A 57,671-nucleotide genomic window follows, 5' to 3' on the forward strand; every position below is an offset into this window, starting at 1 on the left:
GGAATTTATCAACTGGATGTATACACCGGAAGGCGCAATGATCTCAGCAGGCAGCGGAACAGCGGTACCGAATGGACCGAAGGGACTGACCTGGGATATCGACAGCAGCGGCAAACCGGTCGTTACTGACTTCGGCTGGAAGGCATACGCTGATCAGCAGAACACCAAGGTTCCGGATGAATATGGCGGCGGGGACTACTATTACGGCTCGAATCAGATGAACTTCTCATTCGTGGTTCCGGCCATGGTGAATCCGCAGACCAGCGAGCCTTATGACCACAATTTGTGGAAAACATCCCTGGAACGCAACCCGTCGAAGCTGGACAGTGACTGGAGAGCAAAGATGGGCGTGCTGACGGCGAAGGAATATTTTGAGAAAAATAATCTGCTTGCCGTTGCCCCTCAGGGCTTCACCGGGAAAGAACCGTTGACGATGGATAAAACTTTGGAACAGAAGAATAAACAAATTGGTACGGTGATTCAGCAAATTTCCTGGAAAATGGTCTTTGCCAAGAACCAGGCTGAATTCGACAAATTGAACAAAGAAATGCATGACAAGGTGAACGGCCTAGGGTATGCCGATGTGATGGACTTCTCTGTCAAGAAAGCACAGGAGCTGTTTGAGGCCCGAAAAAGTGTAAAATAAGCCATTCTGACAACTAGGAGCAAGGCAGGGCGGTGATGAAGCTGCTCTGCCTTATTCTGTTCGAGTTAGCGTAAATCTGGTATTCTATCAGTATTGGATAAAACGCTTTCATTGGAGGAGAAAAAGGACGTGCGGATGCTCAAAAAGAACGGGGGAAGGCATGCTCCGGCAAGCCATTCCCTGCGGACGACCTTAGTGATCTACCTGTTGGTCGGAACTCTGCTGCCGCTGCTTATTGTCGGAATGGTCTCGTATACTTCAATCTATTCCATTCTTTCCGGCAAAATCGGCAGCGGCATCAGCGCAAGTCTGCGGCAGGAAGCGCTCAGCCTGGAGAATGCCATCGATAATCTGGATTTCGCCTCCAAGCAGTTTGCGCTGGACGGTCAAATCGTAGCAGAGATGTCGTCCTTTCTGGAGGAGAAGCAGATCTACCGCAAATCCCAGATCATGAATTCCATCAATGAGAAGATTAATCTCGTGAACTTCACCAATCCCTACATCGGTCTGACGGCCTATATTATGCCGGGCAGCGAGGACCCGGTGCTGTTCACCAATATGAGCACACGGCGGAATTTTGATATCAGCCGGCTCCCATCCTTTATGCGTTACAACGGGGCTGATTATTACGGGCCCCATGGGACGATGTATGCGGTTGGCGACAATGTTGTGTTTTCGGAGCGGAGAATCGTCCGGGTGAACGGCCAGCATGATCTGTATGTTTATCTGGAGACGAACTACAGTCTGCTGCGCAAAATTTTTAATCCCCAGGCTTACGGGATGCAGGTGAATCATCTGCTCGTCAACCAGGATGGCACGGCTACGAATATCATTGACGGCCAAGTGCCTGCACGGGTTGTCGATGCTGCCGGCACAAGCACAGGGGCTGCCCATGAGGAGCTTGATGGCTATCATCTGTTCCGTTACGAGAGTCCGCAAGGGTGGAAGCTTGTAGCTGTCGTTAAGAAATCAGTATTTAACAGCGAAATTTATACCTGGTTCTACAAAATGATTCTGCTCGCCCTGTTAACGCTGCTGTTTGCCGGAATGCTGGCTTGGCTGATCTGGAGAAGGATCTATGGCCCATTACGTAAGGTGAACCTCGAAATTATCCGTATGGCAGAGAATGTAACGGCTCCGGTAGCCTTCACTAATGTCGAGGAGTTCGACTTCGTGCTGACGAACTTTCAGCAGATGAAGGATCAGGTCAACGAGCTGATCCTGGCTGTAGCCCGCAATGAGAAGCAGAAAAGCCAATTTGAAATCGAGAAGCTGCTGAGCCAGATCAACCCTCATTTTCTCCATAACACACTGAATACAGTGCAATGGCTTGCACGGCTGAACGGCCAGAAGGAGATCGACAAGCTGGTTACGCTGCTGGTGAAGGTGCTTCATTATAATCTTGGCAAACAGAGTATTATCGTTACGGTTGGCGAGGAGATTGAAGCGATCCGCAATTATATGGAGCTGCAGCGAATCCGCTATGATTATGAGTTTGAATTCAATGTGCTGGCAGAAGAAGCGGTGCTGAGTGCAGCGGTTCCGCGCTTCCTGCTCCAGCCTCTGGTTGAAAATTCGATCTATCATGGACTCAGCGACAACGGCAGGGTAGATGTCATTATTACGGCCCATGGTCCGGGGGAAGTGCAGCTGTGTGTCAGGGATAACGGAACAGGTATGGATGAGGTCCAGATCGGGGAGCTGCTGGCTGACGGTGAAGTTGGAAAGCGCGGGCTTGGGATTGGATTCTCCTACGTCATGCGTATGTTGAGGACGTATTACGGAGAGCGGATGACCCTGCAGATTCACAGTGCAGTAGGGGAAGGAACCACCATCTCCATTATCATTCCCATTAAAGGCAAGGAGGACTTCGATGATTAAAGCTGTTGTAGTCGATGACGAGCGCCTGGTGCGCAAAGGCTTCATCTCGCTGATTGACTGGTCGTCCTTCGGGGTGGTGATCGTCGGCGAAGCCGGTGACGGCAACGCCGCACTGTCACTGCTCCTGGAGCAGGAGACAGACCTTTTATTTGTCGATCTGACCATGCCCGGTATGTCCGGCTTTGAGCTGATCCGGCAAGTGCGCCAGCGCTTTCCGGCTATTCGCTGTGTGGTGCTGACCTGCCATCATGAATTTGATTATGTACAGGAGGCACTGCGCCTCGGAGCCGTTGATTACATTGTCAAAACCCTGCTGGAGGTGGAGAATGCCGATGAGACCATCCGCCGGCTGGTTGAGCGTGTGAAATGGGAAGACAGCACGAGGGAGCTGCTGGCACGTGGAGAGGGCCGGGTGGTGGCTGCTGACCTGGCGCTGATCTATCTTCCACGGCTGCAGGGTGGCAGTGAAGAAGAACTGTTTCAGCTTGCAGTAACGAAGAATAATCCGCTAATCACTATTCAGGACATGTGGATGACCCCGCTGCTCAGCCGTTTTACTGTGGATGAAGCCTGTCTGGAATTCACAAGGATACTAGGCGGACGGTGGCGGGCGGCGCTGGTTAGCGGGCTGAGAGACCGGCAGCTTCAGGAAGTTGAAGATGTGCTGGGCAAGACGCTGCGGCAAGCGCTTTTTTACTATAGCGGGGCGGAGGAGCCTGCCCGACTGAACTTTGGTGAACTGAAGCGAATGGCCGGTGAGCGGCATCCCGCCGGAGAAGAGATTTTGGCTGAAGGGCTGAATCTGAGATGGACGCTGGACCACGAAGCTTGGGAAGTGTTCACCTCCAGGGTGCAGCAGCTTCAGCCGGGGCATGAACACATTACAGCATTCAGTCAGTCGCTGCTCCAGGACTGGAGCCGACTGATCCTGAAGGCAGAAGAATCAGAGCAACTGGAAATATCTGTTACCGGGAACTTGAACTGGTATCCATGGAAAAACTGGCTCCGGCAGTTCTCCGGGTGTGTCCAGCGGCGTATGCTTGAGCTCGGACTGAGCAAAGAGGTCATGTTCTGTCTGATTCGTGCAGTCCGCTTCATGAGAACCCATGCAGGAGATAAAATCAACCAAGGGGATGTTGCCGCCGAGATCAATATGAGCAGAGGCTACTTCAGCCAGTGTTTTGCCCGTTTTGCCGGGGAGACCTTTGGCGAGAGCCTGCGGAGCATGCGTCTGGAATTGGCCAAAACTCTTCTGCTGGAGACCCATTATCCGGTTTGTGAAATCGCAGGCAAATCTGGATTTGAGGATGACCGCTACTTCAGCAGGCTGTTCCGTGAACATGTCGGTAAGCTGCCAAGCGAATATCGTGCGGAGGGGATGGAGAGGTGAGGAGAATGGTGAAATATGTTCTTGCCGCCGCGGCTCTGCTCTCCCTGACGGCTTGCCGGGGAGGCAGTATGCCGGTTGCCGGCTCAGCAAGTGCTGCAAATCCGGCAAATCATCCAGATGCGGCTGCTTACGGGAGATACGAGAATCCGGTAATGATGCGGATAGGTTTCAAAGTGCCCGATTCCCGGCTTAATACGGGAGACAGCAACGACAATAACCCGATTTCACGTTATTTGGAGAGTCTGACGAATATTAAGGTCATTCATTCCTGGGAAGCGAAGGGTGAAGAAACTTTTACGCAAAAAGTACAACTGGCGATCGACAGCAACGATCTCCCGGACGCGATCGTGGTCGACAGGGACCAGCTCAAAACGCTGATGGACAGCGATATGATTGCGGATCTGACCGAAACCTACAAGGAGTATGCTTCCGAGCTGATCAAGGATATGTATGATTCCACCCAAGGTGAAGCGCTTAGGGATGCCTCCCGGAACGGCAGGCTGTACGGTCTGCCCAACGTGGCGATTAACGCGGATTCGCCGTCCCTGCTGTGGGTCCGTCAGGATTGGCTGGACAAGGTGGAGCTGCCGGCTCCGCGTACCTTTGCGGATATTGAAGCCATTGCCAAGGCATTTATCGAGAAAGACCCGGACGGAAACGGCAAGCGGGACACCGTAGGGTTAAGCGCCTATAACAATATCGTGTACGGCACAAAACCCCATGTCAACGGATTAGATACCCTATTCAGCGCATTTCATGCCTTTCCCACCAATTGGATCAAGGACAGCCAGGGTCATATTGTTTATGGTTCGATTACCCCGGAGACCAAGGAGGCACTGGGCAAGCTGGCTGACTGGTACAAGCGGGGACTCATTGATCCTGACTTTGCCTTGTATAAGGAAACGCAGGAACCGATCATTTCCGGTAAATCGGGGATGTTCTTCGGCCCGTGGTGGATGCCTTACTATCCGCTGTCGGAGGCTGTTGCTGCGGATACCAAGGCGGAGTGGCGGGCCTATGCCGCCCCGCTTGATGCATCCGGCAAATTCGTGACCCATATGGCTCCGGTCACCGACCGCTATCTGGTTGTCCGCAAGGGTTATGAGCATCCTGAAGCCGTAGTGAAGCTGCTGAATGCCTTCACCCGGCTGGAGCGTAGAAGAGATCCGAATGAGGAGGCGGTTCGGAGCCTGGATGATTTCTCGGCGCAGACCGGCATTCAGCCTCGGGCGTATTACCCGTTCGATCTGCTGATTGATTATGCAGACGCTATCGAGAAGCATTATGCGGATGTGCAGCAGGCGGTTCACGGCAAGATCGATCCGGATTCACTGGACCCTGACACCAGAGTGCTCTATGAGCACTGGCTTGCAGAGGAGGAGCAGCCCAAAAAAAATCTGGAGGGCTGGAAAGCGGCAAATGCCTACAAATACGGAGTCGCAGTATTGTCTACGACAGCGATCGAGAGAGTACGCAGTGTCTTTTACGGAAGTACACTGCATATGCGGAGCAAGTGGCCTGAACTGCAGAAGCTGGAGAGCGAAACCTTCCTGAATATCATCGTGGGTGATTCGCCTCTCAGTGATTTTGACCTCTTTGTAGCCAAGTGGAAACGAATGGGCGGAGAGGACATAACCCAAGAGGTTACGAAGCTTGCGGGCACCACTTACACGAGCCAGTAGCGACATTCGGCACCAGTCCGTTAAATGACGTTGGAAGAACTGAACACTGAAGTATGATTTCCCATATAGCAGAGACACAGGCCGGAGTCCCCTTGAGGAGGATTCCGGCCTGTAGCTATACTCATGATGCGGCGCTTACGTTGCTTGCACTTTCGTTCACAGGTTCTCTGAATTTTTATAGACCTTTTGCAGTAAAATAACAAGCTGGTCTACCTCATCCGCAGTGAAGTCGAGGGTAAGCTTGCGGTTCAGCTCTGCCAGAACCGATTGCAGAACCGGGGCGAACTCCAATGCCTTGGCTGTCGGATAGAGCAGGGACGAACGCCGGTCTTTGGGATCGGTTCTGCGCTCAATGTATCCGGCTTCCTCAAGCATCTTCACTGAGCGGGCGGTAGTGGCTTTATCGAATTTCATTTCACTTGTCATTTGATCCTGTGTGATGCCCGGATGGCTCAGAATCAGCTTCAAGAAGCTGTGCTGCCCGCCGCTGCCGATGCCATAAGGCAACAGTTCTTTGACCAGCCACTTTTGGTGCTGGCGATGAAGCTGGGAGATCAGCTTGCCGATGGGTTCTCTTTTCATATTCAACCTGCACACCTCTTTGGTCAAAATCCTGCTGTCAGCAGGCTCAACTCAAAAATATAAGGATTTATAAGTTTCACGCTATAAATCATCCTTCTATTTCTCGCTGAAACGGATTCCGTCCCTTAAAAGGACGGCGAAGCCGTTTCCACTTGATAGTACATTAATATAGTTGCGCATGCAACTAAATTGGAGTACACTGGGAAAGATCTATTCGTTGCGGACGCAACTATATGCGAAAAATGTTCGAAGAGGGTGTTGAAATTGAGTACAATCAGTGCAACCTATCAGGAGGATGCGGCGGTTCAGAAGAAACGCTGGATCATTTTAATCGTTCTGAATTTGTTCACCTTTATGTCCACACTTGACGGAAGCATTGTAAATATTGCCTTGCCAGTGCTCGTAAAGGAGCTGCAGCTGCCGATGGCACAGGTCGAGTGGGTTACAACCGGCTATTTGATGGCGATTTGCGCAGCCATATTGTTCTTTGGAAAGCTGGGGGATATCGCCGGCAAGATTAGGATTTTCAAGATCGGAACCGTTATCTTCATCATCGGATCGCTGCTCTGCGGCCTGAGTGCAAGTCTGCCGTTTCTGATTGCTTCCCGGGTCATTCAAGCGATTGGCGCTTCAATGACCATGGCCAACAGCCAGGGAATTGTCACAGACATTTTCCCGGCCACGGAGCGGGGCAAAGCGCTTGGATTGATCGGGACCTTCGTTTCGCTCGGCAGTATAGCAGGTCCCAGCCTGGGCGGCATTATCGTCTCCGCATTGGGCTGGGAATATATTTTCTGGGTGAACGTTCCGATTGGCCTAATCGCTATTGTGCTCGGGTGGAAGGTACTTCCGAAGGACCTGGTCCGGGTAAAATCCAGAATTGATCTTCCCGGAAGCCTGTTGTTCGCTATATTCATAGTGACCCTGTTCGCCGGTCTGCTGCTTGGACAGCAGCTAGGATATGGGGACAGCCGGATTCTATCGGCGTTGATTGCCGCAGCGGCTGCCTTTCTTGCATTTATTATTGTGGAGCTGCGCCGGACCCAGCCGCTCCTGCAGCTGTCGCTGTTCAAGAACCCCTTATTTTCACTCAGCATTCTGTGTGCGTTTCTGGTATTCGTGGCGAACTTCTGCTTTAACATTATTGCTCCGTTCTATGCACAGAACATGCTGAACCTGTCGCCATTCTATGCCGGCTTCCTGCTCATGCTGTTCCCGATTTCCATGGTCGTTGTAGCACCGCTGAGCGGGGCCTTGTCCGATAAAATCGGCTCAGAGTTCCTGACCTTTGCCGGACTGATTGTGATGGTCATCGCTCAATTCGGCCTGGCCCGCCTGCATGACGGAAGCGCGGTAGCCCTGGTGGGTGTGTGGATCGCCATGCTCGGAGTCGGCAGCGGTCTGTTCCAGTCGCCCAACAACTCGCTGATCATGTCCAAAGTGCCGCGAACCCAGCTGGGCTCAGCAGGCAGCGTTAACTCGCTGGTCCGTAATGTGGGTATGGTGGTCGGGATCACCATCGCCACGACCCTACTCTTTCATGTAATGAGCAGCAAAGCGGGCTACCGGGTAACCGGCCTGATTCCGGACCGTCCGGATATTTTCCTCTCTGGCATGCATGTCGTATTCATGACTTCGTCGGCTATCTGTCTAGTTTCGGCTCTGCTGACTGGCTGGCGGATGATCTCAATCAAAAAAACCAAGAGGGCAAAGCATACCGCGGTCTGACATTCCGGCAGCCTGATGCTGCAGTAGAGGGATGCTCATTTTGTAAGCCATATGTAAGCCAAAAGCCTTTCAGCCTGAGCTCAGGCCGGGAGGCTTTTCCTGGTTCAATCCTTATAGGGGGGTTGTTTTCTTGTGCTTTGGAGCGGTTTGTCACAAATCACCACGCCACATTGTCTTCATTATGTACACACATTATGGAGGCGATTAGAATGAGTTTAAGATTTAATTACAGAGCGGCAAATGAACAGGCTTTTCGGGCAATGATGGCCATGGAGCAGCATGCGGGCGGGCGGATCCAGGATAAGGTATTATATGAATTAGTGAAAATCAGGGTCTCCCAGATCAACGGCTGCGCCTTCTGTCTGGATATGCACGCCAAGGACTTAATGAAGCTGGGCGATTATGCAGACCATATTTTGCTGCTTAGTGTATGGCATGAAGTTCCGCTGTTTACAGAAAAGGAAAAGGTGCTGCTTGAGTTTGCTGAGGCTGTTACCCTTATCAGTCAAGGGGGTGTTCCCGTGGCACTGTACGACAAGGTTATGGAACATTTCAGCCAGGAGGAATATGTGGACTGGATTCTGGCGATCAATACGATCAACAACTGGAACCGGATCGCGATTTCTACTGGAATGTATCCCGGTTGTTTTAATTAAAATAGGAGCGGCGAGTCATTAAGCACAGGAGGGACAGCAGTGAAAGACCGGGGAAGCAAGGCGGGTATTCGAACGGGTCCGGAGACAATGGCGGGAAGCCGCATGGAGGAGCTGTACCGCAGTTATTATCGTTACGCCTTCTCGATTGCTTATAGAATGCTCGGAACTGTAGCCGATGCGGAGGATGCCGTACAGGACTGCTTTGCAGAGCTGCAGCGCCGGGAACCCGGCGGTATTCAAAATATGAAGGCTTATGTGGCCAAGGGGATCACTAACCGCTGCCTGAATATGCTTGGCTCGGCGCGCAGCCGCAGGGAGACATATGTTGGCGAGTGGCTGCCGGAGCCGGTAAGTGAGGCGGATGACGGGCCTGAAGCGTCGGCGGAACGGAAGGATACGCTGTCTTATGCTTTTCTGGTGCTGCTGGAGCGTCTAACCCCAACCGAAAGAGCTGTGTTTGTGCTGAGGGAGGCTTTTCAGTACGAATATGATGCCATAGCAGAAATGGTCGGCAAATCTGAGAGCAACTGCCGGCAAATCTTTAGCCGGGCGAAGCGGACGCTTCAAGCCAGACCGTCTTCGGCACTGCAACCGGCTGCCGGCAATGATGCTTCAAGAGAACAGCTGCTGCGCAGGTTCACAGAGGCATTTACTGCATATGATGTTGGCGGAATGCTTGAGCTGCTGGCTGAGCAGCCTGTACTTATCGGCGATGGAGGCGGACAGGAAGTGCATACCATTCTTAGGCCTATGGCAGGACGTAAGGGCGTGCTGGCTCTTCTGACCTCACGGCGGGTACTGAAACAGATGCGCGAATGGGAAATTGCAATGGACTGGATCAACGGTGAGCAGAATCTTGTGTTCAAGCAGCAGGGAGTGGTTAGAGCAGTACTCTGCCTGGCACTGGACAAGAGTGGAGAACAGATTCAGGAATTATATCTGATGATGGCTGCCAGCAAGCTGGGTCATGTGACGCCTTGAACCGCATATTAACAGGGCTACGCACAAGCCGTTTATGTTTTTAACTCAATGTTCATAGAGACCTTGCTATGCGCATGAGCATTGGAGGCTTCTCCATAATCGTCAGGTCAAAAAAAAGCGCCGTCTCCCCGTTACCCGGGCAGGCGGCGCTTCTTCATGGATCTAATTCTTGAAGCTGTGTATCGGAGCGGGGATACGGCCGCCCCGGTTCACGAACCCCGAGCAGTCGAATTGGTTCACGGCCATAACTGGCGCATAGCCGAGCAGCCCGCCGAATTCAACCATTTCGCCGACTTCCTTACCGATGACCGGAATCACGCGGACCGCTGTAGTCTTGTTGTTAACCATGCCGATAGCGGCTTCGTCCGCAATGATTCCTGCGATAGTTTCTTTGCTTGTGCTGCCAGGAATAGCAATCATATCGAGCCCGACCGAGCAGACGCAGGTCATTGCTTCCAGCTTCTCCAGCGTCAGCGCCCCGCGCTGCACCGCCTGAATCATGCCGTGGTCTTCACTGACCGGGATAAAGGCGCCACTGAGTCCTCCCACATAGGAGGAAGCCATAACGCCGCCTTTCTTGACATTGTCATTCAGAATGGCGAGCGCGGCTGTTGTGCCGGGTGCCCCCGCTTCCTCCAGCCCCATGACCTGGAAGATCTCAGCAATAGAATCACCGATCAGCGGAGTGGGTGCCAGCGACAGATCGATTATGCCAAAAGGTACGTTCAGCCGTTTGGATGCTTCCTGGGCTACCAGCTGACCCACACGGGTAACCTTGAAGGCGGTCCGCTTGATCGTCTCGCAAAGAGTCTCGAAGTCATGGCCCTTCACTTCCTCCAGTGCCCGCTTGATTACACCCGGACCGCTGACACCTACGTTGATAACACATTCGCGTTCACCGACCCCGTGGAACGCACCCGCCATGAACGGGTTGTCCTCAACCGCATTGCAGAAGACCACCAGCTTGGCACAACCGATGGAATCACGGTCCTTGGTACGTTCTGCAGTCTGAAGAATAATATCGCCCATCAGCTTCACTGCATCCATATTGATCCCGCTGCGCGAGGAGCCGACATTCACGGAGGAGCAGACTCTTTCCGTAACTGCCAGCGCTTCAGGGATACTGTCGATCAGAATCCGGTCACCTTTGGTGCAGCCCTTCTGGACCAGTGCGGAGAAGCCGCCGATGAAGTTTACACCGACCTCTTTTGCCGCCTTGTCCAGAATTTCGGCCACCGGCACATAGGTATCAGTATGAATTGCACCAGCGGCGATGGAGATCGGGGTCACTGAAATCCGCTTGTTGACGATGGGTACCCCGAATTGCCGTTCCAGATCCTCACCGGTCTTAACCAGCTTCTCAGCGGAGCGGGTGATTTTGTCGTAGACATTTTGGTTGAACACGCGCATATCTGTGTGGGCACAATCCATGAGACTGATCCCCATTGTAATCGTACGGACATCCAGATTCATTTCCCGGATCATTTTATTCGTTTCCTGCACTTCGCCAATTGAAATCATAGGTTTAACTCCTTAAATTATAGTCACATCTATTATCTTCAGCCGTCTAAATCCGGTGCATAATATTGAAGATATCTTCATGCTGGAGCTTGATTTCCACACCGATCTCTTCGCCCACATGCTGCAGATCTTCCACAATCTCTTCAAAAGATTTGCTGGGCGCGGAAATATCCACGATCATCATCATATTGAAATAATCCTGTACAATCGTCTGTGAAATGTCCAGAATGTTCAAATTGTGGCCCGCGAGATAGGTGCATACCTTAGCGATAATACCAACTTTGTCTTTACCCAGTACTGTGATAATCCCCTTCAATGAAAAAGCCTCCTATTATTTAGTTAATATTTTTCTAGTGCTTTGTTCATCCGCCGCTTTAACGGAATGAACCGTTTCAATTATTATGGCAAAGGAAAGGGGAATCGACAACCGAAGTTTTTTTGTCCATCTGATTACAGATTTGATCTTAAGCTCCATTTTACATAGAATACAGTTGACAGAGTTAAGAAGCTATGGTTACTGGCTTGTACTATATTAGCAGCTCGAAGGAGTTATGATGACAACGAGAAAATACAAAGAGCTGGTAGAGCAGCGTACCAGACAAACCCTCCAAACATGGTCTGCACAGGAATTCGTAAGTGAAAAGGATATTTACCGCTTCCTCCATAACTTGAAAGGGACCGCCGGAACAGTAGGCCTTATCAAAGTCGAGAAGCTGGCAGACAGCACACTGCTCTATTTCTCGGAGGATATCCACCGCTGTTGGCCGGAAGAGGAATGGGGAGATTATCTATACCCCCTGCTGGAGCTTTTTGGCGACGATATGGATGCACACGATGGGCTGCTTGGCTCCCGTTCGCAGGAGTCCGGGCATATTCACGGCATGCCGATCCAGCAAGAAATTCTGATCATTGATGACGATGTAGAACTGGTTGCTTTTTTGCGGGAATCCCTGGAGAAGCAGTCCTATTATGTAAGTATTGCCTTATCCGCGGAACGCGGATTGAAGATATTTTATGAGGGCAAACCGGATCTGATTCTGCTCGATGTTCTGCTCCCGGACCAAAGCGGGATTGATGTGCTAAAGCAAATCATCGGCAAGGCGAAGAAAGAGCGGATTCCCATTATTATCGTCAGTGGTGAGCACGCCAAGGATATTCAGATGTATGCCTACTCACTGGGCGTGATGGATTATATGCCGAAGCCGCTGGATATCGATTTATTCCTGGTGCTGATTAAGAACCGATTTGACCTGAAGCGGGAATGGCAGGAATCGATTATCGTAGATGAGCTGACCGGAGCATTCAACCGCAGATATTTCAACCAGACCATGAAGCAGCTGGTGTCGGACTTCCGCCGGACCGGCCGGATATTTTCATTGGCCCTTATGGACCTTGATTTTTTCAAGCTGGTGAATGACACATACGGCCACCTGATCGGGGATGAAGTACTACAGACCTTTTCGGAGGTCGTGCGCCATTCGATTCGGGTAGAAGATACCTTTTGCCGCTTCGGAGGGGAAGAATTTGCCTTGTTCATGCCTAACACGGATGCAGGTTCTGCATTACTGGTCGTGGACCGGATCCAGCAGCAGCTTGCCGCAAGAACCTTTACCGCGAAAAAAGAGGAGTTTCAAGTGACCTTCTCGGGCGGTATTACGGAGGTCCGTGAGGTAGTAAATGAACCGGACAGGCTGATCGGGGAAGCGGACCAGGCACTTTACGTCAGCAAGAATACGGGACGGAATCGGACCACCCTGTATACGGACAAGCTGGACACAGGCAAAGCCGAATCTCTGCTGAATGTGATTGTTGTGGACGACGATGCGCTGATCCGGCGGATTGTGACTCATCATTTTGCATCCTGGGACCCGGCTGGTATCGACTCTGTGAAGGTCAGCAGCTATGCCAGCGGTCCGCTGTTTCTGGAATCGGACTGGTATGCGCAAGGCGGCAAATATATTATTTTGCTGGATGGAATCATGCCGGAGCTGGATGGTCTGGAGGTTCTGGAGCGGATTCGCAGCAACTACCCTGAAGTGAATATTCTGGTAATCATGCTGACAGGAAGGAATAACCAGCGCGATATTATTCATGCTTTGCAGATGGGAGCCGATGATTATGTAGTGAAGCCATTTCATCTGCCGGAGCTGCTGACCCGTATAGAGCGGTTGGCCCACAGATTTTTGTTCTAGAACAGAAGCCAACACAACATCAGGAGGAACAGAAGGGTGAGGATTGAATGCAAAAAGTACTTGTAGTCGATGATGAAGAGGTCTTGCGCATGCTGATTGAAGACACGCTGGAGGATCTGGAGAATGTAGAGATCCATACCGCCGAGAATGGCACAGAAGCGCTGACCAAGCTGTCGGAGGAGCTGTATGATCTGGTCATTCTGGATTATATGATGCCCGAGATGACTGGAATTGAAGTTCTCGAGGCGCTGGAAAAAGAACAAAAAAACGCCATGCCCATTTTGATGCTGACCGCCAAGGCGCAGGAGAACGACCGCAGTAAAGCCCGCGAGGCCGGCGCCCGCTATTTTATGCCGAAGCCTTTCAGCCCCATGGAGCTCCTGCAGATTGTGGAGGGCATTCTCAGTGAGAACAACGAAGCGCTCTAATACCAGCATCAAAACGAAATATTACCAGATTATTACGCTGTTGTTCGTGCTCATTGTCCTGACAGTGAGTGTCCTCTTCTTTTTTATTAATACCCAGCAGAGCAGACTGAAGTCGGAACGGGAGGTCCTGCAGACCAAAGCGAATATCATAGATGAACTGGCCGGGACGCTGAATGAAGTGTTTTTCCGGGCCAGAGGGTATATCGCCTTGAAGAGCACCAACGAACTGGGTCTGCTGAATACGGCACTTGAGAATCTGGATGGTATTCTGAATCAATACGCCGGGCTGAATCTGTCACCGGAAGAGGCGGAGTATCGGGAGGCTTTATCCGCTTTTTATACGAATTACAAGAGTCAAACGCTGCCAAAAGTGATGCGACTGGTCGAAAATGATGACTATGAAGGGATCCGAACCCTTTCGCAGAGCGGCAGCACGAAGTCCTTGAATGATTTTCTCGCCTATACGAAGGCCTTCAAGGAGAGCTCAGATCAGCAGCTAAGTGATATGGCAGACCGTTCTATCCTACGAGCTGACAGCTATACCGTTGCGGCCTTCGGCATCAGTGCCTTTTTGTTGCTCTTCTTTACCTTAATGATCTGGCGGGGGCTGAAGATTCTGATTGATCCGATTGTCCGGCTGGAGGAGGCTACCCATTCACTTGCTGCGGGGGAGACGGTTCTGCTCGGAAAACTGGAAAAGCAGGATGAGATTGGACGCTTGTACGAGGCATTCCTGAACATGGCCCACAGCATCCAGGACAAGGAAGAAGAATTAACGATGCAGAACGAGGAGCTATATGCCCAGCAGGATGAGCTTCAGGACCAGCAGTTCAAGCTGGAGCGTTCATTAAGCGAAATTGAAAGCATGATGAAGGCGCTCGATCAGACCTCGGCTGTCGGCATTCTGTCGGATAAAGGGCTGTTCACTTATGCGAATAACAATCTTAGCAGCTATACAGGCTACAGAAATGCCGAGATTATAGGCTACCCTTTCCGGCTATTCGAACTGCTGAATATGACTTCCTCCCAGATGGAGCAGATTATCAGTAAATTATCCACCGGCGGAAACTGGAGCGGGGAAATTGAAGTTCTGGTGAAGGATGGCCAGGAGTCCGTATGGCTCCATATGACGGTCATGCCTTATTTGAACGATGAGGGCAAGGTTTACCAATATATCCTCATCGCGAACAACATCACCTCCCTGAAAAGTGTGCAGCAGCAGCTGGCGGTTACCCTCCAGAATACGGAGCAGACTACCTTCATGCTGGAGCGTTATAACCGGTTGAATCATGAGCTTACCTACACGCTGGACAAACAGGAATTCGCCGAGAAATTCAGCGGGTTCATGAATCAGATCTATGACTTTGATTCCAGTCTGTTCCTGCTTGTTCAGGATAAGATTACCGTTGTCAAAGGCGTGCCGCAAGCGAATGTGGAGCGGTACCTCGATCATCACCATTCCGAAATTCTGCACCGCCTGGGAGAAGAGCAATCCTATATTATCCAAAGAGTAGGCTCGCCGCGGGAACAGGGCATCTCTCCTGACGAAGTCTACTGTTATGATTTATACACTTCAGTAGTGGGCAGCAGTAATGAGATTCTGGCGGTCTTCTGCGGCAGCCGGATCGGCCGTACCTTTACCGAAGAAGAACTCAGCGAGATCCAGGGGCTGATGAGCCGGGTGGCGCTGGCGATCGAGCGGCTCATGATGTATGAGGAAATCGAACATGGACGCAAGCTGAACCGGGATATCGTCAACAATGTAAATGAGGGTATCCAGTTCGTCAATACCGAAGGCGTAATGCAGCATATCAACAAGGCGCTCAGTGAGCTGTTCCGCTATAGCGATTGGACCGAGGGTTCGCTGGTTCCTGCGGAGGATTGGCTGGAAGCATTCACCGGCAAGTCCAATGAATCTGCAGAGCTACGGCAATTCTACGAGCATGCGATGTCCGAATCGGCCATGGATTCCAGCACAATGAAATATTCACTGGGCACCGAGGAGATTCAGCATGTCGATGTCTATGCAATTCCGGTCCTCCGCCGTGAAGACCGGATCGGGACGCTGTTCGTACACCGCGATATCACACGTGAATATGAGCTTGACCTGATGAAGTCCGAGCTGGTCAGCACAGTCAGCCATGAACTGCGGACTCCGCTGTCCAGTGTTCTTGGCTTCACGGAGCTGCTGCTGTCCAAAACCATGAAGCCGGAGAAGCAGCTGAAATATCTGGAGACAATTCACAAGGAAGCGAAACGTTTGACCGAGCTGATTAATGACTTTCTGGATCTGCAGCGAATGGAATCGGGGACACAGCAGTATAATGTCGAACCGGCACATCTCAGTGAAATTGTGCTCGGCGTTATTGACCAATACAAGCTCAGCAGTACTCACCATATCCTTTTGGAAGACGATGCTGTGCAAGATGAGGTGGCTGTTGACAAGGACAAGATCATTCAGGTGCTTACCAACCTGCTGAGCAATGCCATCAAATTTTCACCGGGAAGCCATGAAGTCAAAGTACTGCTCCACAATGAACCGAACCGGATTATAGTGCGGGTCCACGATCAGGGGCTGGGTATTCCCAAGAATCAGATTGGCCAGCTGTTCCAGAAATTCAGAAGAGTGGATAACAGCGCGTCCAAGCGGATCGGAGGAACCGGACTAGGGCTTGCGATCTGCAAGGAAATTATTGAAAAGCACAAAGGGACCATCGGCATCGAGTCAGTGGAGGGTGAAGGCACTACCGTTTGGTTCAGCTTGCCTATGGAGTTGGCAGAAGACAGCGGGCATGTGGAGGAGTCTGCCAAGTGGGGCGCTGATAAGGAACAGAAGCCTAATGTAATGATTGTTGAAGATGATTACAGCCTGTCCCTGCTGCTCTCGGAAGAGCTGAAGGGCAAGGGCTTCCGGGTCACCCATCATTACCATCCCCAAAAAGCATTCGACCAGGCGCTGAAGTCATCTTTTGTGGCTATTGTCGTAGATCTGATGCTGGGAGTGGAGCTGGACGGTTGGGATCTGATCCGTATGCTCAAAAATGATCCCCGGACCGAACAGGTGCCGATTGTGATCTCCTCGGCGCTGGACAAGACGGATAAGAGTATGCTTGAGAACGTGAAGACATATCTGACGAAGCCGTATCCGCCGGGAGAGCTATCGAACACACTGCAGGAAATTGTGGAGATACAGCTGAAGTCGGGAGAAGTCCTCTTTCCGGATAATGACTGCTAATATGGCTTGCCTTACAGTAGACTCTAAGGTATATAGTGATCTTGCAGCAGACAACCAATCAGGAATGCAAGGGAGGAAATGCGAGTGAAATACAGTTATTTGGGAAAATCCGGTTTGAAGGTTAGCCAACTATGTCTGGGTACCATGAATTTCGGCCCAGAAACCGAGGAAAAGGAAGCCTTCAGAATTATGGACGCTGCCTTGGATGCGGGCATCAACTTTTTTGATACAGCCAATGTATACGGCGGCAATGACCGGCGCGGCTGGACTGAAGAAATTATCGGCCGATGGTTTCAGCAGGGAGGCGGCCGGCGCGAGAAGGTTGTTCTGGCTACCAAAGTCTACGGTGACATGTTCGACGAGCAGGACGGTCCCAATTCAGGTGCAGGTTTGTCCGCATACAAGATCAGACGTCATTTCGAAGGCTCACTGAAACGTCTGCAGACGGATCACATTGAACTGTATCAAATGCATCATATTGACCGGAATGTCTCCTGGGACGAGTTGTGGGGCGCATTTGAAATTCTGGTCTCCCAGGGCAAAGCCGATTACATCGGGTCCAGCAACTTTGCGGGCTGGCATATTGCCGCTGCCCAGGCAAAGGCCAAAGAACGCCATTTCCTGGGGCTTGTCTCCGAGCAGCATCTGTACAACCTGCTGGAGCGGACGCCGGAGCTGGAGGTCCTTCCAGCTTCGCAGGAGCTGGGTCTGGGAGTGATCCCATGGAGTCCGCTGGCTGGCGGCCTGCTTGGACGCAATGCGCTGTCCAAAAGTGGTGTGCGCAGCGCCCGTTCGGCCAAGCTGGAGCAGCACCGGAGCCAGTTGGAGCAATTCTCCGCGCTCTGTAAGGAGCTTGGGGAGCATGAAGACCAAGTGGCGCTGGCCTGGGTACTGGCCAATCCTGCCGTTACCGCACCGATTATCGGGCCACGGACGATTGAACAGTTCGAAGACTCGCTGAGAGTCACCGAGATCGTGCTCGATGCAGAGACGCTGAAGAAGCTGGACGAGATTTTCCCGGGACCGGGCCGTCCAGCACCGGAAGCCTACGCCTGGTAAATGCTCCGGCGGAAGTAATGCAAGAAGACGCCTAATAAGCGTTCCGGCTTGACAATGCATACAAGGCAATGCCTGCCGCAGAGACATGCGGCAGGCGGACAACGCGAGTGTATCCTGCGGGAGACACTCGCGTTTTTTTGTAGATTAGGGATTGATGAGCTTTTTCTGTTTGTGGATAAGATGTGTAAGGGGATAGGGTCTTTTGGTTTGATTCGTTTAAAGGACGAATGTGGACCGGAAACAACGGCAGAAATGCCCCGCCAGGGTGATTTTGGTGTTGCGGGGAACATAAGCAACGGGTGAAATCCGAAAGAAAACCAATCTATTGCACTTCCTACAGTTGATTACTTCTAAATAAGCTTAAAAACAAAATTCACTTGTACAGCAGATTTCAGGAAAATGTTCCATAGAATCTTGTTTCTTGGATTTCAATTGTATGAAATACACTAGATTGTCTTTTACCCCAGCAAACTGTAAGCCCTTTTGATCTTGGGATTAATATTCACCAGGCTTCGCATGCTGCGATGTTGAAGGGATCACTGCCAGCTCACCTTCCTCGTTGATTTCCCATACGCTACGAGATCAAGATCCGGATGTCCCTGCTCTTGAAGTTTCCGGTCAGCCAGGTTTCGTCATGCCCGAGACTGGCTAGCGTTGCCCGCTGCACCACACCGGCTTCCACCAGGCTGCGGGGCAGCCGGATGCCCGGCGGTTTGATGTCAAGCTCCTCCCGCGTCGCCGGCTCGTATTGAGGTTTCTTAAGGATGCTGAGCGATCCGTTGGTTTCATAGATGGCATAGGCCACCTCGTTCAGCGAGAATGTATCCTTCGAACGCAGCATCATCCGCAGCTGCTCGAAGTCGAGATTGTTTTTGCGGAGCTTGGCGAGGTCGATCTCTCCGTCCCGGATGAGAATCTCCGGCTCGCCCTCCAGTGGCTTGCGCAGCTTGCGGACCCACTGCGTAACCTTTTCAAATATAATGGAAAACACAGTCCAGACAGCCAATGCAAACAGCAGCAGCAGCACGGATTTGTCCGGCTCGTATATCGTGTTCCCTACCAAATCGCCAAGAATCACGGCCGAGATGAAGTCGAAGGGGGTTAAGGCGGAGATTTCCTTTTTGCCGAGCAATCTTGTCATGGCCCATAGTCCGGTAAATCCCGCTGCCAGCTTCACAAGTATAGACACGTAATCCATAGCATTCATCCTCCAGGTGCAATGTGGATTGTCGATCTAAGAATGTTTAACCCATACCCTTTCAGATGTAACATGAAGGATATGGCTGGTGGCAGGTAGACTCAGTGAGTCAAAAGATGATTCCCGCGGCCGTACTGTGTTAAGCTGTTATCAGAATTTGATGAGCTTGTTCATTTTTCATGAATTGAGAGGGGGAGCCATTACGCTTTTTTATTTGATTTCAATATTGGTTGTGATCGCAGACCAGGCTGCCAAGTGGTGGGTACGCTCCAATATGCAGCTTGGGGAGACCCTTCCGGTGTGGAGCGGACACCTGCAGTTTACATATTATGAGAACAGTGGAGCAGCATTCAGCTCATTTCAGGGCTATGGGAAGTATTTTGCTATCATTGCCGTGCTTTTTGTCGCTGCAATATTCTATTACAGACGCAAGGGAGAACTGCGCGGAACTGTACTGGAGGCAGCCTCCGGATTCCTGGTCGGCGGGGCTCTCGGCAATGCCATTGACCGTGTCATTTACCATCAGGTGACCGATTTTCTGGTTTTCGGCAGCCGGGGAGGCATCCTGAATCTCGCAGATCTGGCGATCAACGCCGGAGGGCTGCTGGTTCTGGTGCATCTGCTGAAGGGACCGCTCAAGCGCGTTATTTTGAAAAGGTAAGTGACGGCAGGACTTCATTCCATATATTTTTTTGAGCTAGAGTGCTGTGTTCATGAAAAAAAGAGCATTATTGTTTATTCACAAATCTAACAATCTCCAGTATACTCTTCTTCATCGAGAATGATTATCAATATCATATTGGAGGATACAGTAATGCAACGCTTCAAAAATATCGGAATTATCTTCATGTTATGTTTGTTCATAGTTTTAACTGGCTGCGGCAATGCGTCAGATCGTGGGAATACTACCGCAGATGCTTCTGAAAACGAAGTCTCAGAGAATACTCCGGCTGCTGCAACAGGGAGCGCCTCAACCGCTGCCGATTTCCGTACCCTTACGGATGCCCTAGGCCATGAAGTCAAGGTGCCTCAAGCCCCGCAGCGGATCATTGCTCCTTTTTTGGAGGACCCGCTTACCGCGTTGGACTTAAAGCCTGCTGCACAGTGGGGAGCGGGAGGAGAGCCCCAGAAGTATCTTCAGGATCAGCTTGGGGATGTTCCGGTCCTGAGTATGGATCAGGGGCTTCAGCCGGAGGAGGTGCTGCGCTACAGTCCTGATCTTATTATTTTTCTGTCTCCCGCCTATCTTGGCAATTCGACGTATGAGCAGTTCGCGGCTATAGCTCCTACCTTCATATTAACCAACGATGATACGGATTGGAGAGGAACTCTGCAAAAGCTTGGCGATTTAACCGGCAGACGGGAAGCGGCGGATGTGGCGCTGAAGGAATATGACGAGAAGCTTGCCGCAGCCAAGGCTGAGCTTGGCGCGAAGACCGCGGAGCAAACAGCCGTTTTACTGCAGCCCAATGACGAGAAGAGCTTTAAGTTGTTTGGCCCGGGCTTCTACGGTGGTGCAATGCTGTATGACAGCCTCGGATTCAAACAGCCGGAGCTGCTGAAAGGGAGCTATGAGCAGTATTCGATGGAAACCCTGCCGCAGCTGAAGGATGTGGATTATATTTTTGTCCTGACAGGGAAGGGGCGGACAAAAATTCCGGCGGATCATATATTGTGGCAGGGATTGCCTGCGGTTAAAGAGGGACGGGTATTCGACGCCGATTCCGGATATTGGTTCAATGCTAATGTGATGGCCAACGGGCTGATTCTGGAGGATGTGCTTCGTTCTGTAGCAGCCAAGTAATGCAAGATGCACATCAGGATCAGGGCTTGTGGTATAAGCTGCTCTCCGTCCGGAGCAGCAAGGATTTGCAGGAGCGTTCCGGTAAGGAACGGAAGTTTATCACCGTAGATGCCCATACATTGCTTATTTCGACAGGGCAAGGCGGAAGCCTGATTATTGATGGACGATACCACCTCCTCCATGTGGGCGCCGTCTATATATGTTCACCCGGACAACTGCTGGAAGTGCTGTTCACGGGGAGTATGGAGCATGCACTGATCATACTGCGTTTTGAGATCATTCAACTGCTTCCGGATGAAGAAGGCAGCGGAAGGCATGTCCGGGTTAACAGCTTCCCTGTGACTGGAGAGGCTACCATTGTTCCCGCTTCTTTGGCTGTACAACTGGGCTTGTCCGTATATGATAGCTGGAGCCGGGAACTGCCTTCCGAGAGGCTATGGTGTGAGGCCGGATTCATTGAACTGCTGGCGCTGGTGCTCAGGCAGAAGGAGCAAACGGCAGCCTACGCCCTTGAGGAGGCCAGGCGGGAGCTGGAACGGCATAGTCATGAGGAAACTACGATTGCCGGACTCGCCAGAATTGCCGGACTCAGCCGTTTTCACTTCATGCGCCAGTTTAAAGACAAATACGGAATGGGTGTTATGGATTACCGGGCGGCTGTTCGTCTCCAGAAAGCAAAGGAACTGATGACGGCAAATCCTGCCGGTTCTGTTAGCGATATTGCCTACAAGGTTGGCTACAGCAATGAACATTACTTCAGCATTATATTCAAAAAGCACACAGGGATGGCACCTGCCGTGTATATGCGCAGACGCAGCATCAAGGTAGCTGCATACAGCTGGGTTAATATTGGACAACTGCTGCCGCTTCAGGTGATCCCTTATGCAGCTCCAGTCGATCAATATTGGAGCGATCATTACCGGACCCGCTACAAATATGAAGTGAGGGTCCCGCTCAGCCATCAGTATGATTTCAACCGCGGGGAGCTGCAGAAGGCAGAACCCGATTATATCCTTGGTATAGATGGTCTGTTTCCTAGGGAAGAGCAGGAGCGTTTAGCTGATATTGCTCCGGCTCTGTTCCTTCCCTGGAATGCCTCCTGGCGGAGCCATTTGCAATCAACCGCCAGTTTCTTGAAGCTGGAGAGTGAAGCGGAGTACTGGCTCCGGAAGTACGAGCGTAAGAGTGCTTCTGTCCGCGATATTCTTAAAGGATTGTACGACGACAAAACACTGCTTCTGCTTACACTGACCCAAGGAAGGCTGTATACATGCGGACGGCGGGCAGGCACAGTGCTGTATGATGACCTGCTTTTTGGTACACCGGATCTGATCCGGGAGGTGGACTGGAAGCTTGAGGTGACTTTGGCGCAGCTGGCCGAATGCCAGGCCGGAAGGATATTGTTGAATATTGATGGAGATGAACGCTCCCAGTCGGCGTGGCGGATTCTTTCTGGGGAAAAAGAATGGAAGGAACTGGAGCCGGTGAAGACAGGCAAATTGCATCTGACTGTAGACTGTCCCTGGCTGGAGTGTCCCTGGAATGAATATTCAGCCTATCATTTTGGCCGGTTTTTGGGACATATTCCACGTTTGTTTGGGCTGAAATGACCCCATTTTTCGACGGTGCCGCCGGTTTTACCTGAGCTTGAAGTATCATTTTATCTAATAGAAGTTATCACTAAATGTAATGAAGCTGGTTAAATCAGAGCTTTTTACTCTGATTTAAGCGGCTTTTCTGCGTTTTATTGAATTTATTGGATTATAAGTGTGAATTTAGCAGCCGGCTGTCTCGTTGATCGTTTCATATAATTGTGATAGCCTGAATTTATGTTGTTAAGAGGGAAGCAGATTTCATGCGAGGAGAGGTCGATAGTGTTGCAATTACATGTTACGAACAGTCCTTTTAACGAGGAACAGGTTGATCTTCTAAACCGCCTTCTGCCGTCACTGACGCAGACACAGCAGATTTGGCTCGGCGGCTATATATCCGCAATAACACTGCAGGGCATATCCGTTGACTCTACTACTGCGCGAGCTGTGCCTGTAACACCCGTTCCGGGTGCTGCAATTGCTTCAGCTGCTTCAGCTGCGATTGCCCAGCCGTCCTTTTCCCGCGATATCACCGTACTCTTCGGATCGCAGACCGGCAATTGCCAGCGTCTCGCTTCCAGCCTGTCAGGTAAGCTGAAGGAGCAGGGATTCGAGGTCACCGTATCTGCGATGAACAGTTTTAAGCCGAATGCACTGAAGAAGGTAGAGAACCTGCTGATTCTGGTCAGCACGCATGGTGAGGGTGAACCACCGGATAATGCACGTTCGCTTCACGAATTTCTCTATAGCAAAAGAGCGCCCCAATTGAATCATTTAAGGTATTCGGTGCTGGCACTCGGGGATACCTCTTATGAATACTTCTGCCAGACGGGCAAGGATTTCGACCAGAAGCTGGAAGAGCTGGGCGGCCTGCGTCTAAGCCCCCGTGCAGATTGCGATCTGGACTATGACGAGCCGGTCGCTGATTGGATAGAACAAGTGATTACCGCCCTTAACGGTGCCCAGAGTGCCCCTGCTATTGCTGAAGAGGCTGTGCTTGCGGCCGAACACGCGGAATCGCTGCAATCGGCATACTCCCGCAATCATCCGTTCCAGGCAGAGGTGCTGGAGAATCTGAATCTGAACGGACGCGGCTCGGACCGTGAAACCCGCCATCTGGAGCTGTCGCTGGCAGGTTCTAACATGACCTTCGAACCTGGTGACTCCCTGGGAGTCTATCCCGAGAATCATCCCCGGCTGGTAGAAGAGATTATTGCCGCCATGGGCTGGAACTCCGGGGAAACCGTTCCCCTGAACAAAAAAGGTGAAGAGGGCACCCTTTATGAAGCGCTTCTCCGCCATTATGAAATAACCGTCCTGACCAAACCGCTGCTGGAGCAGGCAGCGAAGCTGTCAACAGCTCCCGCGCTGCATGAACTGCTGCTGCCGGACCGTTCCAAGCAGTTGAAAGAATACATCCAGGGTCGTGATCTGCTCGACCTGATTCAAGATTTCGCGCCATGGGATGTACCAGCCCGCAGCTTCGTAACCATCCTGCGCAAGCTGCCGGCAAGACTATACTCCATCGCCAGCAGCTATAATGCCAATCCTGAAGAGGTTCACTTTACCGTGCGGGCGGTACGCTATGAGTCCCATGGACGAGAACGCTATGGTGTCTGCTCGGTTCACTGCGCGGAGCGTGTGCAGCCAGGAGACACTTTGCCGGTATACATCCAGAACAATCCGAATTTCAAGCTTCCGGCAAATCCCGATGTGCCAGTGATCATGATCGGACCCGGTACAGGAGTCGCACCGTTCCGCTCGTTCCTGGAGGAACGCGAGGAGCAAGGTGCAGAAGGCAAGACATGGCTGTTCTACGGAGACCGTCATTTTGTGACAGACTTCCTCTACCAGACAGACTGGCAGCGGATGCTGAAGGACGGCGTGCTGAATAAGCTGGATGTGGCCTTCTCCCGGGATACAGAAGAAAAAGTCTATGTGCAGCACCGCATTCTGGAGCATAGTCAAGAGCTCTATGCCTGGCTGCAGGAAGGCGCCCATGTATATGTCTGCGGGGATGAAAAGCATATGGCCCACGACGTCCACGCAGCGCTGATCAGCGTTATTCAGGAGGAAGGCGGACTAAGCCCCGAAGCAGCAGCAGCCTATCTGGACAATCTGCAGCAGGAGCAGCGTTACCAGCGCGATGTGTACTAAACATTAACATACAGTGAATGCGGGAGGAGACTTGCAGCAATGGCGAATAATGAATCAGTGGTGAAGCCCATCGGCGGCCCGCCTAGTGATGTTGAACATATTAAGCTCGAGAGCAATTATTTGCGGGGAGCCCTTGTGGAGACGTTGAAGAACCCGATCACCGGAGGTCTGCCTGAGGATGATAACCGGTTGCTTAAGTTCCATGGCAGCTACATGCAGGATGACCGGGATTTGCGCAGTGAACGGGAACGCTCGAAGCTGGAGCCGGCCTTTCAGTTCATGCTGCGTGTGGTCGCACCTGGTGGTGTGGCTACCCCGGCACAATGGCTGGTCATGGACGAACTGGCACACAAATACGGCAATGGTACCTTGCGGCTGACGACAAGACAGGCCTTTCAAATGCACGGAGTACTCAAATGGAATTTGAAAAAGACCATTAAGACCATCAACGATACGCTGATGACGACCCTCGCTGCTTGCGGTGACGTTAACCGCAATGTGATGAGCGGTCCCAATCCGTACCAGTCCGAGGTTCATGCCGAGGTCTATGAGTGGGCACGCAAGATCAGCGATCATTTGGCACCGCGTACCCCTGCCTACCATGAAATTTGGCTGGACGGTGAAAAGGTAGTGGACAGCAAAGACGGAGTAGAAGTCGAACCGATCTACGGCCCGGTCTATCTGCCCCGCAAGTTCAAAATCGGCATCGCGGTCCCTCCATCCAATGATGTGGATGTATTCTCCCAGGATCTTGGCTTTATCGCAATTCTGGAAAACGGCAAGCTGGCAGGATTCGATGTAACGGTTGGCGGCGGCATGGGGATGACTCATGGGGATACAAGTACGTATCCGCAGCTTGGACGGGTGATAGGCTTCTGCCGGCCGGAGCAAATGATTGATCTGGCGGAGAAAACCGTTACGATTCAGCGCGACTTCGGCAACCGCTCAGTCCGCAAAAATGCCCGTTTCAAATACACCATTGACCGTCATGGTCTGGAATGGTTTACCGGTGAATTGCAGAACCGGTTAGGGTGGGAGCTTGAACCGGCAAGGGGCTTTCACTTCGACCATAACGGTGACCGTTACGGCTGGGTGAAAGGTGTGAACGGCAGATGGAACCTGACGCTGTATATCCAGAGTGGACGGATTCATGATACGGAGAGCAGCAAGCTCATGACAGGCCTGCGGGAAATCGCCAAAATCCATGACGGAGACTTCCGGCTGACCCCCAATCAGAATCTGATTATAGGCAATGTCAGCAGTTCGAAGAAACGTAAGGTTACGGAACTCGCCAAGCAGTATGGATTAACAGAGGGTGCGCATCATTCGGCTCTGCGGCGCAGCTCGATGTCCTGTGTAGCGCTGCCGACGTGCGGATTGGCCATGGCCGAGGCAGAGCGTTATCTGCCGCTGCTGCTGGATAAGCTGGAGCTGATCATTGACGAAGCAGGACTTCGGGAGGAAGAAATTGTGATCCGCATGACGGGCTGCCCGAATGGCTGCGCCAGACCGGCGTTGGGGGAGATCTCGTTCATCGGGAAGGCTCCGGGCAGATATAATATGTATCTAGGAGCAGGTTTTACCGGCGACCGTCTGAATAAACTGTATAAGGAAAATATCGATGAACAGGAAATTCTGGCAACGCTTGAACCCATCCTCCATCAATACGCCAGGGAGCGCCAAAGCGGCGAGCACTTTGGGGATTTTGTAATCCGCAGCGGATACGTCAAGGCGGTTACCTCTGGACTTCATTTCCACGACTGATTCATAAACTTAACGAACCCGTTTCCTTCTTTCAGAAGGCAGGGTTCGTTTCTTTTTTTGAAAATATAAGAATTTATATGCTTCACGCATTAAATTATCCTTCTATTGCCGTTTCTGCTTGTGAATTCAGATTAAATTTGGATTTTCGGCGAATATCTTTCATAATATAGAGAAGAACGACCAAACTATAACCAAGAGCCATTATTTTAAGTAATGTGTTCTGTACAGAAGAGGCGAAACGAATGATCATCATGAAAACGATGGAAGAGATCGAGAAAATGCGGGCAGCCGGCAAAATTCTTGCGGAATGCCACCGGCAAATCGCCCAAATCATTAAGCCCGGAATCACAACCTGGGAAATTGACCAGTTTGCAGAGAAATTCATTCTCTCCCAAGGAGCTACCCCGGAGCAAAAAGGCTATCACGGCTATCCTTACGCGACCTGCGCATCTGTAAATGATGTGATCTGCCATGGATTTCCGAAGCATGAGGAGTTGAAAGACGGCGATATCGTAACCATTGATATGGTTGTGAACCTGAATGGCTGGCTGGCAGATTCGGCTTGGTCCTACGCCATCGGCAATATTAGCGAACAGGCGGAGAAACTGCTGAATACGACCAAAGAGTCATTGTTCAAAGGTATTGAGCAAGCGGTCGCCGGTAACCGGATCGGGGATGTTGCCCATGCGATACAGGTCTATGCCGAGTCGAACGGCTTCTCGGTCGTACGTGATTTCATTGGTCACGGCATTGGTTCTGAAATGCATGAAGCACCTGAGGTACCTCACTATGGACCCGCAGGGAAAGGACCAAGAATCAAAGAAGGCATGGTATTTACCATTGAGCCGATGCTGAATACCGGAAGCTATCGTACTAAGGTAGATGCGGACGGGTGGACGGCCCGCACGATCGATGGAGGCCTGTCAGCCCAGTATGAGCATACACTGGCCATTACTCCGCAGGGCACAATTATCCTGACTGAACTGTAAACTGCCATACCCGAACCCGGGCGTTCTCCTTCTTGTAAGGAAACGTCCGGTTTTTTGTTTTTTTGACACGGATCGAGCTTCTGATAGTTTTTTTTGCTGTGTGTGTGTCGGAATTCACGGCTGAATGAAAATTAAATGCATATAATGGTAAGGTTTCAAAGCTGAATCAGAATAGAGGACGAAGAATGGCAGTAGATAAACATTGCAAAAATCTGCACAGGGTACCCAGCCCCGAGCATTGCATGGACCATTATGGCTGCATTTATGAAAACAACCATCTGATTACTTTGCTGGTGAATCCGGTAGACGGATCGATTACCGATGCCAACAGGGCAGCCTGTGAATTCTACGGCTACCCTATCCGTATTTTTCGGAAACTTCATATTACGGATCTGCAGGCCGACCCGTATGCCGGATTGGAAGATTTCATTGTACAAGGAATGCCTGGTGACGAACATGGGGCTAACAGGGTCTTTATGGACAGGCATCTGCTCGCGGGGGGGCAGGTAATTGATGTGGAGATTCATACCGGCATGATGTCCATGCTCGGGAGGTCAAGCATCTACATGGTTGTTCATGACATCAGCGAGCGGGTTCGTTCGGAGCAGCGGCTTCGTGAGAGTGAAGAGAGATACAGGGATCTGGTTGAGCTCTGTCCCGAAGCGATCATGGTCTATAGCGGAGGCACCATCCTGTTTGCCAACAAACAAACCGAAAAAATGTTCGGTAAAAAGAAACAGGAGCTGATCGGACAGAGAATAGAGTCCTTTTTTAGCGAGCAATACATAAGGAGCGCCAAATATAACAAGCTTATGACCTGGGGCTCCATCGCCAAGGAGAGATTTCGCTTCGAACAGCGGTTCATCCGGCATGATAACCGTATTTTCGATGTTGAGATTTCAGGTGTACCGATCATTTATGAGGAAGAAAAGGCGTTACAGCTGGTGCTGAGGGACATCACGGAGAGCAAAAAGGAAGTGGAGCGGGCAGTCAAGCTGCAGGATCACCGGCATGCAGTGGTTTTTCCGCTGGAGGACAAGGCAGAACTGGAGAAGCTGTATATTCCGGCCCGGACACTGAGTGGCGATTTCTTCATTTTTCATAAGATTGATGAGGAAAGGGTAGTTGGAATGATTGGTGATGTGACGGGCAAGGGAATCACCGCCGCGCTGAACATCTCTGCCCTTAGGGTGTTGTTTGCGGATTGTATGGAGGTTACTGTTGATCCGCTGCAGGTGATGAAGGAATTGAACCAGAAAGCTATACTGCATCTGGGCGAGGATTATATTGCGGGCTGCTGCTTTTGTCTGGATTTTGGAACAGGCTTGCTGAAGGCAGCGGGTGCAGGGATCAATGAATTCATCCATGTGCCCAAGGACCGGGAGGGCCAATGCATTACCGTCAAAGGCGCGCCGCTAGGCATGTTCGGAGACAGTGAATTTGAGGAGAAATCCATATCCTTTCAATCCGGAGACCGTTTTTGCTTTTACAGCGACGGGATGGACCTTCTCTTTGACAGCCAGGAACTGAGCGGCAGCTACGAATATCTGACCGACCGGATTGCGGGAGCTTCATTACAGGATGACTGCACCTGGCTGAGCCTATCTATTAAGTGAATGAAGGAGCGGATTATGAGAGCTGTTCAGAAGGAAATTCGAATCCATGGTTTGGAGCAGCATCAGCGAATTATTGACGGAATTATAGAAGAGCTTCATCTGGAGGCTTATGCGTTTGACATTCGGCTGATTCTGATCGAAGCCATTACCAATGCTTATTACCACGGTAATCATAGCGATGCTAGCAAGCCGATTATTATCCGGTATTTGCTGAGCGGCGAGCAGCTTGAACTTCAGGTGGAAGACTCCGGGGAAGGAGCAGGTACATTGGTATTCCCGGACATGATCAGCAGTGACGAGCTGCTTGATGAAGGCGGGAGAGGTCTGTACCTGATCCGCTGCTTCTCCGATCAAGTGGACATGATTCACAACACGATGTACATCAGCAAATGCGTAAATCCCTCGTAGACAGAAGAAGGAGAGAATCCCGTGAAGTTAAGTCTAAAAGTTAAAATGAGTATTCTGCTGTTTTTGATTATTAGTGTGCCTTTGTCCATTTCGGGTATCATTTCGTATAATCAAGCCTCTAATGCGCTGCAAAAAACGATCGAGGAGGAATTGCGCGATACCACTGCCTCAACTGCCCAATCTGTCGATTCGGAGCTAACGGCCGTAAGTAATTATCTTGGGATTGCCGGCCAAAATGATACGCTGGCAAGCTTTGCGGGTAATCCGGCAGGCAAGACAGCGAAAAGCCTGGCGTATTCTTATATCTCCGGCTTACAGAAGGATCATGCGAAGCTGCTGGAATCTATCATCATAGCCGGCAATGACGGACAGGTATTGCTGACCAGCAGCTCTGTGAATCCGGATCTTAGTGTTAAGGACCGGGAATATTTCAAACAAGCCCTGCAGGGAAAAGAAACAGAGAGCGAAGTTCTCGTCTCTGAAGAAAGCGGTCATAATATTGTGGCTATTGCCCGCCCGCTGGAGCAGAATGGACAAATTACAGGGGTGCTGATCGGAACTGTTCTGTTCGATAACCTTACCGCTCCAGTAGCCAAGGTCAAGGTTGGAGACAGCGGCTATGGATATATGGTCGACCGCACTGGCCTGATTATATATCATCCCAAGAAGGAGAAGATTCTGAAGGAGACGCTTGACGGTAACAGTAATAAGGAACTTAGTGCAATCTTTCAGGTTATGAAAAATGGCAAGGCTGCCGACGGGTTCTACACTTATGAAGGTGTTCATAAGTATGTATCCTTTCAGCCTGCCGGAAACTGGATAGTGGCCACTACCGCCAATGTTCAGGATTATATGGCTCCAGCGATTAATATCCGCAACATGACTATAATTATCACTCTAGCCTGTATCGTAATCGCCCTGCTTGTGGCTTATTTTTTCACCACCCGCAGCATTGTCAATCCGATTATCAGGCTGGAGAAGGCGATGTCTCTTGCGGGAGAAGGGGACCTGACTGTACATACCTCTATCCGCACAGGAGACGAGCTGCAGGAGCTGAGTGAAGCATTTAATACGATGATTGACAAACAGGATGCCATCATCGAGAAAGTGAGGGCAGGCTCGATCTCCTTGACTTCCATGTCGGAAGAAATGGCGGCTTCGTCGGAGGAGATTAGCGCATCGATTCAGGAGATCAGCTCGAGTACTCAGGAGATTGCCGCCGGCGCAGAGAATAACAATCAGTCCGTAATCAATGCCTCCCAGGTTCTTGTACAGCTCTCCAGTCTGGTGCAGCTGGCCCAGAGTAAGGCGTCTGCTACTTCCGGTAATGCCGATCTGACCAATCAGGCGGCCCAGCGCGGAAGAAAACAGGTCATGAATACGGTCGAAGCCATGAACATTATCAGCAGCAGCACACAGGAAACCGAAGATCAGCTGCAGGAGGTGAGTGAACTCTCAGGCAAGGTATCATCAATTATCGGTACGATTAACGCTATCGCCGGTCAGACCAACCTGCTGGCCCTGAATGCAGCCATTGAAGCCGCTAGAGCCGGTGAGGACGGCAGGGGCTTCAGTGTGGTAGCTGAAGAAGTGCGGAAGCTCTCCGATGAAACCCACAGGCAGGCCAGTGAAATTTCAGTTCTGGTGAATGATATGGTCACACGGATTACCCAGGCTGTAGCCTCCATGAGAGGTGCTTCAGAGGCGGTTGAAGGTGGTGTTCGCGAAGTGACTGAGACGGATCACGTTTTCGTGCATATTATCAATTCCGTGGAGCTTATTACAGGCAGTGTCCGCGAGATTCTGGATATTACCCGGGACGAGGTAGCTACCTCAGATCAGATTATCAGACTGATTGATTCGATGGGGACCATTTCGGAAGTGGCGGCAATCAATAGTGAGAATGTATCAAGTGCTACAGAAGAACAGGCGGCAACGGTCACAAACTTTGCGGCCTCTGCCCAGGAAGTAAGTGCCATGGCGTATGAACTGGAAACGCTCGTAGAGAAATTTATAATCAGGGGTGAATAGCTTGAGCGAGATTACCATCGAAATGCCGGAGATGTTCTCCGTGGAAGAAGCCAGCGACTTCAGAGAAAAGGTTAAGGAATATATTGATAAGGGGACCTACAGCTTTGTTCTTGATTTCAGTACATGTGCCTTTATCGATAGCACCGGGCTTGGAGTAATCGTCAGCTCCTACAAGAAGTGTGTGGAGAACGGCGGCACAATCAAGCTCCAGTCGCTGAATGCCAATGTGCGGAAGATATTCGAACTTACCCGTCTGACCCATGTGTTTGAGATTCTCTAAGAAAAGCTATTCACACAAGCAGCGGCTGTGCGGTCCCACCCGGGACTGCACAGCCGCTGCTTGTGTATCATGGCGTACATGAATGTCTGCTAATCGGTAATATTCCGGGTGTAATATTCAATAATGTCCTTCCGGCGGATAATGCCCAGGAAGATGCCTTTGTCATCGACAACCGGAACAAAATTCTGATCTGCAGCCAGCGTCAGCATATCCTCCATCTGTGCGTGAATCCCGACACTTTCGTTGTGAACATGACGCTGAATATCGCCTACGGTCACATCCCGCATGTTCTCAAAGCTTAATCCTGCCGTATCCTTCAGCTTCCACAGCAAGTCCCCTTCGGATAAGGTTCCCACATATTTACCTTCTCCATCAATAATGGGGATGGCAGAATAATAATGATTCTCCAGTTGTACCAGGGCCTCCAGCATGGTAATGGAGGAGGTAATATACGATACCTGGTCCTTGGGCAGCAAAAAAGCGGATATTTCCATTAGTGAGGCTCCTTTACAGCGGAATTTGCCGATAGCGGTATACTTATTAAAACACAGATTGGGCTGAAAGCGCATAAAAAAATGGTATTCGTGATACTTTAATCTGCATGAAAAAAGGATACAGCATCTCCCAAATGGCTCAGAGAACTATATCCTTAACAGTATTTGGATGACCGGGGCGGGAGGTTAAGCGTTGTCGCCGCTTTGGCCGTCTTCATGGCTTAGCTGCCAGATGATCCCGAATTTGTCCTTCAGACTGCCGTAACATTTGCTCCAGAAGGTCTCCTGTAGTTCCATGATAACAGTACCGCCTTCTTTGAGCTTGTCGTACCATGCTTTGATTTTGCCGGTATCAGCATTCATCAGGGTGAGATTTATATTATTTCCTTCAGTATAAGGCATACCGGGGAAGACATCCGAGAACATCACTGGACTTCCGTCAATGAACATCATGGCGTGCATGACCAGATGCTTGGCTTCCTCGGGAAGAGGGTGGGAAGGGTCCGGAGGTGCCTCACCAAAAGTCATGATCTGCGGGGGCTCTGTTCCAAACACTGTTGCATAAAACTCTACAGCTTCACGTGCGTTTCCGTTAAAATTGAAGTACACATTAATTGCCACAGGCTTCACTCCTCTAAAGTGGTTATTGTAAAGGCAAACGCAATATTTCCACATTGTATCATGTACTTGTCCATTTAGAAATATACGAGCAGTGCACAGTCTTTGCCGCCGGAACAGAGTGGGAACCAAGGTCGCTGGAAGGACTCACTGTGAGATTACGTGGATTAGTGCCTCGCGGATGATCTGTATATCATTAGATATGGGCGCCTTTCTGTCTTCAGATGGACAACCTGCGGATGGTTTCAATATACTGGAGGAAAGTATGGGAACTGATGTTAGGACCTGAGGCAAAGGAGGATGGAAATCGTGAATACGGACATCGCGGACCGAAGACTGGCTAATCAGTTTATTCACAGCTCTGTCTCTATGGAGCCGGAGGAGGTTGTCCGGAGATTAGGGGCTCTGCAGGCCCAGGATTATCTGCAGGCTGTGTGGGCGATTGGCCTCCGGACGCCTTCCGCCACGCTGGCCCAGGTTGAACGGGCAGTAGCAGAGCGAAAGATTGCGCTAACCTGGACGCTGCGGGGAACGATTCATTTCGTGCCGCCGGAGGATGTGAAATGGCTGCTTCAGCTATGTGCTCCGCGTCTCTTAAGGCAGGCTGTGCGGAGAATGGAGCAGCTGGAACTGGATGAGAAGACCCTGGGACGCGCCAGGAAAATCATCTATAACGCACTTAAGAATGGCGGAAGTCTACGGCGGCCGGATGTGCTTGCCCTGCTTGAGGCAGAAGGTATCCGCACCGGAGGGCAGCGCGGTTATCATATTTTGTGGCATAGTGCTTATAATGGGCTGATCTGCTTTGGTCCGCGCAGCGGGAAACAGCAAACCTTTGTGCTGCTAGACCAGTGGGTGGAGCATTCCCGGGAGCTGTCCTTCGAGGAATCGCTCTCCGAGCTGGCTTTGCGCTATTTCACAGCCCATGGACCGGCTACCGTACAAGATTTTGCCTGGTGGGCCGGATTAACGCTAACAGAAGCCAGAGCCGGGCTGGACGCAGTGAAGAGCAAACTTGAGACCGGTGTATTCTCTGGCACGGAGTACTGGAGTCCAGCTTCATCCGGAGGACACATGTCAACAGCCTCTGAGATTCATTTGCTTCCCGGCTTCGATGAATATATTCTCGGCTATGGCGACCGCAGTGCTGTGCTTGAGCCTGAGACCGCCCCGCTTATCGTACCGGGTAATAATGGTGTGTTTCTTCCGACGATTGCCGCAGGCGGGCAGATCATCGGCACATGGAAACGAACCGTCAAGACCAAAGGGGTTGACCTGAAATTCAGTCCCTTTACCAAGCTGGCACAGGACCAAGAAGAGAGGCTGATGTTGGCCGCTGAGCGGTATGCTTCTTTTCTAGGACTTCCTGTCCTTACAATAACAAGATAGAGGAGTAATGAGTGAATTCAGCGAAAGCTATCATCTTCAGCTCTGATTTTGATCTTACGCTTGGCTATCAGCAACCCAACGAAGAGGAAGTGTGGACCTTGGAAGATTATACTTTATTATTGGAACAGCTTTTGCAGCAGGAGCGGAATTTGCAATTCAGCACATTTACAAATCAGACAGCCATCCGGCTGGGCAATGCCATTGTGGAGAGAGCTGTGGCAATGGATAAGCTAATCGTGGTGGATATCCGCAAGAATGGCCAAGTTCTTTTCCATGCCAAAATGAATGACACAGGTCCGAACAACGACCGCTGGATTGCCCGCAAAATAAACACAGCCAACCATTTCGGCCACTGCTCTTACTATATGCATGTGCTATATAAATCATGGAACACTACGATTCAGGACAATGCCTTCGTTGATCCGATGGAGTATGCCGCTGAGGGCGGATGTTTCCCTGTATATATCAGGAACGCAGGTCAGGTCGGAACGATTTCGGTCTCCGGATTATCTGGTGAGGAAGATCATGAGATGATAGTCAGTGTGCTTGAACCCTTTCTTAAGGCGGAGCAGGATTAATCTATTCTGATAATAAATTACAGTATTTCCATATTAAACGGGCGTTCCACAGCCATATCCCTGGCCGTGTGGGCGCCTTTTGCTTGTGAGCTTCCAGGCTGGTACGAAAATGTTAGGAATGGTTATAAACAAAGCAGGAATAATCTGGACTGATATCGAATAGTTTCGTTCATCACAAAATTCGACTTTTCAACTATAAGAGGGGTTACCGCCATGTTTAAAAAAAATAAAACGTTCTTCCTGATCCTGACTTTTGCTCTGATCTTTCTGCTTCCCTTGATTGGGAGCCTGGTCAAGTGGAAGGGGCAGCTGCCGGGGTATGGCGATTTTCCCGCTCAAAAAGTAGAGGCAGACCCTGGTTTCAGCCTGCTGTACTTTTCCCTGGCCTGCATTGTCGCGCTGCTGATTACATTGATTCTGGTTTTTCCCCGGTGGTTTGGCTTCAAAAAGGTCCGCGAAACACCCGTACCGAAAGAAGGGGTAACTCCTTTTCCGGTCTGGTTCTGGTGGAGCCTGCCAGTGCTTGCCATCAGCTGGTTCCTAATGTGGGCCCGGGTCAAGCTGTTCATTTCGTTCGAATACTACACTTTTGTACCATTATGGTGGTCATTCATATTAATTCTAGACGGATTGGTGTATAAAAGAAATAAAGGCGCTTCGATCATATCGCGCAAACCGCATGTGATGCAGCTGCTGGCTGTAGTGTCCTGCTTCAGCTGGTTTGCTTTTGAATATCTTAATTTCTTTGTGATTGAGAACTGGTATTATCCGAATAATGAGGTGTTCTCGAACTTTGGCAATGTGTTCTGGTTCTCACTGTCGTATACGACGGTGCTTCCGGCAATCTTTGAATGGTACCTGTTACTTAAGACTTTTAGCGCGTTCAGGAACCGCTATCGGTATGGTCCGAAATTCAACGTCTCCCGGATTTTTCTGATCATTTACTATGTGATAGGGCTGATATTGGCTTTTGGGATGGGTTATTATCCATATTTGCTGTTCTGGGTGTTGTGGGTGGCACTTGTCCCGATGCTCTCCGCGGCAATGGCACTTGTGGGATTCTGGACGCCTTTTACTCCGGTTAAGAACGGGGACTGGTCCAGTGTCATTCTGATTGGGCTTGCCACACTGTTTAACGGATTCTTTTGGGAGTTCTGGAATTTCGGCAGTGAGTGGTTCCATGATTCTATGCCAACCAATCCTAACTACTGGAAGTACTCGGTACCTTATTTGGACAAATTTCATATATTCTCAGAGATGCCCGTCCTGGGGTATTTCGGTTATCTCTTTTTTGGGCTGAACTGCTGGATTATCTGGCTGATTGCTGCCTATATCTTTAAGTTTGATGCGGATATTGAAGTGACGGGAGAACAGAGCTAAAGGTGGAGTGGGTATGGTTGTGTTTGACCGATATGAGGTACTGGAGACGATTTCTGACCAATATATAAAATCCGTATACAGAAGTATCGATTCCGTAACGGGTGAATCGGTCATTCTGAAAGTACTTAAGCCGGAATATGCCGGAACGGAAGCAGTGATGAGGTTCAAGCAGGAGTACAAGCTGCTCAAGGAGCTGAGCGAGAACACGAGCGGTGTCATCAAGCCATACAGGCTGGAGGAGCAGAATAACTCCTACATTATGGTGCTGGAGGATATTCACGGACGTTCGCTCAAAAGAATCATGGCAGAGGATCAGCCGGAGCCAGAGGTACTGATACAGCTGGCGATTCGGATCGTAGATATTCTGGGGGCGATTCACGAGCGGAATGTCATCCATAAGGATATCAAGCCTTCCAATATCATTTGGAACAGTGACCAGAATATTGTACAAATTATTGATTTCGACCTAGCCGTGAAGCTGTCCAGGGAGAAGCGGGATTTTCAGAACAATGGTGTACTGGAAGGCAGCTTGCTGTACATATCACCCGAGCAGACCGGCAGAATGAACCGCAATGTGGACTACCGAAGTGATTATTATTCCTTGGGCATAGTCCTCTATGAGATGATGACGGGCAAGAAGCCTTATGATGCGGGAGAGATGCTGGAGCAGATCTACTCCATTATTGCCAAAGAAGCAGTTCCTCCATATAAGGCAACTGGGGGAAGGGTCTCAAGCAGTCTGTCAGCAGTAATAATGAAGCTAATGGAAAAGTCTTCGGAGGACCGGTACCGCAGCGCATATGGAATTAAAGCGGACTTGAAGAAATGTCTGGCTGGCCAGGAGAACTTCGTAGTTGGTGCAGAAGACCGGCTGAATATCTTTCGGATTCCGCAGCGGTTATATGGACGCGATCAGGAGCTTGGACGTCTCGTGGATTCGTTCCGCAGAAGTGTCAAGGGCAGTACACAACTGATGCTGGTCACCGGAGAAGCCGGGGTGGGTAAAACCGCACTGGTCCATGAGCTGCACAAGTACATAAGTCAGGAGAAGGGACTTTTTGCAGAAGGAAAGTTCGATCAGTATAACCAGAATATCCCCTACAGTGCCATTATTCAGGCGTTTCGGCGATTAATCAGCCAGTTGATGGATAGTCCTGATGAGAATCACAAGGCCTATCTCAAGGAGGCATTAGCCAAGGCTCTCGATGGGAATGGCAATCTGATTGCCGGTCTGATTCCTGAACTGGACACCTGGATTGGCATTCAGCCGGAGATGGAATCGCTGAATCCGGCAGAAGAAACCAACCGGTTCTATCTTACCTTTGCCAAGTTCATCGAAGGAATTACGCATAACGAGAAACCCTTAGTGCTGTTTCTGGATGATGTGCAGTGGGCGGATTATTCCAGTCTGCAGCTGATCGAGAAGCTGCTGCTGGGTCATCAGCTGCAAAAGGTTCTTATTGTCTGCTCTTACCGGCAGAATGAAATTTATGAGGGGCATCCGCTGATCAGTACGATCTCCGCGATTGAAGTTAGTCGTGAGGTTGGAAGCATAATCCTAAACTCCTTAACTGAGGCACAGGTTGGCAGTCTGGTATCCGATACGTTGTTCACTACACCCTCCCGGGTTCAGGAACTTACCGAAGTAATTTATAAGCGGACCAAAGGAAATGTTTTTTTTATAAAAGAAATTCTCAAGGATTTGTACAGGAATGGGTATTTGTACTTTGACGAGTCGGAAGGATTATGGGCCTGGCAGACGCAGCGGATTGTCAGCTTGCCGGTGAACGAGAGCGTGGTCGACTTCCTGATGCTGAAGCAGCAGGAGCTTCCGCAGAATGTGCGCAGAATACTGATGCTTAGCGCAGCAGTGGGTAATGTATTTGATTTTGGAATATTGGCCCTGATTGCTGATGAACCGCTTGAGGTGGTTGCTCATGCCATAGCCACAGCTGTGGAAAAAGAGTTTATCTTACCCGAGGACTACCGGTACGCCCGGATGTCCAGCTTCCTGTCGGCACCGGAAGAAGAGGCATTGCAGAATCTGGATATCCGATTCAAATTTGCACATGACCGGATTCAGCAGTCGTTTTACCAGATGCTTGACGAAGAGGAACGGGCCGCTCTGCATCTGGCCATCGGCCGTTTGCTGCTTGAACGCCTGAGTCACGGGGAGATCGAAGGGATTATCGTTGATATTGCCGCACACCTGAATAAAGGGCTAGACAGGCTGTCCGGCAAGGCGGAAGTCGATAAAGTGGTCAGGATTAATCTAAGAGCCGCGCGCAAGGCCAAGGCAGCCTTCGGCTATGACTCGGCTTTCCGGCTGCTGGAAGCGAATATCGGGCTGATGGGAGAGACATCCTGGGAAGAGGACGGGACGCGTGCGGCTGAGATTTACCAGCTATATGCGGAATGCGGATATCTTACTCATCAGGTTGAAGCAGCCGATTCGGCATGTGGGGTCCTGATCAGGCATACCAGAGACAGATTGGCCCTTGCCCAAATCTATGAAATGCAGGCCAATCATTACATGTACCTGGGAATGATGAAAGAGTCCATAGCCTCTGGAAGGCTGGGGTTATCTACACTGGGCGTTCATATTCCTGCCCGGGTAGGCATGGCATCCGTTCTTAAGGAGCTCGTGAAGATTAAAACCGCGCTGCGGGGAAAAACGGTTGATCATATTTTTGAAGCCGAAGAGATGAAAGACCCGGAAATGAAGCTGGTGATGCGGCTATTGATCAACTTTATTCCTCCAGCCTTTATTTCCGGAGAAACTTCGCTGTTCGGGCTGGTTGTTCTGAAGAAGGTAGGACTTACCCTGAAGCACGGCAATGCTCCAGAGTCAGCGCTCGCGTTCATCGGTTATGCGATGCTGCTGTCCGGGTTCGGAGATTCCAAGGGAGCTTTTGATTATGGACGTCTAGGTATTCGAATCAATGACAAGTTCAACGATCTGCAATGGAAAGGCGCGGCGTATGTGCTATATACGCTATTCTGTCATACCTGGACCGAACCTTGGGATACGCTGCATGAGTGGTACACTACCTCCATTGAGGCGAGTCTGCGCACAGGAGATTTACTCTATCTGGCGCATTCCTGCTACTATGTGAACCTCTGGAATCCCGGGATGGATATTCCCACGAATCTGCAGGAGAGCTTAAGAATGATTGCCATGATCGAGAACACGAAATACAAGGAGTCCTTAGCCACCGCACAGTTGTCCCGGCAATACCTGCTGAATCTATCGGGCGAGCTGCAGGACCGCTTATCCTTTGACAGTGCAGACTTCAGTGAAGCGGCCTATCTGGAGGAGCTGGAGACAGCCAAGTATTACTCCGGGATCGCAATCTACTATATTTATAAAATGAAACTGCTGTTTACCTATGAGAACTACACCGAGTCTCTGACCTATATCGACAAAGCATACCCGATCATCGGCACGCTTGCCGGATCAGCTTTTATGGAAGAGTTCGCCCTCTATACGTTCTTGAATTTGGCCTATGCCTATAAAGATTTGGGCACTAAGCGGAAAAGGCAAGCCAAAGCCAGAATGCGCAAGGAGTACCGCCGGGTGCTCAAATGGGCCAAACATGCGCCCGAAACCTTCCGGCAGCATGAGGTGCTGATGAAGGCTGAATGGGCCAGAATGGCAGGACGTGACGATGAAGCTGGACAGTATTATGATATGGCGATCGAGGCCAGCGATCAGGGAGGGTTTGTACGGTACAAGGCACTCAGTAATGAGCTGGCTGCCCGCTTTTATTATCATAAGGACTTCAAGGAGTTCGCCGGTTACTTGCTGAGACAGTCGGAGTATTATTATTCCGTATGGGGTGCGAAAGGTAAAATTGCCTTTCTCAATGAAAGATACCCGGATATGATCACAAGAATTAATGCCAAAGAGTTCATGAGCGGCCGCACGATAACGGATTACACAGAAAGTCTGGATCTGAACTCTATGATTCTGGCTTCACAGGCCATCTCCAAGGAAATCGAGCTGAACAATCTGCTGGAAGCGCTGATGCAAATCGTCATAAAGAATGCAGGAGCGCAAAGAGGCTGCATCGTGATGACCTCCAAAACCAATCTGCTCGTCGAAGGGGAATACCGGCCGGTTGAAGACCGGATTACGGTAGCGGTGCATGACCGGACAAGGTACGACCATTTGCCATATTCTATCCTGAAGCAGGTAGAGGAAAGCAGCGAGAGTGTGATCTACAATGATGCGTTCTCTGAAACGCCGTTCGTAAATGATCCCTATATTGTCAAACACCGCCCTAAATCGATGGTCTGCATGCCGCTGATCAACCAGAACAAGACCATTGCAGTCATTTATCTTGAAAACAACCTGATGACAAGTGTATTTACTGAGCAACGGATGAAGATTATTAATTTGCTGTCACGGGAAATGGTCTTCTCGCTGGAAAATGCCACTCTGTATTCCGAGCTTGAGCGCTCAGAGGAAAAGTACCGGGAACTGGTTTACAATTTGCAGGACGGCGTCTTTATTACCCAAGACAAAATATGCAAATATGTCAATGGGGCTTTGGCACAGATGCTCGGTTATGTAGCGGAAGAAATGGTGGGGCAGCCTTTTGAGAAATTCGTGAGTCTTCCTGAACGGGATAAGGTGTTGCATTATTATGCCAGAAGGGTTGAAGGGAAACCGGTTCCATTTGAATATGAGACCAAATTGATTCACAAAGACCAGAACCGTGAGGTCATAGTGATCCACAAGGTCACACGGATCAATTATATGAACCAGCCGGCCATTCAGGGTACCGTCAAGGACATCACTGAACGGAAGAAGGCGGAGCAGGAGCTTCTAAGGCATAAAGAGCATCTGGAGGAGCTGGTAGCTGAGCGTACCAAGGAGCTGGAGCTGAATAATGAAGAGTTGAATAAGTACATTCAGCTGATTGAAAAGATATCCATCACCGATGAGCTTACAGGTCTCTATAACCGCAGATATTTTAATAAGCTCCTAGTGATTGAAGTGGAAAAAGCTGCAGCGGCTCAACAATATCTGACCTATATGATGCTCGATATTGATTATTTCAAGAAATATAATGACACCTACGGGCATTTTGAGGGTGATACCGTATTGCGCAGAGTCGGGAGACTGCTGCAAGAGCTGTCCGAACGTGCGGGTGGATTCGCGTTCCGGCTGGGCGGGGAAGAGTTCGGGATCATAGTCAGCGGTTTCACCCCTCAGCAGTCCAGGGAATATGCCGAGAACATCAGAAGAAGCATTGCTGATCTGGGAATCGAGCATGCGCTGAGTACGGATTATGGAATCATTACCGTTTCTATTGGTGTGGCTACAATTCATGTGGACTTTATCCGCGAAGGCGATCTCTACAAGCTTAGTGATGATGCGCTGTATCAGTCCAAAGCCAATGGCAGAAACTGCGTTACCCTGTTTCAGGAGCCAGAGGGAGCCGCCAATCTATAAAAGTTGTAACAATATTGGCCGTGCCGGAGACGGGTTAACCGTTACCGGAGCGGCCTTTTTAAAAAGATAAAAATGTATATGTTTCACGCTATAAATGATCCTTCTCTTTCTCGCTGAAACGGATGCCGTCCTTATAAGGATGGCGTAGCCGTTTCTACTTGTTTCCATGGGTAAATTCCCGCATATTGCAGATACTCTCCGTAAAACGCGAGGAGGCAGCAGTATGGGGCAGGGGAATAAAGGATTATCGGTGTGGGGATTGACAATGCTTGCACTGGGGACGGTGGTCGGCGGCTCCTTTTTCCTGGGATCGTCGGTGGCAATCCGTGCGGCAGGACCGTCTGTGCTGCTGTCCTATGTAATTGGAGGGATTCTTGTCTATTTTATTTTGTCCGCATTGTCGGAGATGACGGTAGCTAATCCGGTTGCGGGGTCCTTTCGAACCTATACGGAACAGGCTTTTGGCCGCGGCGCAGGATTCACGGTAGGCTGGGTCTACTGGACAGGACTTGTGCTTGCGATGTCCAGTGAAGCTACGGCAGTGTCCATTCTGCTGCGGGGCTGGTTTCCGGCCTTGCCGCTTGCACTCCTCGGATCGGGGATTATCGTGGGGGTGACCCTGCTTAACCTGCTGGGTGCAAAACGGCTGAGCAAGCTGGAGAGCGGACTCGCCGCATTTAAATTGCTCGCCATTGTGGCGTTTGTGCTGATTGCCGTGGCTTTAATTGTGGGCTTGGGTACAAGAGGTGCAGGTCCGGTAGGTCTTGGCGTTGCCCGCGGGCAGAGCTTGATGCCTGGAGGGATTTCCGGAATCGCGGGAAGCATGCTGATGGTGATGTTCACTTATGCAGGCTTTGAGGTGCTCGGTCTGGCGGCATCAGAGACGGGCAATCCGGGAATCACTATTCCACGGGCGATCCGGTATACCATCGTGCTCCTGGTCGGATTGTATTTGGCAGCAATAACCGCTCTGTTCCTGCTGTTGCCCCCGGCACGATTAGTCCATTCGTATCTGCACTAAGCCTATACGGATTGGGGTGGACCGGGACCGTGATGAATATCGTGCTGGTATCTGCCATTTTGTCTACGATGCTGGCTTCGGTATTCGGTCTGGGCCGAATGCTCCGTTCTTTGGCTGAGGAGGGGCATACTCCCGAATGGATGCGGGACCGTACGGACATTCCCTTTAGAGGTATCCTGATCTCCGGGGCCGCGATGCTGGCAGGACTCTGGATGGGAATGCTGCTGCCGCAGGGGGTCTATCTCTTTCTGGTCAGCTCAGGCGGCTTTTCGTTGCTGTTCTCCTATGTAATCATCATGGCCAGCCATTACCGGCTGCGCAAGCGTCATGGCAGTCCACTGACCGGGCAGCATGGGCTGCGCGGATATCCTTACACCTCATGGATTGCGATCGTAAGTCTGGTAGCGATTCTTGCCAGTATGCCGCTGATCCCGGGACAAGGCGGAGGACTCGCGGCGGGTGTGATGTTTGTTGTGTTATTTTCCGGGATTTATGCGCTTGGAGTCATGCGGAAGACCAGGGAACCGGCCGGATTTCGGAGACAGCCTTTTCAGGTGCCAGCGATAATGGCCCAGATGGAGGCGGCAGAGGAGCTGGAAGGGAAAAAAGAGCAGGATACTATGAATGAATAGGGAAGGGAAATCCTCGAGAGGTTAGTTCAGCTTACGGGATTCCTTTTTTTCTACGACAGCATAATTAACTACCTTATAAGTGAATTCCATTTTGCTCTAAGTCGTTGAGGTAGCCTGCGCTATTGCGATTAAATTTTTAATGGTCGTAACAAGTGAAAAAGCCTTTCCAAAACTCTCTGGAAAAGTTAAGTAAATTGTTAACCATTAGCTCGTCACTCTGATGCGTATAGGTTTGTTTCACCCATTCCAGTAGCAGGGACAGTTCCCACTCAGCCGTCTCACTACTTTTGTCTTCCTCAGGAGTGAGTAGGCTAGCGTATGTTCCAAGGGTTTCACTAGCCGCGAAACAGCTGTATGATTAGGTTTTAGTTCTTCAATTTTTACTGAATAATCTGACAACACCTTGAAGTAAATTAAGCTCTTTTTTTACTCAAGCATCTTTGTAAGGAAGCTTGTATGGCTTGTGCACGTTCATAAATAATTAATCCAGGAAGCCCCAATGGTGGATCTCCATCTTCAAGGAGCAGAGCTCGAACGGCTGCCACATATCCCTTAGCAGTTCGTACAAATTTTGAGCATGTCTTTCACCCGTTGGAATGCCTTGTTCGTTCACTGCTTCGGTAACTTCCGAACCGTTCGATGTTGCTAAAGCGTAGTTCCCCAACGAGAGCTGGCACGTCATATCCATACGAGGAATGCTTCAAGCTAAGCATCTCAGCTTCAGCAGATTTATACGCAACGCCTGCGTGTGCACAGTCTGGATTTTTACAAGCATAAGCCATGCTCCATGCATGGATGATTCCGTCTCTTGTGATAATCTTTTCTCCCATGCGGTATGGGTTCTCCGCAATTTAGATTCACAGTGTGGACCATTTTTAAACTCAGGTCTGAAGTAAACTCTGAGCGCGGCACCCAATCTATTTTTCTCAAGCATGAAGGTCATCTCCTGGGGTAAATTCTGACCTATATACCTTCGACAAAAGACTGGAAACCTGCTAGTTAATCTTGCTGTAGTAGTTTTTTTTTTTTTTTTGAATTTGCTAACGTGCAGATTTTGTTGCCGGGCAGCGTCTGAGAAGTCCTCCAGGCGAATAGATATTGGTGATGCGGGTTTTAGTTCAATGACCAATACCTGTCACTAAAGGGGGAATTAGTATGCATCCGTCTGCAATCTATGCTGCAACAGTCGATTCCCATACCCTTGCAACATTTCGAGCACTTGTTGAGGCAATCATACCTGATTCACCAGTGTCTGCCATATATCCGCTGGAGCTGACTGCAGGAGCAGCTGATTTGTGCATACACGAGTATATGATCTGGGAGCTGGACCACAGCCTGTCTCTTGTATTGGGATTGGGTTTGACGGACATTCCATTGTCCTGTTCCACCGCAGGATTGCTTAATGCTGGTGCCCTCCATTTAGCCGCCTTGGGACAGCTGCAGTATCCCCCCAATCACCTGCTTTGGGAAAGCGGACCATTCAGCGCAATATCCCCGGCTGACCGGATTCGTGTTCTTGCTATGCTGGAGCAAGGGATTATTGACCCAGGGGTTTTGCCTTCTCCATACCGGAACGATTTGGGGTTTACCCGGTATATGATTGACTTTCTTAACCGGCAAACGATGTTTGGCAACTATTCGGAGTGGTCGGCATACGGAACGACCCGGCTTAGGACACCGACCGAACGAAGGCTGGAATATTTCCCGGTCTCATGGAAGCAGGCGGAATATCCTGGAGTTGTGCCGGGATACCGGGCGCTCATTGGATATATGCTGACCATCCAACGCAAGGGAGGGGAATCCACCATTGAATAGTGCAGAAACAATGTTCGATGCGGACGTCATCGTGATCGGATCAGGCGGTGGAGGTGCCGTTGCAGCGAAGGAACTTGGGGAGGCAGGCTTGAAAGTGCTGGTATTGGAAGCCGGACCATGGTACGGAAACAAACAATGGGCGAATCCGAACAGCGAGCGGGGCGGAGAGTGGAGCTCCGAGTATAAGGATTTGGATGTAGGGATATACAAGAAGATCTTCAATGCATATGAAAACAATATGAATGATTTTGTGTCCGGCGTATTCCGTTTTGGGCCTGCCGACCGCCGCCGCACACCGTGGCACCGGGTCATGCGCCAGAAAGGTGACATCTGGCAGCTATCTGGGGTAGGGGGAACGACCCAGCTTTATTGGTCGCAGTCACCGCGCGCTTTCCCCCTTGCGGTCGACAATATTTGGCCGATCAGCTATCGGGAGCTGATTCCTTATTACGAAAAGGCCGAAGCCACGCTGCCGGTCCAGTTCGCGCCTACAACGCCCAAGGAAGAGCTTTTTTTCTACGGCGCCAAAAGGTCAGGCTGGCAGCTGAATCCGACGCTGAATGTCACGACCCCGGGTTACCGTCCCAATCCGAATGCCATTCTTCCCACCAACGAGCATCTGATGGACCCCAATTACTCGCTTGAGCAACTGTCCAACATGGAAGGATGTACCTTGAAGGGGAATTGTGTCAATGGTTGCTCATCCGGGCCTTCTGTGGATAAGATCGCCAAAAGGAGCACCCTTGTCAGCTACGTTCCACTCGCTCTCAAAACCGGAAACGTTGCAATCCGGCCGAACTCCTTCGTGATCAAGCTCTTGACGGCGCAAGATCCGAAAGAAGGACTTCGCGCAACTGGTGTGCAGTTTCGGGATACGTGGACGGGAGAAATCGGCGAGTTAACGGCTAGAACGGTTGTTATGGCCGCTGGCTGCATCGAATCTCCGCGTCTCTGGCTGAATTCGGGGCTACCCTTTAACGAATGGGTGGGAAGAGGACTAACCAATCATTGCTTTGACTGGGTTGCAGGCGTTTTTGATGAAAAGGATCTGATGCGCACTATTGGACAGCCAGCGGTCTATCCGTATGTCGGCCATACTTCGGGGGCCAGGGTCGATATTCCGGGAACCGGGATTTTTCAAGTCTCTTGCCTAAGCCCTGGTCTAATGGCCTTCTTGACCTATGGGTTCAGTGAAGCGGGATATGACGCTCTTAATCCGCCGGAGCCGGGAGCGCCGTGGGATATTCACGGCCGTGTCGTTGGTCCTCAGCTCAAAGAGCTGATGATGAACTATTCCCGGACGATGAGCATGCTGATTCTTACGGATGACGAGACACTCTATCGTAACAGGGTACAGGTCGATCCACTCCTGAAAGACGAGAACGGTCCGATTCCGATCATACATTATACTCCTAGCCCGAAGACACTGAAGAAGAGGGATCAACTGGCGAGATACGCTTCGGAAACGCTGAAGCAAGCCGGTGCCAGAAAGATTATCCGCTCAGATACTCCCTTTGGCTCCATGATCCATCTCGAAAGCACGATGCGGATGGGATATGTCACCGATACGAACTGTGAGGCTTATCAAGTGAGGCGCCTGTTCATAGCCGACAACAGTGTGCACTTCAATGGCATCGGCGGCCCTAACCCTACTCTCACGACACAAGCGCTGGCTACCCGGACGGCAGAGAAGATTGTCACTAAGTATTTCAGCTAACCACCCATTGCGGTGGCATAATACAGGACGGCTCCTGATAAAGCGATAATAAGCAAAAAGGCGGCTGCTTTTCCGAGCACTTTCATTGTTCTTGCCCCCCTTCCATATGCATTCTTTTGTTATGCATGAAGTATGCACGGCGGCAGGGAAAATATACCTCAATGGAGCCCCCACTAAGGGACTATCTCAAAAGCTTTGGAAAAAGCAAAAGGGATGGCCCCTTTTTCGAAATATAAGAATTTATATGTTGTACAAGCCGTTTCAACTTGCCTCTCACTCATGGTATTTAATTCCGAATAATCCAATAATGGATGGGGGATGTTATATCTTGAAAGGGGTGGCATATGAAAGCGAAAAAAAGAGTATCTGGTCCTTTCGAAAACAGGCTGAAAGAATTAGAAAAAACAATTGAATCGAAGATTTCCGGCAAGTTGGATGACAATGAGTCTGCCATCACTCAATTGTTTGCTAATTGCTCCGATCTGGTCGTGCGCAAACTACATATGTTAGGCTCCATTCCCGGTATGGTGGTTTATTTGAAGGTTTTAGTTGACGATCAGCTTTGGGATGCCGGATTTTTGGAGCCTTTGATGCAGCCGGAGGCCGTATCTATTGACAACCCCCGTCAGCTCTATGAAATACTGAATTTCAAATTCGCTTCCATTGTACAACCCCGTATCGCCACGAACATGAATGAAATCGTTCAAAGCATCGTTAGGGGAGAAGTCGTGTTATTCGCCCAATCCTCCTCAGAGGCGTTCACCTTTGGGCTAAGCGACAAGCTGCATCGTCCGCTTGAGGAACCGGCAACGGAAGCAGTCATTCGCGGTCCGCGATACGGTTTTAATGAGAAGCTCGATATCAACATTGCCCTCATTCGCCATCGACTCCGGACGCCCCTGCTAAAGACGGAAAAGCTCTGTGTAGGAAGACTTTCTCAGACTGACGTAATGATTGTATATATTGATAATCTAGCAGAACAAAGCGTAGTTGAAGACGTGAAAAAACGGATATCCAGCATCGATATGGACAGCGTACTGGAATCCGGATATATCGAGGAATTGATTAGCGATCATCCCTACTCACCGTTTCCCCTGATGCAGGCGACTCAACGGCCCGATTTGGTTTCAGGTTCACTGATCGAAGGTAAAATAGCGGTCCTCATTGACGGCTCGCCGATGGTACTTGTTCTCCCGATCACATTCTGGTTCGGGTTTCAGTCAGCCGAGGACTATTATACTAATTTCATATACGTTACGATGCTGCGATGGCTCAGATATTTATTCGCTTTTTTAGCGATGGCGCTCCCCTCCTTATATATTGCCGTAACGACCTTCCATCAGGAAATGATCCCGACAAGCTTGGCCCTCAGCCTTGCAGCGGCGCGGGAAGTTGTTCCTTTTCCGGCAATAGCGGAAGGATTGATCATGGAAATTACCTTTGAGGCGCTGCGCGAAGCAGGAATCCGCCTTCCCCGTCCAGTAGGCCAGACGATCAGCATTGTGGGCGCACTTGTCATTGGACAGGCTGCGGTTCAGGCAGGTATTATTTCCGCTCCCCAGATCATCGTCGTATCCGTTACAGGTATTGCTTCCTTTCTCATCCCGAACCCGGGCATGAGCCAGGCGATCAGTATTATACGGTTTCCGCTTATGCTTCTCGCTGCAAGCTTCGGCCTGTATGGAGTTGGGATTGGCTTGATTTGTATCTTGATCCATCTGGTAACCCTGAAATCCTTCGGTGTTCCCTATATGACACCAATTGCACCATTTAACCCCACAGGACTAACGGATACTTTGATCCGTGCCCCATGGCGGGTAATGCGGAGGCGTCAACAGCAAACACAGCGAAGAATGGAGTGAAAGGAGCAAATGACCAGAATACTCCGGACATTCAGGTTCCTGGTTATTTTCGTTATTCTCGGATTGACGACCGGCTGCTGGGACCGCAATGAAATGGACGATCTCGCTTTGGTCATGGCAAGCGGAATTGATCTTACAGATGATGGACAGCTCGAAATAACCCTTCAGATCGCCCTTCCAACGGGAATCCCCAGTGCCGTACAGTCCGGGGGGAGAGGCAAGAAATCAGTCATCGTCATCTCGGCCAACGGGAAGAACTCATCGGAAGTGACAGGGAAATTGCAGCAGCAACTGTCTCGTACCATTTATTTCGGGCATAGAGGCGTCATCATTTTCGGAGAACATTTCGCCCGGCATGGTATCAATAAGGTAGTGGATACATTTACCAGATTCCCTGAGAGCCGCTCCAATAGCTATGTGCTAACAACTTATGGAGGGACAGCCAAAGAAATTTTGAACACCCCTTATCAGCTTGAACTCATTCCGGGTATCGGCATCAACAAAATTCAATCCAGCAAATTAAGCTTTCCTGTCAAAATGGACGAATTCTTGAATGCCCTGGCCTCACAAGACAGATCACCGGTTACCGCTGCCATAAGGGTCATTCATAAAGGCACTGATAAGGAAACGTTCACGATTGACCGGGCTGCAGTTTACCATAGAAATCAATTATCCGGATACCTGTCATCCGATGAAGTAAAACTATTACGTTGGTGGACAGGAAAGACACACCATTTGAGGTTTAGTGTGCAAATGGAACCTGAGAACGAACAATACGGAGGGACCGTAGGTGTTGAACTGCTGCATAGCAGCATGAAAATGCACTCGGTAATCAAGAATGACCTCCCCAAAGTAAAGGTGTCGTTACATGCCTCCGTCCGGGCGGTCGATAACGATACGGAGCTGGACCTGAGCAAAGTGAATCATATGAAACGTGTCGAAACCTTGTTGTCGAATCAAATTCAAAGCGAGGCAGAGAGCATGATAACGCATGTACAAAAAGTGCTCAAGTCGGATATCCTCGGCATCGGAGAGAACATCCACATCGAGCATCCGTATGCATGGGGAAAAATGGGAGATAAATGGCTTGATATTTTTCCTGAGGTTCCCGTGACTGTCGATGCCCACATCAAGATCGAACGAACGGGCAAAACGCACTCCCCCGCACATAAAGAAAAAAGGGACTAATCTCAACTGGAAAAGGGGTTGCTTGCGATGAAGATGAAATTGACGGGTCTACAGGTTTTCTGGATCATCCTTATCATGGATCTCGGGATGACATTGGTCATGACGGTCACCCCAAGCCTACAGGCAAAACAGGATGCGTGGATTTCCGTTGTCGTTGCCGGAGGTATCGCTTCGCTGATCGCACTCTTGGCGACGCAAGCCGCGAAGCTTTACCCCGGACAGACTTTTTTCGAATACAGTCATATAATTCTTGGGAGATGGATCGGCAAAGCTGTAATCGTAATATACTTGATTCAATGGTATACAATCACCCCCATTATTCTCCGCCAATTCTCCGATTTGGTCCAAGTCATGCTGCTTCACGGAACACCGAAAGAAGCAGTCATGCTTCTGATGATCATCGTGATTGTCTATGCAACCTATGCCGGCGGAATTGAAGGCATTGCCCGCTGTGGCGAGGTTCTGGGGCCGATCATCTTGCTCATGATCAGCCTTGTCCTGATCGCTAGCGCCAACAATATTCAATGGAGGAACATCCTCCCGGTCTATGCGGATAGCGGAATGACGGGAATACTGGGTGGAGCGCTGGCACCAGCCTCCTACCTCGGTCATTCTGTTGAATACCTTATGTTTGCCGCATTTTTGACCCAGCCGCGTAAGGGGGCGGTGTACGCGTTCGGGGCCGTCTTGACCTCGGTATTCTTTGTACTGATAACAACGCTGATGGTGATCTTCACTTTGGGGGTCAATCTTTCCTCTAACACGTGGTACCCTTTTTTCGAAATGACCAAAAAAATATCACTGTTCGGCTTTATCGATAATTTCGATGCGATTCCGGTCGTCGTATGGCTTGCCAGCGTATTTGTCAAATTTGCTGTGATGCTCTTCCTGATGAGCTATGGTACTGCCCAATTTTTGCATGTCCGCAACTGGAGGAACCTGATTTGGTTCATTGCACCGGTGATGTTTGTATTTGCGTTAATTCCCCAAGATGTAACGGAGGCGACTTCAAATTATTTGCAGCGTTACTGGGTGCCGTTTGCCATGCCGGTGAATATGCTCGGCCTGCCCTTGCTCTTGCTTGTAGTAGGTAAATGGAGACAAAGGAAACGGCCGGCTGCTGCAGATCATGCTTAAGACCGTATGTTCAGAGGAGATTTGGCAGGACCGCCGTACAAATTATACGTATAGCCTAAAGACAGTTCATCGGCAGGGGTAATAGAAGTAGAATCAATACTCGGTGCAAAGGTTATAGATAAAAAACAGCCCGTGAGCATTCACGGGCTGTTGGACTAATTGTTTTGTAATTATAGCTTAGTATTCGTTGAACATTGCAGCGATTTCCTCGTAACCCGTTGTTTGGGTCAACGCCAGCGACAACAGAATCCGTGCCTTCTGCGGTACCAGACTGTTGCAGGGAATCGAATTGGCGGACAGGTCGATATAGGAATCCTTCAGTGTAATGCCGCTGGATATCCGCGAGCATCTGACGACAGGAATATTGTTGTTTTTGAGCTCACCGACCTTATCGATCCAGGGCTTGCTGTAGATGCCTCCGCCGGCTCCGGCAATAATAATGCCTTTGGAGATGGTAGCCAGATAATCCAGAATGCCCGGATTGGCATCCACATGGAAGTAGGCCACGGACACCTCCGGCAGTTCAACCAATGTTGATACGTCAAACTGGGCGGCGGTAGTATGTTTTTTGAGCGATCTCGTATAGAAAAAAGCCTGGCTGTCCCGCATATAGCCTAGACACCCGAAATCCCGCTCATCGAAGGCATTGGCCTTAAAGGTGTTGACCTTCTGCACATCCCGGCCGCTGTAAATCCCTTCAGCAAAAACCACCATGACTCCCTGACCGGAAGCCTCCGGGTTGGCCGCCAAGGCCACCGACTGATACAGATTCAGCGGGCCATCCGCACTGATCGCCGTAGCTGGACGCATGGAGCCGGTAATTACGACCGGTTTATCGGTTTTGATTACCAGATTCAGAAAATAGGAGGTTTCATCCAGGGTATCCGTACCATGTGTGATGACAAACCCATGAACATCTTCACGAAGTGCAAGTGTGTTGATTAGAGTGGCCAAGGTCAGCCAGTGTTCGCTGGTAATATCCGCGCTGCACAGATTGCTGACCTGCACCCCCGCACAATTCGCTACCCGTTCCAGATGGGGAACACTGTCCAGCAAATCCTGTATCGGCAGAGCACCGGGCTCGTAATTTAAGGTTTTATGCGCTTCGCCACTGCCGGCAATCGTACCGCCGGTGGCGAGAATGACCACATTTTTAAGAATGGGATTATAAAAAGGTGAAGCTGTAAAATTCACTTCCGGAGATGGAATAATCATCGCTTATTTCCTTTCAGATGATATCGTAAATCAAGTATATTGAGGATCAATGTATTATAACATACGATATATGGGGTTAAGGGTGTTTTTTAATCAGAACATAGTATACTGAGGGAAATTACCAATCTATAGGGAGGAGCTGGAAGATGATTGAATTGGAGGTTCAAGACTATTACAAGGGTTTGCCGGCGCTGGATCAGGTGAAAATAAACACACTCTTTGCGAGAGCTGTGCTGGAGCAGCGAATTCCGGGCAAAGTCTATGCCGACAGCAAAGATATACCGCGAGCGTTCTATGTCGTTCATCCATACGGGATGTCATTGGTTTATGGTGATTCCTCGAATAGCAGCTTTAATCGCGGGCTGTCTGATTACATATTGGACAGAGAGGGAATCCGTCTGTATGCGGAATGGCTGCAGGGAGACCCGGCCGGTGAATGGAGTGAATGGATCGATGCGTTAGCGGCTGTACATAATAGTGAATTACAGGTAAGGGGCGGGATGATTGAACAGGACGATCATCGGCTAATTCAGAGAAATACCAGAGTGAACTTCAGATTAGACCGTGAAGCTTATTTTGCTGCCAGAGCACAGTTCTTTAAGCAGGATGCAGCCCTTGTACGAACGGGAAAAGAGCAGTTTGCAACTCTGACCGGCTCAGTGGTCCCCAAGTACTTTTGGCGTGATGAGGAGCATTTCCTTGCCGAAGGAGTCGGCTTCAGTATTATGGAGGGGGACGAGACTGCTTCTACGGCGTTTGCGTCCTGCTCGGCAGGTGGCCAGCTGGAAATTGGAATTGAGACTGCGGAAGCCTTCCGGGGCAGGGGATATGCATTTACCGTAAGTTCGGCATTGATCGATTATTGTCTTGACCATCCATTGGAACCGGTGTGGGCTTGCCGCCTGGAGAATCAAGGGTCGTACTATCTCGCACAGAAACTGGGATTCAAACCGTCACTGACGCTGCCGTATTACCGGCTGTCACATCGATAAATTTCGATTATGCGTCAAGCACAAGATTAGGAAAAAAGGCACAACTCCGTGGGAGGGTGCCTTTTTTGTGCGGTAAATGGTATTGAAAAAGACAGCCTACACCTGTCCGGCATCCACGAAACAATGCAGATGAAGCGGAGACAGCACCTTAAGTCCTTCCCCGAGCTCAAAATCCTTTCCTTCTGCCAGTTCTAGCCCCTTCTTCTTGAAATACAAAGAGTAAAGTGCCAGCGTATCCTCACTGAACTGGCTGCTATGCAGGGCCATGGCAGCGAACTTGCGGTCGAAGAAGCGGGTAACATCGATCACGGTATTGGGTTCAGCCGTTAAATAAAATCCGATTGCTTTCGGCTGCCAGGGCTGTGTGCGGGTTCCTCGGGGATACAGCGGCAGTCCCGAGGACAGAAAAGCCTGGGCGGCCGCCCGTCCGGTGACAATATGATCATAGTGGGCTTCATAGGGAAGCCACGGATCGGGACAGAATACCGCATCCGGCTGAATGGTACGGATGATTTCGGCAATCTCTGCCGCCAGAGCCGGAATATGCTCAAGTGTGCCGTCTCCATGCGGCAATTGGTGGAACACCGTGGCTCCAAGCGAACGTCCCGCCGCTTCAAGCTCCTGCGAGCGGACTCGGGCGATCTCGGCATGGGACAACAGACCGTCACCACTTCCCAAATCTCCATTCGTCACTGTTAAGTAATGAACCTCACAACCCTTTTCCGCTAGAGCGGCAATCGTTCCGCCCATGCCGACTTCATTATCGTCGGGATGGGGCTGAATACACAATATTCTCCGGCAATCCGTAAGATCGGGAGGAGCCATAAGGCTGTAGAGGATGGATGAATCCATTTTGAATCGCTCCTTCTTTTGCTAAAAGTATGGGTATGGAAATTAGGCTGTTCTGACTACATTGCCCTGTGGTTCTCCAAATCAATCAGAATCTGTGTCCGCTGCTTATCGCTTATCGAATAGAACAGAATCGGAATTATGGCCCCAAGGAAACAAATAGCGGGCAGTAAAAACATCACAAAGCTCAGACCCTGCTGAAGCCCAGGTGTAGCAGGCTGATTCTCCACGTAATTCAGAAGCCCAAGACTTGCCCCGATAATCAGCCTGGACACTGCTCCGCTGAATTTGGTGATAAAGGTATTCGTAGAGAATACAATTCCTTCCCCCCGAAAGCCCAGCTTCCACTCTGAATAATCAATCGTATCCAGCAGCATCGAGGTGCTGACAATTATGCTTATACCTGAGAAAAAGAAGCTGATCCCAAAGAACACTAGCGTAAACAGAACATTCTGATCACCGAACAGATATGGAACCACACAGGAGAGGCTGCCCAGGATGCATGAGGAGATAAATACACTTTTCTTGGAAAAGGCACCCAATAGCTTGGGCGTTGCGGTCATACCCAGCAGCATACCGACCACCAGGCTGATTCCGACCTGTGTCCCATAGCTGGCATCTCCCCAGACATAAACCACATAGTAGAGTTGAATGCTCTGTCTGATGCCGGTTACGAGATTGATAATCAGCAGTGAAGCCAGCAGAGTGAGGAGAGGTTTGTTTTTATATATGGTTTGCAGATTTTTGCGGAAGGGAATCCGTTCAGCCGATGGGGCCACTCTTTCTTTGGAAAGGATTCCAGTCAGCCAAATAGCCAGCGCAGCAATGACCGATACGATGATTGCAGAGTAGAGATAGGCTCCGGTGCTTCTTTCACCGCCGAAGGCAAGCAGGAGCTGTATGCCGCCTATGGTGATTATGACTGTACCTAGGGTTCCGCCGATTTTGCCCAGCGTTACGACCAGTGTCCGTTCCGCAGGATCTTTGGAAATGACAGAGGATAACGCCCAAAGCGGGGTGTCGCAGACCGTGTATAACATTCCCCACAGCAAATAAGAAACCGTTGCTAGGGCTACGGTCAGGGTGGAGGAAGTACCGAAATCCATGAAGCACAGCACGGTAGCGGCAGCGATCAGGAACGGAGCAAACAGCAAATAAGGCCTGAATTTCCCCCACCTGGAATGTGTTTTGTCTGTGATCATCCCCATCACCGGGTCCAGGCAAGCGTCGAAAATACTTGCAGTGACCAAGATGACACTGGCTGTCGTTGCGGGAATGCCAAGTAAGTCCGTATAAAAGAATAAAATGTACATCGACATAAAGCTGTAAAGCATATTTTGGCCCAGCAATCCGCCGGAAAACACCATTTTTTCTGCCAAGGTTACTTTTGTTGTCAATCGTCTGCCCTCTTTTCTTCGGAAGATTCGGAGAATTAGTTTCTTCATAATTATGTCTATTTATAACTTATTTGCACATATTGTCAAGGGTGTGCTGCAGGTTGACAGGAATCAAATGCCTTTTGTGTATATACGCAATAAAGTGAACGAAAAAAATAAGCATATTTAACCATTGTCAGAAAATTGCTATTCATAATTCCGCAGAATATGTCGAAATATAGCTAAGCTGTTCAGAGGTCATGCAGGGGGAGTGCAAGAAGAATGCATGACCTTCAGACCAGACACTAAGATGTTAATCTGTGGGGGGATTCTAATGAAATGGTATGGTAATTTGAAAACTGCAACAAAAATCATCTCTTCATTTTTGATTGTATCTTTGATACTTGCGGGACTAGGCGTGTTCTCGATCTTCACGCTGCGCGGCGCCAACGGTAACATAAAAGAGCTGTATAGCAACAATCTGATATCGGTCCGGGATTTATCGGCTGCCCAGATTAAATACCAGACTATCAGAGTATTTTTGAGGGATATGAGTACCGCAACAGGAGATGCTGAAGTTTCGGACTACAAGGAGAAAATCAAAACCACAACCCAGGAAATTGACAAGTATATGGATAACTACCGGCCGCTTGCTACTACACAGAAAGAACAAGATTTGCTGCGTGATTTTGATGAACAATATACGAATTACATGAAATTGTTTAACCAAGGAATGATTTTAGCGGAGCAGAAAGATCCAACTGATTTTAATGCTTTTAAGCCGCAAATAGCACAGCAAGGAGAAATGGTTGTTACAAATTTGAATGGTCTGATTGAAACGAACGTGCAACTCGCAGATCAAACGAATACCGACTCCCAATCGGCCTATGCTTCATCATTGAACTTGACCATCGTAATCATAGTAGTCTCAGTAATTCTAAGTATTCTCATTGGTTACGCCATAGCCCGCTCCATTTCTAAGCCTCTCTTGAATATGCTTGGACTGGCTTCCGAAGTGGCAAAGGGGAATCTGACTCAGCGTTCAGACATTTCTACCAAGGACGAAGTCGGACAATTGGCCAGTGCACTGAACCGGATGGTTGATAATCTCAAAGAGCTGATTAACGGGATTGTGATGAATTCGCAGAGCGTCGCTGCCTCTTCCGAAGAAATCTCAGCGAGCACACAAGAAATTGCCAGTACCAGCACTACCCAGTCCGTGGCATCGGCAAGTATTACCGAGCTGTTCAAAGAACTCTCCCTGGCAATTAACTCTGTAGCGGTAAGTGCGGAGGAAGCCGCAGAGCTGTCCAATCAAACGGTCATTACAGCACGTGAAGGCGGTTACGTGGTAGAATCGTCGCTTCAGGGCATGCAAGCCGTGAATCACCAGATGACACAGCTCGAAGAGGATAGCCGCAAAATCGGCGATATTATTGAGGTCATTGACGATATTGCCGAACAGACCAATCTCCTCGCTCTGAACGCTGCCATTGAAGCGGCTCGTGCCGGAGAACAAGGCCGGGGCTTTGCAGTAGTAGCAGATGAAGTACGGAAACTGGCAGAACGAAGCAGTGATGCTACCAAGGAAATTACAAAAATCATCAAAGCTATGCAAGAGAACACCAAGCAAAGTGTCCGGGCTGTTGCCGAAAGTGTTGAGCAATCTTCGATGACCAGCCAGGCCTTTGAGCAAATTATCAGCATGGTCAACACCTCATCGCTCAAAGTTAATGAAATAGCGGCAGCCTGTGAAGAGGAATCGGCTCAAGCAGCCGAAGTAATGAATTCGGTTGAATCCATAGCGGCCTCTAGTGAAGAGTCTGCCGCTGCCTCGGAGGAGACAGCAGCAACCTGCCAGGCGTTGGCCCAGCTCGCTGAGGAGCTTGCCCACTCTGCGGGTGCGTTCAGAACCCACTAATCTACAGACTGAAGGTGTATTCATGTCCACACTGCAGAAGGAACAATATATAGAGCTGGCTGTTGGTCTGGAAACCTGCGCCATTCGCATTGAAGAAGTGCATGAAATTATCAAAATGCTCAGCATTACCGACATTCCTTTCAGCCGGAATGAAGTAAAGGGTGTAGTCAATCTTCGCGGCAAGGTAGTCTGCGTAATGAGTCTGC

The 57,671-nt window shown here is 50.1% G+C and carries 43 protein-coding genes and 1 pseudogene (2 of these 44 running past the window's edge); 34 read left to right on the top strand and 10 right to left on the bottom strand.

The window, feature by feature from the left end; translation table 11 throughout:
* From A3842_RS10715 to A3842_RS10730, 4 genes are all read left to right on the top strand, one after another.
* Nucleotides 1-646: the 3' portion of a type 2 periplasmic-binding domain-containing protein gene (locus A3842_RS10715; protein ID WP_074101381.1), read on the top strand. Its footprint begins 1,190 nt before the window's first position; the window shows 646 of its 1,836 coding nt (coding positions 1,191-1,836); the start codon falls outside the window, past its left edge; the stop codon is at nt 644-646.
* 135 nt (nt 647-781) lie between these two features.
* Nucleotides 782-2,527: a sensor histidine kinase gene (locus tag A3842_RS10720; protein WP_074101427.1), complete on the top strand. Its 1,746-nt coding sequence runs from the start codon at nt 782-784 to the stop codon at nt 2,525-2,527.
* Nucleotides 2,520-3,917, top strand: a complete 1,398-nt coding sequence (locus A3842_RS10725) for a response regulator transcription factor (RefSeq protein ID WP_074101384.1) — start codon at nt 2,520-2,522, stop codon at nt 3,915-3,917. Before A3842_RS10720 ends, A3842_RS10725 begins: the two co-directional genes overlap by 8 nt.
* Nucleotides 3,918-3,922: 5 nt before the next feature.
* On the top strand, nt 3,923-5,599 hold the full coding sequence (locus A3842_RS10730) for an extracellular solute-binding protein (RefSeq protein ID WP_074101386.1): 1,677 nt from the start codon (nt 3,923-3,925) through the stop codon (nt 5,597-5,599).
* Between the two features lie 156 nt (nt 5,600-5,755).
* Here A3842_RS10730 and A3842_RS10735 read toward each other — a convergent pair whose 3' ends face one another.
* Nucleotides 5,756-6,181 (bottom strand): MarR family winged helix-turn-helix transcriptional regulator, encoded by a 426-nt coding sequence (locus tag A3842_RS10735; RefSeq protein ID WP_074087826.1) that lies wholly within the window; start codon nt 6,179-6,181, stop codon nt 5,756-5,758.
* Between the two features lie 264 nt (nt 6,182-6,445).
* Here A3842_RS10735 and A3842_RS10740 point away from each other — a divergent pair, with 264 nt between their 5' ends.
* The 3 genes from A3842_RS10740 to A3842_RS10750 all read left to right on the top strand — a co-directional run bounded on the left by A3842_RS10740 (nt 6,446) and on the right by A3842_RS10750 (nt 9,546).
* Complete coding sequence (locus A3842_RS10740) at nt 6,446-7,909, top strand: MFS transporter (protein WP_074101388.1); 1,464 nt, start codon at nt 6,446-6,448, stop codon at nt 7,907-7,909.
* 209 nt (nt 7,910-8,118) lie between these two features.
* Nucleotides 8,119-8,565 (top strand): carboxymuconolactone decarboxylase family protein, encoded by a 447-nt coding sequence (locus tag A3842_RS10745; protein WP_074087741.1) that lies wholly within the window; start codon nt 8,119-8,121, stop codon nt 8,563-8,565.
* 87 nt (nt 8,566-8,652) lie between these two features.
* Complete coding sequence (locus A3842_RS10750; protein WP_074087828.1) at nt 8,653-9,546, top strand: sigma-70 family RNA polymerase sigma factor; 894 nt, start codon at nt 8,653-8,655, stop codon at nt 9,544-9,546.
* Between the two features lie 162 nt (nt 9,547-9,708).
* Here A3842_RS10750 and A3842_RS10755 read toward each other — a convergent pair whose 3' ends face one another.
* Nucleotides 9,709-11,064, bottom strand: coding sequence for a PFL family protein (locus A3842_RS10755; protein ID WP_244169765.1), 1,356 nt, complete (start codon nt 11,062-11,064; stop codon nt 9,709-9,711).
* A gap of 49 nt (nt 11,065-11,113) precedes the next feature.
* Entirely contained in the window at nt 11,114-11,383 is a 270-nt protein-coding gene (locus tag A3842_RS10760; protein ID WP_074087745.1) for an ACT domain-containing protein, read from the bottom strand.
* 238 nt (nt 11,384-11,621) lie between these two features.
* Here A3842_RS10760 and A3842_RS10765 point away from each other — a divergent pair, with 238 nt between their 5' ends.
* The 4 genes from A3842_RS10765 to A3842_RS10780 all read left to right on the top strand — a co-directional run bounded on the left by A3842_RS10765 (nt 11,622) and on the right by A3842_RS10780 (nt 17,981).
* Nucleotides 11,622-13,259, top strand: a complete 1,638-nt coding sequence (locus tag A3842_RS10765; RefSeq protein ID WP_074087747.1) for a diguanylate cyclase — start codon at nt 11,622-11,624, stop codon at nt 13,257-13,259.
* Between the two features lie 47 nt (nt 13,260-13,306).
* Nucleotides 13,307-13,687: a response regulator transcription factor gene (locus A3842_RS10770; protein WP_074087748.1), complete on the top strand. Its 381-nt coding sequence runs from the start codon at nt 13,307-13,309 to the stop codon at nt 13,685-13,687.
* Nucleotides 13,665-16,922, top strand: coding sequence for an ATP-binding protein (locus tag A3842_RS10775; RefSeq protein WP_074101390.1), 3,258 nt, complete (start codon nt 13,665-13,667; stop codon nt 16,920-16,922). Before A3842_RS10770 ends, A3842_RS10775 begins: the two co-directional genes overlap by 23 nt.
* An 84-nt stretch (nt 16,923-17,006) precedes the next feature.
* On the top strand, nt 17,007-17,981 hold the full coding sequence (locus tag A3842_RS10780; RefSeq protein ID WP_074101392.1) for an aldo/keto reductase: 975 nt from the start codon (nt 17,007-17,009) through the stop codon (nt 17,979-17,981).
* Between the two features lie 574 nt (nt 17,982-18,555).
* On the opposite strand, the gene A3842_RS10790 is transcribed toward A3842_RS10780, so the two are convergent.
* Entirely contained in the window at nt 18,556-19,179 is a 624-nt protein-coding gene (locus A3842_RS10790; protein WP_178382332.1) for a DUF421 domain-containing protein, read from the bottom strand.
* 214 nt (nt 19,180-19,393) lie between these two features.
* Between A3842_RS10790 and lspA the strand changes: the two genes are divergently transcribed.
* The 10 genes from lspA to A3842_RS10840 all read left to right on the top strand — a co-directional run bounded on the left by lspA (nt 19,394) and on the right by A3842_RS10840 (nt 31,820).
* On the top strand, nt 19,394-19,840 hold the full coding sequence (gene lspA, locus A3842_RS10795) for a signal peptidase II (protein WP_256701656.1): 447 nt from the start codon (nt 19,394-19,396) through the stop codon (nt 19,838-19,840).
* Between the two features lie 153 nt (nt 19,841-19,993).
* A complete protein-coding gene (locus tag A3842_RS10800; RefSeq protein ID WP_074101395.1) occupies nt 19,994-20,983 on the top strand; it encodes an ABC transporter substrate-binding protein in 990 nt (329 codons plus the stop codon).
* Entirely contained in the window at nt 20,983-22,593 is a 1,611-nt protein-coding gene (locus A3842_RS10805) for an AraC family transcriptional regulator (protein WP_074101396.1), read from the top strand. The genes A3842_RS10800 and A3842_RS10805 overlap by 1 nt, the downstream gene beginning before the upstream one ends.
* Nucleotides 22,594-22,860: 267 nt before the next feature.
* Nucleotides 22,861-24,732 (top strand): assimilatory sulfite reductase (NADPH) flavoprotein subunit, encoded by a 1,872-nt coding sequence (locus A3842_RS10810; protein ID WP_074101429.1) that lies wholly within the window; start codon nt 22,861-22,863, stop codon nt 24,730-24,732.
* Nucleotides 24,733-24,771: 39 nt separating this feature from the next.
* Nucleotides 24,772-26,496, top strand: coding sequence for an assimilatory sulfite reductase (NADPH) hemoprotein subunit (gene cysI / locus A3842_RS10815; protein WP_074101398.1), 1,725 nt, complete (start codon nt 24,772-24,774; stop codon nt 26,494-26,496).
* 242 nt (nt 26,497-26,738) lie between these two features.
* Nucleotides 26,739-27,485 (top strand): type I methionyl aminopeptidase, encoded by a 747-nt coding sequence (gene map, locus A3842_RS10820; RefSeq protein WP_074087755.1) that lies wholly within the window; start codon nt 26,739-26,741, stop codon nt 27,483-27,485.
* A gap of 185 nt (nt 27,486-27,670) precedes the next feature.
* Complete coding sequence (locus A3842_RS10825; RefSeq protein ID WP_074101400.1) at nt 27,671-29,101, top strand: SpoIIE family protein phosphatase; 1,431 nt, start codon at nt 27,671-27,673, stop codon at nt 29,099-29,101.
* Between the two features lie 15 nt (nt 29,102-29,116).
* Nucleotides 29,117-29,509 carry an ATP-binding protein gene (locus tag A3842_RS10830; protein WP_074087833.1) on the top strand — a complete coding sequence of 131 codons (393 nt, stop codon included), beginning with the start codon at nt 29,117-29,119 and terminating at the stop codon, nt 29,507-29,509.
* Between the two features lie 21 nt (nt 29,510-29,530).
* Entirely contained in the window at nt 29,531-31,540 is a 2,010-nt protein-coding gene (locus A3842_RS10835) for a methyl-accepting chemotaxis protein (protein ID WP_074087758.1), read from the top strand.
* Entirely contained in the window at nt 31,533-31,820 is a 288-nt protein-coding gene (locus A3842_RS10840) for an STAS domain-containing protein (protein WP_244169763.1), read from the top strand. Before A3842_RS10835 ends, A3842_RS10840 begins: the two co-directional genes overlap by 8 nt.
* Before the next feature lie 89 nt (nt 31,821-31,909).
* Here A3842_RS10840 and A3842_RS10845 read toward each other — a convergent pair whose 3' ends face one another.
* Together A3842_RS10845 and A3842_RS10850 are read right to left on the bottom strand one after the other, a co-directional pair.
* Nucleotides 31,910-32,314 (bottom strand): CBS domain-containing protein, encoded by a 405-nt coding sequence (locus tag A3842_RS10845; protein WP_074087760.1) that lies wholly within the window; start codon nt 32,312-32,314, stop codon nt 31,910-31,912.
* A gap of 186 nt (nt 32,315-32,500) precedes the next feature.
* A complete protein-coding gene (locus A3842_RS10850; RefSeq protein ID WP_074087761.1) occupies nt 32,501-32,935 on the bottom strand; it encodes a VOC family protein in 435 nt (144 codons plus the stop codon).
* A 297-nt stretch (nt 32,936-33,232) separates the two neighbouring features.
* Here A3842_RS10850 and A3842_RS10855 point away from each other — a divergent pair, with 297 nt between their 5' ends.
* From A3842_RS10855 to A3842_RS10875, 5 genes and pseudogenes are all read left to right on the top strand, one after another.
* Nucleotides 33,233-34,321, top strand: coding sequence for a winged helix DNA-binding domain-containing protein (locus A3842_RS10855; protein WP_074087763.1), 1,089 nt, complete (start codon nt 33,233-33,235; stop codon nt 34,319-34,321).
* Between the two features lie 11 nt (nt 34,322-34,332).
* On the top strand, nt 34,333-34,899 hold the full coding sequence (locus tag A3842_RS10860; protein WP_083609558.1) for a heme-degrading domain-containing protein: 567 nt from the start codon (nt 34,333-34,335) through the stop codon (nt 34,897-34,899).
* Between the two features lie 213 nt (nt 34,900-35,112).
* Entirely contained in the window at nt 35,113-36,279 is a 1,167-nt protein-coding gene (locus A3842_RS10865; protein ID WP_074087764.1) for a small-conductance mechanosensitive channel, read from the top strand.
* 13 nt (nt 36,280-36,292) lie between these two features.
* Nucleotides 36,293-41,740, top strand: coding sequence for a diguanylate cyclase (locus tag A3842_RS10870; protein ID WP_074101402.1), 5,448 nt, complete (start codon nt 36,293-36,295; stop codon nt 41,738-41,740).
* A gap of 265 nt (nt 41,741-42,005) precedes the next feature.
* Nucleotides 42,006-43,393, top strand: a pseudogene (locus A3842_RS10875) (amino acid permease).
* A 481-nt stretch (nt 43,394-43,874) separates the two neighbouring features.
* Here A3842_RS10875 and A3842_RS31980 read toward each other — a convergent pair.
* Nucleotides 43,875-44,081, bottom strand: coding sequence for a hypothetical protein (locus A3842_RS31980; protein WP_074101403.1), 207 nt, complete (start codon nt 44,079-44,081; stop codon nt 43,875-43,877).
* Between the two features lie 467 nt (nt 44,082-44,548).
* On the opposite strand from A3842_RS31980, the gene A3842_RS10890 reads away from it, so the two are divergent.
* The 5 genes from A3842_RS10890 to A3842_RS10910 all read left to right on the top strand — a co-directional run bounded on the left by A3842_RS10890 (nt 44,549) and on the right by A3842_RS10910 (nt 51,112).
* On the top strand, nt 44,549-45,208 hold the full coding sequence (locus A3842_RS10890; protein ID WP_074087780.1) for a hypothetical protein: 660 nt from the start codon (nt 44,549-44,551) through the stop codon (nt 45,206-45,208).
* A gap of 10 nt (nt 45,209-45,218) precedes the next feature.
* Nucleotides 45,219-46,925 carry a GMC family oxidoreductase N-terminal domain-containing protein gene (locus A3842_RS10895; protein WP_074087838.1) on the top strand — a complete coding sequence of 569 codons (1,707 nt, stop codon included), beginning with the start codon at nt 45,219-45,221 and terminating at the stop codon, nt 46,923-46,925.
* A 344-nt stretch (nt 46,926-47,269) separates the two neighbouring features.
* A complete protein-coding gene (locus tag A3842_RS10900; protein WP_074101405.1) occupies nt 47,270-48,787 on the top strand; it encodes a spore germination protein in 1,518 nt (505 codons plus the stop codon).
* A gap of 9 nt (nt 48,788-48,796) precedes the next feature.
* Complete coding sequence (locus tag A3842_RS10905; RefSeq protein WP_074101407.1) at nt 48,797-49,975, top strand: Ger(x)C family spore germination protein; 1,179 nt, start codon at nt 48,797-48,799, stop codon at nt 49,973-49,975.
* Between the two features lie 27 nt (nt 49,976-50,002).
* Nucleotides 50,003-51,112 (top strand): GerAB/ArcD/ProY family transporter, encoded by a 1,110-nt coding sequence (locus A3842_RS10910; RefSeq protein ID WP_074101409.1) that lies wholly within the window; start codon nt 50,003-50,005, stop codon nt 51,110-51,112.
* 177 nt (nt 51,113-51,289) lie between these two features.
* On the opposite strand, the gene A3842_RS10915 is transcribed toward A3842_RS10910, so the two are convergent.
* The gene (locus A3842_RS10915) at nt 51,290-52,327 is read right to left on the bottom strand and encodes an asparaginase (protein ID WP_074087001.1); all 1,038 of its coding nucleotides are present in this window, start codon (nt 52,325-52,327) and stop codon (nt 51,290-51,292) included.
* 146 nt (nt 52,328-52,473) lie between these two features.
* On the opposite strand from A3842_RS10915, the gene A3842_RS10920 reads away from it, so the two are divergent.
* Nucleotides 52,474-53,319 (top strand): GNAT family N-acetyltransferase, encoded by an 846-nt coding sequence (locus A3842_RS10920; protein ID WP_074101410.1) that lies wholly within the window; start codon nt 52,474-52,476, stop codon nt 53,317-53,319.
* A 96-nt stretch (nt 53,320-53,415) separates the two neighbouring features.
* Here the strand turns inward: A3842_RS10920 and A3842_RS10925 are convergent, their stop codons facing one another.
* Together A3842_RS10925 and A3842_RS10930 are read right to left on the bottom strand one after the other, a co-directional pair.
* Nucleotides 53,416-54,171: a PIG-L deacetylase family protein gene (locus A3842_RS10925; protein ID WP_074101412.1), complete on the bottom strand. Its 756-nt coding sequence runs from the start codon at nt 54,169-54,171 to the stop codon at nt 53,416-53,418.
* Between the two features lie 56 nt (nt 54,172-54,227).
* Nucleotides 54,228-55,565 (bottom strand): MFS transporter, encoded by a 1,338-nt coding sequence (locus A3842_RS10930; protein WP_074101414.1) that lies wholly within the window; start codon nt 55,563-55,565, stop codon nt 54,228-54,230.
* 313 nt (nt 55,566-55,878) lie between these two features.
* Here A3842_RS10930 and A3842_RS10935 point away from each other — a divergent pair, with 313 nt between their 5' ends.
* Nucleotides 55,879-57,465: a methyl-accepting chemotaxis protein gene (locus tag A3842_RS10935; protein WP_074101415.1), complete on the top strand. Its 1,587-nt coding sequence runs from the start codon at nt 55,879-55,881 to the stop codon at nt 57,463-57,465.
* Nucleotides 57,466-57,487: 22 nt separating this feature from the next.
* Nucleotides 57,488-57,671, top strand: partial view of a chemotaxis protein CheW gene (locus A3842_RS10940; RefSeq protein ID WP_074101416.1) — the start only. The gene runs 242 nt beyond the window's last position; the window shows 184 of its 426 coding nt (coding positions 1-184); the start codon lies at nt 57,488-57,490; its stop codon lies beyond the right edge, outside the window.

The sequence above is a fragment of the Paenibacillus sp. P3E genome, from assembly GCF_001909045.1.
GTDB lineage: Bacteria > Bacillota > Bacilli > Paenibacillales > Paenibacillaceae > Paenibacillus_AQ > Paenibacillus_AQ helianthi.

What these genes read in the sequence shown, in the direction of transcription:
- A3842_RS10845 (WP_074087760.1), bottom strand. Translation starts at nt 32,314, where the DNA reads ATGGAAATATCCGCTTTTTTGCTGCCCAAGGACCAGGTATCGTATATT.
- A3842_RS10745 (WP_074087741.1), top strand. Translation starts at nt 8,119, where the DNA reads ATGAGTTTAAGATTTAATTACAGAGCGGCAAATGAACAGGCTTTTCGG.
- A3842_RS10925 (WP_074101412.1), bottom strand. Translation starts at nt 54,171, where the DNA reads ATGGATTCATCCATCCTCTACAGCCTTATGGCTCCTCCCGATCTTACG.
- A3842_RS10915 (WP_074087001.1), bottom strand. Translation starts at nt 52,327, where the DNA reads ATGATTATTCCATCTCCGGAAGTGAATTTTACAGCTTCACCTTTTTAT.
- A3842_RS10725 (WP_074101384.1), top strand. Translation starts at nt 2,520, where the DNA reads ATGATTAAAGCTGTTGTAGTCGATGACGAGCGCCTGGTGCGCAAAGGC.
- A3842_RS10830 (WP_074087833.1), top strand. Translation starts at nt 29,117, where the DNA reads ATGAGAGCTGTTCAGAAGGAAATTCGAATCCATGGTTTGGAGCAGCAT.
- A3842_RS10730 (WP_074101386.1), top strand. Translation starts at nt 3,923, where the DNA reads ATGGTGAAATATGTTCTTGCCGCCGCGGCTCTGCTCTCCCTGACGGCT.
- A3842_RS10735 (WP_074087826.1), bottom strand. Translation starts at nt 6,181, where the DNA reads ATGAAAAGAGAACCCATCGGCAAGCTGATCTCCCAGCTTCATCGCCAG.
- cysI (WP_074101398.1), top strand. Translation starts at nt 24,772, where the DNA reads ATGGCGAATAATGAATCAGTGGTGAAGCCCATCGGCGGCCCGCCTAGT.
- A3842_RS10910 (WP_074101409.1), top strand. Translation starts at nt 50,003, where the DNA reads ATGAAGATGAAATTGACGGGTCTACAGGTTTTCTGGATCATCCTTATC.
- A3842_RS10765 (WP_074087747.1), top strand. Translation starts at nt 11,622, where the DNA reads ATGACAACGAGAAAATACAAAGAGCTGGTAGAGCAGCGTACCAGACAA.
- A3842_RS10855 (WP_074087763.1), top strand. Translation starts at nt 33,233, where the DNA reads ATGGAAATCGTGAATACGGACATCGCGGACCGAAGACTGGCTAATCAG.
- A3842_RS10805 (WP_074101396.1), top strand. Translation starts at nt 20,983, where the DNA reads ATGCAAGATGCACATCAGGATCAGGGCTTGTGGTATAAGCTGCTCTCC.
- A3842_RS10750 (WP_074087828.1), top strand. Translation starts at nt 8,653, where the DNA reads ATGGCGGGAAGCCGCATGGAGGAGCTGTACCGCAGTTATTATCGTTAC.
- A3842_RS10890 (WP_074087780.1), top strand. Translation starts at nt 44,549, where the DNA reads ATGCATCCGTCTGCAATCTATGCTGCAACAGTCGATTCCCATACCCTT.
- A3842_RS10895 (WP_074087838.1), top strand. Translation starts at nt 45,219, where the DNA reads ATGTTCGATGCGGACGTCATCGTGATCGGATCAGGCGGTGGAGGTGCC.
- A3842_RS10790 (WP_178382332.1), bottom strand. Translation starts at nt 19,179, where the DNA reads ATGGATTACGTGTCTATACTTGTGAAGCTGGCAGCGGGATTTACCGGA.
- A3842_RS10870 (WP_074101402.1), top strand. Translation starts at nt 36,293, where the DNA reads ATGGTTGTGTTTGACCGATATGAGGTACTGGAGACGATTTCTGACCAA.
- map (WP_074087755.1), top strand. Translation starts at nt 26,739, where the DNA reads ATGATCATCATGAAAACGATGGAAGAGATCGAGAAAATGCGGGCAGCC.
- A3842_RS31980 (WP_074101403.1), bottom strand. Translation starts at nt 44,081, where the DNA reads ATGGATATGACGTGCCAGCTCTCGTTGGGGAACTACGCTTTAGCAACA.
- A3842_RS10720 (WP_074101427.1), top strand. Translation starts at nt 782, where the DNA reads ATGCTCAAAAAGAACGGGGGAAGGCATGCTCCGGCAAGCCATTCCCTG.
- A3842_RS10920 (WP_074101410.1), top strand. Translation starts at nt 52,474, where the DNA reads ATGATTGAATTGGAGGTTCAAGACTATTACAAGGGTTTGCCGGCGCTG.
- A3842_RS10800 (WP_074101395.1), top strand. Translation starts at nt 19,994, where the DNA reads ATGCAACGCTTCAAAAATATCGGAATTATCTTCATGTTATGTTTGTTC.
- A3842_RS10900 (WP_074101405.1), top strand. Translation starts at nt 47,270, where the DNA reads ATGAAAGCGAAAAAAAGAGTATCTGGTCCTTTCGAAAACAGGCTGAAA.
- A3842_RS10825 (WP_074101400.1), top strand. Translation starts at nt 27,671, where the DNA reads ATGGCAGTAGATAAACATTGCAAAAATCTGCACAGGGTACCCAGCCCC.
- A3842_RS10865 (WP_074087764.1), top strand. Translation starts at nt 35,113, where the DNA reads ATGTTTAAAAAAAATAAAACGTTCTTCCTGATCCTGACTTTTGCTCTG.
- A3842_RS10905 (WP_074101407.1), top strand. Translation starts at nt 48,797, where the DNA reads ATGACCAGAATACTCCGGACATTCAGGTTCCTGGTTATTTTCGTTATT.
- A3842_RS10935 (WP_074101415.1), top strand. Translation starts at nt 55,879, where the DNA reads ATGAAATGGTATGGTAATTTGAAAACTGCAACAAAAATCATCTCTTCA.
- A3842_RS10770 (WP_074087748.1), top strand. Translation starts at nt 13,307, where the DNA reads ATGCAAAAAGTACTTGTAGTCGATGATGAAGAGGTCTTGCGCATGCTG.